56 protein-coding genes (1 of these 56 running past the window's edge) are annotated in these 56,005 nt (G+C 66.9%); 34 read left to right on the plus strand and 22 right to left on the minus strand.

The features are described from left to right. The first annotated feature begins 159 nt into the window (after nt 1-159). The 4 genes from ACFWPK_RS18690 (at nt 160) to polA (ending at nt 7,219) form a co-directional block, all read left to right on the plus strand. Nucleotides 160-1,197: a branched-chain amino acid ABC transporter permease gene (locus ACFWPK_RS18690; protein ID WP_378917355.1), complete on the plus strand. Its 1,038-nt coding sequence runs from the start codon at nt 160-162 to the stop codon at nt 1,195-1,197. After that, a complete protein-coding gene (locus ACFWPK_RS18695; RefSeq protein ID WP_378917356.1) occupies nt 1,194-2,618 on the plus strand; it encodes a branched-chain amino acid ABC transporter permease in 1,425 nt (474 codons plus the stop codon). Before ACFWPK_RS18690 ends, ACFWPK_RS18695 begins: the two co-directional genes overlap by 4 nt. Beyond that, on the plus strand, nt 2,615-4,399 hold the full coding sequence (locus ACFWPK_RS18700) for an ATP-binding cassette domain-containing protein (protein WP_378917358.1): 1,785 nt from the start codon (nt 2,615-2,617) through the stop codon (nt 4,397-4,399). The genes ACFWPK_RS18695 and ACFWPK_RS18700 overlap by 4 nt, the downstream gene beginning before the upstream one ends. Nucleotides 4,400-4,480: 81 nt before the next feature. Beyond that, entirely contained in the window at nt 4,481-7,219 is a 2,739-nt protein-coding gene (gene polA / locus ACFWPK_RS18705) for a DNA polymerase I (protein WP_378917360.1), read from the plus strand. 73 nt (nt 7,220-7,292) lie between these two features. Here polA and ACFWPK_RS18710 read toward each other — a convergent pair whose 3' ends face one another. Together ACFWPK_RS18710 and ACFWPK_RS18715 are read right to left on the minus strand one after the other, a co-directional pair. Continuing rightward, nucleotides 7,293-7,631, minus strand: coding sequence for an LGFP repeat-containing protein (locus tag ACFWPK_RS18710; protein WP_378917361.1), 339 nt, complete (start codon nt 7,629-7,631; stop codon nt 7,293-7,295). A gap of 193 nt (nt 7,632-7,824) precedes the next feature. After that, nucleotides 7,825-8,685 carry a haloalkane dehalogenase gene (locus ACFWPK_RS18715; RefSeq protein WP_378917363.1) on the minus strand — a complete coding sequence of 287 codons (861 nt, stop codon included), beginning with the start codon at nt 8,683-8,685 and terminating at the stop codon, nt 7,825-7,827. A gap of 140 nt (nt 8,686-8,825) precedes the next feature. On the opposite strand from ACFWPK_RS18715, the gene ACFWPK_RS18720 reads away from it, so the two are divergent. Together ACFWPK_RS18720 and ACFWPK_RS18725 are read left to right on the plus strand one after the other, a co-directional pair. Further along, on the plus strand, nt 8,826-9,602 hold the full coding sequence (locus ACFWPK_RS18720) for an acyl-[acyl-carrier-protein] thioesterase (RefSeq protein ID WP_378917365.1): 777 nt from the start codon (nt 8,826-8,828) through the stop codon (nt 9,600-9,602). A 360-nt stretch (nt 9,603-9,962) separates the two neighbouring features. Next, entirely contained in the window at nt 9,963-10,382 is a 420-nt protein-coding gene (locus ACFWPK_RS18725) for a 2-keto-3-deoxygluconate kinase (RefSeq protein ID WP_378917367.1), read from the plus strand. Between the two features lie 83 nt (nt 10,383-10,465). Here ACFWPK_RS18725 and trxA read toward each other — a convergent pair whose 3' ends face one another. Then, nucleotides 10,466-10,843, minus strand: a complete 378-nt coding sequence (trxA, locus tag ACFWPK_RS18730) for a thioredoxin (RefSeq protein WP_056824580.1) — start codon at nt 10,841-10,843, stop codon at nt 10,466-10,468. 49 nt (nt 10,844-10,892) lie between these two features. Next, nucleotides 10,893-11,393 carry a 2'-5' RNA ligase family protein gene (locus ACFWPK_RS18735; protein ID WP_378917369.1) on the minus strand — a complete coding sequence of 167 codons (501 nt, stop codon included), beginning with the start codon at nt 11,391-11,393 and terminating at the stop codon, nt 10,893-10,895. A gap of 93 nt (nt 11,394-11,486) precedes the next feature. On the opposite strand from ACFWPK_RS18735, the gene ACFWPK_RS18740 reads away from it, so the two are divergent. From ACFWPK_RS18740 to ACFWPK_RS18755, 4 genes are all read left to right on the plus strand, one after another. Continuing rightward, the gene (locus ACFWPK_RS18740; protein ID WP_378917370.1) at nt 11,487-12,566 is read left to right on the plus strand and encodes an isocitrate/isopropylmalate dehydrogenase family protein; all 1,080 of its coding nucleotides are present in this window, start codon (nt 11,487-11,489) and stop codon (nt 12,564-12,566) included. Between the two features lie 126 nt (nt 12,567-12,692). Further along, nucleotides 12,693-13,598 (plus strand): ABC transporter substrate-binding protein, encoded by a 906-nt coding sequence (locus tag ACFWPK_RS18745; protein WP_378917371.1) that lies wholly within the window; start codon nt 12,693-12,695, stop codon nt 13,596-13,598. A 1-nt stretch (nt 13,599) separates the two neighbouring features. Continuing rightward, nucleotides 13,600-14,538: an ABC transporter permease subunit gene (locus ACFWPK_RS18750; RefSeq protein ID WP_378917373.1), complete on the plus strand. Its 939-nt coding sequence runs from the start codon at nt 13,600-13,602 to the stop codon at nt 14,536-14,538. Between the two features lie 26 nt (nt 14,539-14,564). After that, nucleotides 14,565-15,317: an amino acid ABC transporter ATP-binding protein gene (locus tag ACFWPK_RS18755; RefSeq protein WP_378917599.1), complete on the plus strand. Its 753-nt coding sequence runs from the start codon at nt 14,565-14,567 to the stop codon at nt 15,315-15,317. A gap of 55 nt (nt 15,318-15,372) precedes the next feature. Here ACFWPK_RS18755 and ACFWPK_RS18760 read toward each other — a convergent pair whose 3' ends face one another. Next, complete coding sequence (locus ACFWPK_RS18760) at nt 15,373-15,993, minus strand: MerR family transcriptional regulator (protein WP_378917375.1); 621 nt, start codon at nt 15,991-15,993, stop codon at nt 15,373-15,375. A gap of 118 nt (nt 15,994-16,111) precedes the next feature. Between ACFWPK_RS18760 and ACFWPK_RS18765 the strand changes: the two genes are divergently transcribed. Beyond that, nucleotides 16,112-17,059, plus strand: a complete 948-nt coding sequence (locus ACFWPK_RS18765) for a hypothetical protein (RefSeq protein WP_378917377.1) — start codon at nt 16,112-16,114, stop codon at nt 17,057-17,059. Beyond that, on the plus strand, nt 17,056-17,508 hold the full coding sequence (locus ACFWPK_RS18770) for an ABA4-like family protein (RefSeq protein ID WP_378917379.1): 453 nt from the start codon (nt 17,056-17,058) through the stop codon (nt 17,506-17,508). Before ACFWPK_RS18765 ends, ACFWPK_RS18770 begins: the two co-directional genes overlap by 4 nt. A gap of 68 nt (nt 17,509-17,576) precedes the next feature. On the opposite strand, the gene ACFWPK_RS18775 is transcribed toward ACFWPK_RS18770, so the two are convergent. The 3 genes from ACFWPK_RS18775 to ACFWPK_RS18785 form a co-directional block, all read right to left on the minus strand. Further along, nucleotides 17,577-19,124, minus strand: coding sequence for an acyl-CoA carboxylase subunit beta (locus ACFWPK_RS18775; RefSeq protein WP_378917601.1), 1,548 nt, complete (start codon nt 19,122-19,124; stop codon nt 17,577-17,579). A gap of 257 nt (nt 19,125-19,381) precedes the next feature. Then, complete coding sequence (locus ACFWPK_RS18780; RefSeq protein ID WP_378917381.1) at nt 19,382-20,590, minus strand: RNA-guided endonuclease InsQ/TnpB family protein; 1,209 nt, start codon at nt 20,588-20,590, stop codon at nt 19,382-19,384. Then, nucleotides 20,484-20,801, minus strand: a complete 318-nt coding sequence (locus ACFWPK_RS18785; protein WP_378917603.1) for a hypothetical protein — start codon at nt 20,799-20,801, stop codon at nt 20,484-20,486. Before ACFWPK_RS18785 ends, ACFWPK_RS18780 begins: the two co-directional genes overlap by 107 nt. Between ACFWPK_RS18785 and ACFWPK_RS18790 the strand changes: the two genes are divergently transcribed. Next, nucleotides 20,703-20,996, plus strand: coding sequence for a hypothetical protein (locus tag ACFWPK_RS18790; RefSeq protein WP_378917613.1), 294 nt, complete (start codon nt 20,703-20,705; stop codon nt 20,994-20,996). The two genes, ACFWPK_RS18785 and ACFWPK_RS18790, sit on opposite strands and share 99 nt — an antisense overlap. Here the strand turns inward: ACFWPK_RS18790 and ACFWPK_RS18795 are convergent. After that, a complete protein-coding gene (locus ACFWPK_RS18795) occupies nt 20,987-21,937 on the minus strand; it encodes a LysR family transcriptional regulator (RefSeq protein ID WP_378917382.1) in 951 nt (316 codons plus the stop codon). The genes ACFWPK_RS18790 and ACFWPK_RS18795 overlap by 10 nt on opposite strands. 71 nt (nt 21,938-22,008) lie before the next feature. Between ACFWPK_RS18795 and ACFWPK_RS18800 the strand changes: the two genes are divergently transcribed. From ACFWPK_RS18800 to ACFWPK_RS18810, 3 genes are all read left to right on the plus strand, one after another. Further along, the gene (locus tag ACFWPK_RS18800; protein ID WP_378917384.1) at nt 22,009-23,352 is read left to right on the plus strand and encodes an FAD-binding oxidoreductase; all 1,344 of its coding nucleotides are present in this window, start codon (nt 22,009-22,011) and stop codon (nt 23,350-23,352) included. A 66-nt stretch (nt 23,353-23,418) separates the two neighbouring features. Further along, the gene (locus ACFWPK_RS18805) at nt 23,419-24,306 is read left to right on the plus strand and encodes an SPFH domain-containing protein (protein WP_378917386.1); all 888 of its coding nucleotides are present in this window, start codon (nt 23,419-23,421) and stop codon (nt 24,304-24,306) included. A gap of 9 nt (nt 24,307-24,315) precedes the next feature. Next, a complete protein-coding gene (locus ACFWPK_RS18810) occupies nt 24,316-24,486 on the plus strand; it encodes a toxin-antitoxin system HicB family antitoxin (protein WP_378917387.1) in 171 nt (56 codons plus the stop codon). A gap of 15 nt (nt 24,487-24,501) precedes the next feature. On the opposite strand, the gene ACFWPK_RS18815 is transcribed toward ACFWPK_RS18810, so the two are convergent. Continuing rightward, nucleotides 24,502-25,533, minus strand: coding sequence for a LuxR C-terminal-related transcriptional regulator (locus tag ACFWPK_RS18815; protein ID WP_378917389.1), 1,032 nt, complete (start codon nt 25,531-25,533; stop codon nt 24,502-24,504). A gap of 104 nt (nt 25,534-25,637) precedes the next feature. Between ACFWPK_RS18815 and ACFWPK_RS18820 the strand changes: the two genes are divergently transcribed. Together ACFWPK_RS18820 and ACFWPK_RS18825 are read left to right on the plus strand one after the other, a co-directional pair. Next, nucleotides 25,638-25,961: a hypothetical protein gene (locus tag ACFWPK_RS18820; RefSeq protein ID WP_378917391.1), complete on the plus strand. Its 324-nt coding sequence runs from the start codon at nt 25,638-25,640 to the stop codon at nt 25,959-25,961. 58 nt (nt 25,962-26,019) lie between these two features. Continuing rightward, entirely contained in the window at nt 26,020-26,574 is a 555-nt protein-coding gene (locus ACFWPK_RS18825; protein WP_378917393.1) for a hypothetical protein, read from the plus strand. Here the strand turns inward: ACFWPK_RS18825 and ACFWPK_RS18830 are convergent. Then, nucleotides 26,571-27,419, minus strand: a complete 849-nt coding sequence (locus tag ACFWPK_RS18830) for a class I SAM-dependent methyltransferase (RefSeq protein WP_378917395.1) — start codon at nt 27,417-27,419, stop codon at nt 26,571-26,573. The two genes, ACFWPK_RS18825 and ACFWPK_RS18830, sit on opposite strands and share 4 nt — an antisense overlap. Nucleotides 27,420-27,647: 228 nt before the next feature. Between ACFWPK_RS18830 and rpsA the strand changes: the two genes are divergently transcribed. Continuing rightward, nucleotides 27,648-29,126: a 30S ribosomal protein S1 gene (gene rpsA, locus ACFWPK_RS18835; RefSeq protein WP_056824523.1), complete on the plus strand. Its 1,479-nt coding sequence runs from the start codon at nt 27,648-27,650 to the stop codon at nt 29,124-29,126. Between the two features lie 109 nt (nt 29,127-29,235). On the opposite strand, the gene ACFWPK_RS18840 is transcribed toward rpsA, so the two are convergent. Further along, nucleotides 29,236-29,910, minus strand: coding sequence for an NAD(P)-dependent oxidoreductase (locus ACFWPK_RS18840; RefSeq protein ID WP_378917397.1), 675 nt, complete (start codon nt 29,908-29,910; stop codon nt 29,236-29,238). A 91-nt stretch (nt 29,911-30,001) separates the two neighbouring features. Here ACFWPK_RS18840 and ACFWPK_RS18845 point away from each other — a divergent pair, with 91 nt between their 5' ends. Then, nucleotides 30,002-30,706: a TetR/AcrR family transcriptional regulator gene (locus ACFWPK_RS18845; RefSeq protein WP_378917399.1), complete on the plus strand. Its 705-nt coding sequence runs from the start codon at nt 30,002-30,004 to the stop codon at nt 30,704-30,706. Between the two features lie 69 nt (nt 30,707-30,775). After that, a complete protein-coding gene (locus ACFWPK_RS18850) occupies nt 30,776-32,317 on the plus strand; it encodes a phospholipase C (protein WP_378917401.1) in 1,542 nt (513 codons plus the stop codon). Nucleotides 32,318-32,353: 36 nt separating this feature from the next. On the opposite strand, the gene ACFWPK_RS18855 is transcribed toward ACFWPK_RS18850, so the two are convergent. Continuing rightward, nucleotides 32,354-32,566 carry a hypothetical protein gene (locus ACFWPK_RS18855; RefSeq protein WP_378917402.1) on the minus strand — a complete coding sequence of 71 codons (213 nt, stop codon included), beginning with the start codon at nt 32,564-32,566 and terminating at the stop codon, nt 32,354-32,356. 148 nt (nt 32,567-32,714) lie between these two features. Between ACFWPK_RS18855 and coaE the strand changes: the two genes are divergently transcribed. Both coaE and ACFWPK_RS18865 read left to right on the plus strand, forming a co-directional pair. Further along, nucleotides 32,715-33,917 carry a dephospho-CoA kinase gene (gene coaE / locus ACFWPK_RS18860; RefSeq protein WP_378917404.1) on the plus strand — a complete coding sequence of 401 codons (1,203 nt, stop codon included), beginning with the start codon at nt 32,715-32,717 and terminating at the stop codon, nt 33,915-33,917. A 120-nt stretch (nt 33,918-34,037) separates the two neighbouring features. Beyond that, nucleotides 34,038-34,469: a hypothetical protein gene (locus ACFWPK_RS18865; protein WP_101463436.1), complete on the plus strand. Its 432-nt coding sequence runs from the start codon at nt 34,038-34,040 to the stop codon at nt 34,467-34,469. A gap of 27 nt (nt 34,470-34,496) precedes the next feature. Here the strand turns inward: ACFWPK_RS18865 and ACFWPK_RS18870 are convergent, their stop codons facing one another. Beyond that, the gene (locus ACFWPK_RS18870) at nt 34,497-35,048 is read right to left on the minus strand and encodes a DUF402 domain-containing protein (RefSeq protein WP_378917406.1); all 552 of its coding nucleotides are present in this window, start codon (nt 35,046-35,048) and stop codon (nt 34,497-34,499) included. A gap of 46 nt (nt 35,049-35,094) precedes the next feature. Continuing rightward, on the minus strand, nt 35,095-35,709 hold the full coding sequence (locus tag ACFWPK_RS18875; protein ID WP_378917408.1) for a hypothetical protein: 615 nt from the start codon (nt 35,707-35,709) through the stop codon (nt 35,095-35,097). A 372-nt stretch (nt 35,710-36,081) separates the two neighbouring features. Between ACFWPK_RS18875 and uvrB the strand changes: the two genes are divergently transcribed. Next, entirely contained in the window at nt 36,082-38,259 is a 2,178-nt protein-coding gene (gene uvrB, locus ACFWPK_RS18880) for an excinuclease ABC subunit UvrB (protein ID WP_378917410.1), read from the plus strand. A 33-nt stretch (nt 38,260-38,292) separates the two neighbouring features. Here uvrB and ACFWPK_RS18885 read toward each other — a convergent pair whose 3' ends face one another. Beyond that, nucleotides 38,293-38,760: a VOC family protein gene (locus ACFWPK_RS18885; RefSeq protein ID WP_378917412.1), complete on the minus strand. Its 468-nt coding sequence runs from the start codon at nt 38,758-38,760 to the stop codon at nt 38,293-38,295. 62 nt (nt 38,761-38,822) lie between these two features. Between ACFWPK_RS18885 and ACFWPK_RS18890 the strand changes: the two genes are divergently transcribed. The 3 genes from ACFWPK_RS18890 to ACFWPK_RS18900 all read left to right on the plus strand — a co-directional run bounded on the left by ACFWPK_RS18890 (nt 38,823) and on the right by ACFWPK_RS18900 (nt 40,925). After that, complete coding sequence (locus ACFWPK_RS18890) at nt 38,823-39,653, plus strand: DUF6597 domain-containing transcriptional factor (RefSeq protein ID WP_378917413.1); 831 nt, start codon at nt 38,823-38,825, stop codon at nt 39,651-39,653. A gap of 128 nt (nt 39,654-39,781) precedes the next feature. Continuing rightward, nucleotides 39,782-40,204: a hypothetical protein gene (locus ACFWPK_RS18895; RefSeq protein ID WP_378917415.1), complete on the plus strand. Its 423-nt coding sequence runs from the start codon at nt 39,782-39,784 to the stop codon at nt 40,202-40,204. A gap of 268 nt (nt 40,205-40,472) precedes the next feature. Further along, nucleotides 40,473-40,925 (plus strand): universal stress protein, encoded by a 453-nt coding sequence (locus ACFWPK_RS18900; RefSeq protein WP_378661184.1) that lies wholly within the window; start codon nt 40,473-40,475, stop codon nt 40,923-40,925. Nucleotides 40,926-40,999: 74 nt separating this feature from the next. Here the strand turns inward: ACFWPK_RS18900 and ACFWPK_RS18905 are convergent, their stop codons facing one another. From ACFWPK_RS18905 to ACFWPK_RS18915, 3 genes are read right to left on the minus strand one after another with little or no spacing between them, the layout of a single operon-like run. Then, nucleotides 41,000-43,291 carry a HelD family protein gene (locus ACFWPK_RS18905; RefSeq protein ID WP_378917417.1) on the minus strand — a complete coding sequence of 764 codons (2,292 nt, stop codon included), beginning with the start codon at nt 43,289-43,291 and terminating at the stop codon, nt 41,000-41,002. A gap of 44 nt (nt 43,292-43,335) precedes the next feature. Continuing rightward, entirely contained in the window at nt 43,336-43,671 is a 336-nt protein-coding gene (locus ACFWPK_RS18910) for an antibiotic biosynthesis monooxygenase family protein (protein ID WP_378917419.1), read from the minus strand. A gap of 13 nt (nt 43,672-43,684) precedes the next feature. After that, entirely contained in the window at nt 43,685-45,022 is a 1,338-nt protein-coding gene (locus tag ACFWPK_RS18915; RefSeq protein WP_378917421.1) for a diguanylate cyclase domain-containing protein, read from the minus strand. A gap of 85 nt (nt 45,023-45,107) precedes the next feature. Here ACFWPK_RS18915 and ACFWPK_RS18920 point away from each other — a divergent pair, with 85 nt between their 5' ends. Then, on the plus strand, nt 45,108-46,301 hold the full coding sequence (locus ACFWPK_RS18920) for a beta-ketoacyl synthase N-terminal-like domain-containing protein (protein ID WP_378917423.1): 1,194 nt from the start codon (nt 45,108-45,110) through the stop codon (nt 46,299-46,301). Here ACFWPK_RS18920 and ACFWPK_RS18925 read toward each other — a convergent pair whose 3' ends face one another. Continuing rightward, a complete protein-coding gene (locus tag ACFWPK_RS18925; RefSeq protein WP_378917425.1) occupies nt 46,302-48,125 on the minus strand; it encodes a GAF domain-containing protein in 1,824 nt (607 codons plus the stop codon). A gap of 139 nt (nt 48,126-48,264) precedes the next feature. On the opposite strand from ACFWPK_RS18925, the gene ACFWPK_RS18930 reads away from it, so the two are divergent. Beyond that, nucleotides 48,265-49,047, plus strand: a complete 783-nt coding sequence (locus tag ACFWPK_RS18930) for a sigma 54 modulation/S30EA ribosomal C-terminal domain-containing protein (RefSeq protein WP_378917426.1) — start codon at nt 48,265-48,267, stop codon at nt 49,045-49,047. Between the two features lie 4 nt (nt 49,048-49,051). Here the strand turns inward: ACFWPK_RS18930 and ACFWPK_RS18935 are convergent, their stop codons facing one another. Continuing rightward, nucleotides 49,052-49,684 (minus strand): response regulator transcription factor, encoded by a 633-nt coding sequence (locus tag ACFWPK_RS18935; RefSeq protein ID WP_056824462.1) that lies wholly within the window; start codon nt 49,682-49,684, stop codon nt 49,052-49,054. Between the two features lie 228 nt (nt 49,685-49,912). Between ACFWPK_RS18935 and uvrA the strand changes: the two genes are divergently transcribed. Next, on the plus strand, nt 49,913-52,903 hold the full coding sequence (gene uvrA / locus ACFWPK_RS18940) for an excinuclease ABC subunit UvrA (RefSeq protein WP_378917427.1): 2,991 nt from the start codon (nt 49,913-49,915) through the stop codon (nt 52,901-52,903). A 464-nt stretch (nt 52,904-53,367) separates the two neighbouring features. On the opposite strand, the gene ACFWPK_RS18945 is transcribed toward uvrA, so the two are convergent. Beyond that, nucleotides 53,368-53,709 carry a DUF1844 domain-containing protein gene (locus ACFWPK_RS18945; RefSeq protein ID WP_378917429.1) on the minus strand — a complete coding sequence of 114 codons (342 nt, stop codon included), beginning with the start codon at nt 53,707-53,709 and terminating at the stop codon, nt 53,368-53,370. Nucleotides 53,710-54,043: 334 nt separating this feature from the next. Between ACFWPK_RS18945 and infC the strand changes: the two genes are divergently transcribed. The 4 genes from infC to ACFWPK_RS18965 all read left to right on the plus strand — a co-directional run. Continuing rightward, nucleotides 54,044-54,775, plus strand: coding sequence for a translation initiation factor IF-3 (gene infC / locus ACFWPK_RS18950; protein ID WP_378917605.1), 732 nt, complete (start codon nt 54,044-54,046; stop codon nt 54,773-54,775). A gap of 30 nt (nt 54,776-54,805) precedes the next feature. Then, a complete protein-coding gene (rpmI, locus tag ACFWPK_RS18955; RefSeq protein WP_056824456.1) occupies nt 54,806-55,003 on the plus strand; it encodes a 50S ribosomal protein L35 in 198 nt (65 codons plus the stop codon). Nucleotides 55,004-55,118: 115 nt separating this feature from the next. Continuing rightward, on the plus strand, nt 55,119-55,505 hold the full coding sequence (rplT, locus tag ACFWPK_RS18960) for a 50S ribosomal protein L20 (protein WP_019046423.1): 387 nt from the start codon (nt 55,119-55,121) through the stop codon (nt 55,503-55,505). 35 nt (nt 55,506-55,540) lie between these two features. Next, nucleotides 55,541-56,005, plus strand: partial view of a TrmH family RNA methyltransferase gene (locus tag ACFWPK_RS18965; RefSeq protein ID WP_378917431.1) — the 5' portion only. The gene runs 333 nt beyond the window's last position; 465 of the gene's 798 nt are visible here — the first part of the coding sequence; the start codon lies at nt 55,541-55,543; its stop codon lies beyond the right edge, outside the window.

The following is a 56,005-nucleotide window of genomic DNA, read 5'->3' on the forward strand; positions in this document are numbered from 1 at the left end:
CCGGCCGGGGGGCCCCCCCCCTTTATATGGGGGGGCGCGCGGGGGCCGTGCCCAAATACCATTTTTGGGTGTACCCCTGTAATTTCTTCCCGTTCTGGGGCGCCGGGGGGGGGGGGGGTGTCCCCCCCCCCCCACCGCGCGCCTGACGCGAGAGTAATCATGACATCAGCGGCTTCGCTCGGTGTGACCCTGTTGGCCGAGGGGTCCATCGATTTCAACGTCTCCGGGGTGATCGACCAGTTCTGGCGATTGACCGTGGACGGCTTGACCTACGGCTCGATCTACGCCCTGGTGGCTGTCGGCTACACGCTGGTCTACGGCGTGCTGCGACTGATCAACTTCGCCCACTCCGAGATCTTCATGCTCGGCATGTTCGGTACCTACGTGGGACTGGAACTGCTCGGCTTCGCGCCGAGCGGCAACGTGTATTCCCAGGGTGTCCTGCTGACGGTTCTCTACCTCGGTCTGGCGATGCTGTTCGGCATGCTCGTCTCGGGCATCGCCGCGGTGGGGCTCGAACGGATCGCCTACCGGCCGCTGCGCAGGCGCGGCGCGAAACCGCTGGCCTTCCTGATCACCGCGATCGGTATGTCGTTCGTGATCCAGGAGTTCGTCCACTACATCCTGCCCAAGATCAAGCCGGGTCTCGGCGGTTCCAACGCCCAGACCGGAATCCGGCTCGTGGAGCCGAAGGTGCAGTTCACCTTCCTCGGCGCGCAGGTCACCAATGTGGCGCTGGTGATCTTCGCCGCGGCCATCGTGCTCGCGGTCACCACCGAGATCGTCATCAACAGAACCAAATTCGGCCGTGCCATCCGCGCGGTGGCCCAAGACCCCGACACCGCCACCCTGATGGGTGTCTCGCGCGAGCGGGTCATCGTGCTGACCTTCCTCATCGGCGGTCTGCTCGCGGGCGCCGCCGCGATGTTGTACACCCTCTACATTCCCACCGGCATCATCTTCTCCGGCGGTTTCATCCTCGGTATCAAGGCGTTCAGCGCCGCGGTGCTCGGCGGTATCGGCAACCTGCGTGGCGCGCTGCTCGGCGGTCTGCTCCTCGGCATCGCCGAGCAATACGGGCAGATCCTGTTCGGCACCGAATGGCGTGACGTGGTCGCGTTCGTGCTGCTGGTGACCGTGCTGATGTTCCGGCCGACCGGCATCCTCGGCGAGAGCCTGGGGAGGGCACGCGCATGACAGACCTGACGAAAACTCCGGAAGTTCCCGTGGCACCCAAGGACCGGCGTGGCGTCGGCGACGCGATCCGTAGCTGGTGGGACGGGCTCTCGCGGCCTGCCCAGTGGGCCGTCGGTGTGCCGATCATCGCCCTGCTGGCCCTGATGCCGCTGTTCCCGCCACCGCTGCTCGACACTCCGGGCGTGAGCTTCGGTGGTGTGATGGCGCAGTTCGCCATGTACGCGCTGATCGCCATCGGCCTCAACGTGGTGGTCGGCCAGGCGGGCCTGCTCGACCTCGGCTACGTCGGTTTCTACGCCGTCGGTGCCTACACGGTCGGCCTGCTGACCAGCCCGAACAGTCCGTGGAACCAAACCGACGGCGGATGGCTCAGCTCGGGCTGGGCGTGGGTGGCCTGTCTGCCCATCGCGGTCGCGCTGACCGCGCTGGCCGGTCTGATCCTCGGGTCCCCGACCCTGCGGCTGCGCGGCGACTACCTGGCGATCGTGACGCTCGGCTTCGGTGAGATCGTGCGCCTGATGGCCGACAACCTGGGCGATCTGACCAACGGCAGCCTCGGCCTGTCCAAGATCGCCTACCCCGAGGTCGGTGAATCCGAAGCGCACCCCGGTGGCTACTTCTCCCCGGGCAACCTCGGTGACAAGAGCAGCTGGAACCCGTTCGATCGGGCCAGTAGCGGCACCTGGTGGTTCTGGCTCGGCATGGTCCTGGTGATCGTGGTGCTGTTGATCATCGGCAATCTCGAACGCAGCCGGGTCGGCCGCTCCTGGGTCGCCATCCGCGAGGACGAGGACGCCGCCGAGATCATGGGCGTGCCGACCTTCAAGTTCAAGCTGTGGGCGTTCGTGATCGGCGCTTCGGTCGGTGGTCTGTCCGGCGCGATGTATGCGGGTCAGGTCACCTACGTGAACCCCAAGCAGTTCGACATCATCTTGTCGATGCTGTTCCTGTGCGCGGTCGTGCTCGGTGGTTCGGGCAACAAGCTCGGCGTGATCGTGGGCGCGTTCCTCATCGCGTACCTGCCGATGCGGTTGCAGTCGGTGCAGCTGGTGTCGAACGAGTCGACCGGCTACCTGCTGCTCGGCCTCGATATCGCGCTGCTGATCGGGCTGTGGTTGCTGTGGCGTCTGCGCGGTGATCAGCTGGGCGTGTGGGTCAGACGCGTGGTGATCGCCCTGGCGATCTTCGCGGTGATCGCCGGCTTGCTGCTGTTCGGCAGCGTGCTGCTGTTCCGTAAGGGCGGGGCGCAGAACCTCGGTGACCTGAAGTACCTCTACTTCGGCATCGCGCTCGTGGTGATGATGATTCTGCGGCCACAGGGTCTGTTCCCGGTGCGGCAGAAGCTGCTCGCCTACGGCAGACAGGTGTACCAGGCCGTTGTGCGCAAGCCGGCGGCCGAATCGATCGGAGCAGGGCGATGACGGGGCCGGGCGCGGGAGACGCGCTGTATGACAACGAAGACATGAAGGCCGGCTACCAGCCACCGCCCGAGGTCGAGCCGACCGGCGAGGTCGACGTCACCGCGGTGATGCCCGAACTCGCCGATGCCGACACTGTCGCCGAGGTGGTCGCGCCGCATCGCGCGATCGAGACCGCCGTCGGCGAGCCGCTGCTGCGCACCGACGGTCTGACCGTCAAGTTCGGCGGTCTGACCGCGCTCGACGGGGTGAGTTTCGAGATCCGCCGCGGCGAGATCCTCGGGCTGATCGGCCCGAACGGTGCGGGCAAGACCACCTGCTTCAACGCGATCACCGGCGTGTACAAGCCCGCGTCGGGCAGCGTGCACTTCGACGGTCGGCCACTGGCCAAGACCAAGCGCAACGAGATCACCCGGCTGGGTATCGCGCGCACGTTCCAGAACGTGCGGTTGTTCGGCGAGATGACGGCGCTGGAGAACGTGGTCGTCGGCACCGACGCTCGCCACACCACCTCGGTGCCCGGCGCGGTGTTCCGCACCCCGAAGTTCAAGCGCGAGGAACGTGACGCCATCGAACGCGGCATGGCGCTGCTCGAGTTCGTCGGCATCGCGCCGCGCGCGGTGGAGAAGGCCCGCAACCTGTCCTACGGAGATCAGCGCAGACTCGAGATCGCGCGGGCGCTGGCCACCGAGCCCAAACTGCTGTGTCTGGACGAGCCGGCTGCTGGTTTCAATCCCAGCGAGAAGTCGGCGCTGATGGATCTGATCCGCAAGATCCGCGACGACGGCTACACCGTGCTGCTCATCGAGCACGACATGCGCCTGGTGATGGGCGTGACCGACCGGATCGTGGTCCTGGAGTTCGGGCGCAAGATCGCCGACGGCCTGCCCACCGCGGTGCGCGAGGACCCGGCGGTGATCGCGGCCTACCTCGGCGTGCCCGACGCGGACACCATCGCCGAGGTGCGCGAGGAATCCGTGGCCGCTGCGGAGGAGGGGGCGACCCCTTCGCCGGTTGTGGTGCAGGCGCGCGAGGACGAGCCCGAAGCCGTTGCCGAGAAGGCGGTGCCGCTGCTCGAGGTGCAGGACATGGTCGTGAACTACGGCCGGATCGAAGCGCTGCACGGCATTTCGCTCTCGGTCGCCGAGGGTGAACTGGTGACCCTGCTCGGCGCCAACGGCGCGGGCAAGACCACCACCATGCGGGCGATGTCGGGCCTGCTACCGCTCACCTCGGGCCGGATCCTGTTCCAGGGCAAAGACATCACCACGATGAAGGCGCACGATCGGGTGGTCGAGGGTCTCATCCAGGCGCCCGAAGGCCGCGGTGTGTTCCCCGGCATGACAGTCGCGGAGAACCTCGACATGGGTTGCTACGGCAGGCCTTTCGAGAAGAAGACCGAGTACCAGCAGACCCTGGATTGGGTCTTCGAACTGTTCCCCCGCCTGGCCGAACGCCGCAAGCAGGTCGGCGGCACGATGTCGGGCGGCGAACAGCAGATGCTCGCCATCGGCCGCGCCCTCATGGCCCGGCCCAAGCTGCTGCTGCTCGACGAACCCTCGATGGGTCTCGCCCCCATGGTGATCCAGCAGATCTTCCGGATCATCAGCGAGATCAACCGCCAGGGCACCACCGTGCTGCTCGTGGAACAGAACGCCCAACAGGCCCTGACCCGCAGCGATCGCGCCTACATCCTGGAAACCGGCGAGGTCACCAAGTCCGGCCCCGGTGCGTCGTTGCTGACCGACCCCGCGGTCAAGTCGGCCTACCTGGGTGTCGATTGACCCGGGATTCGTCCACCGTCCGGCCCCGTATCGCGATCGAGCGATGCGGGGCCGGATCTGTCGGTGGGGGTGCCTAGACTCATGCGCGTGAGTTCACCGACGACTGCGCAGGCATCGACTACGACCACTGCCCCTGACGGCGAGCGGCCTACGCTGCTGCTCCTGGACGGGCATTCGATCGCCTATCGCGCGTTCTTCGCGCTACCGGCGGAGAACTTCAAGACCGTCACGGGTCAGACCACCAACGCGGTGTACGGATTCACCTCGATGCTGATCAATCTGCTGCGCGACGAGAAGCCGAGCCATGTGGCCGCGGCGTTCGACGTGTCGCGCAAGACTTTCCGCACCGAGGCGTACCCGGAGTACAAGGCCAATCGCAGCGCCACCCCCGACGAGTTCCGTGGGCAGGTCGAACTCACCAAGGACGTGCTCGGCGCGATGGGCATTCCGGTGATGGCCATCGACGGCTACGAGGCCGACGATGTGATCGCCACCCTCACCACCCAGGCCGTCGCTCAGGGCTACCGGGTCTTCATCGTCACCGGCGACCGCGACGCGATCCAGCTGGTCAACGACGACGTCACCGTGCTCTACCCGAAGAAGGGCGTCTCGGATCTAACCCGTTTCACCCCGGCCGAGGTGGAGACCAAATACGGCCTCACCCCCGCGCAGTACCCCGACTACGCGGCTCTGCGCGGCGACCCGAGCGACAATCTGCCCGGCATTCCCGGCGTGGGGGAGAAGACCGCCGCCAAGTGGATCCGCGAATACGGTGACCTCGCCACCCTCGTCGACCGGGTCGACCAGGTGAAGGGCAAGGTCGGCGACTCGCTGCGCGCGAACCTGTCGAGTGTGGTGCTCAACCGCCAGCTCACCGAGATGGTGCGCGAGGTGCCGCTGCCCTACACCCCCGACCAGCTGATCAAGGCGCCGTGGGACCGCGACAAGATCCACCAGCTCTTCGACGACCTCGAGTTCCGGGTGCTGCGCGACCGGCTCTTCGACACCCTCGGTTCGCCCGAGCCGGAAGCCGAATCAGGTTTCGAGATCAGCGGTGGCGCCCTCGATCAGGGCGCGGTCGCCGACTGGCTGGCCGAGCACGCGAAAGCCGGTGTGCGCCACGGTCTCTCGATCGTCGGGACCGGCACTCCGGTGCACGGTGACGCGCGGGCACTGGCCATCGCCGCCGCCGACGGTGAGGGCGGCTACATCGACCTGACCGTGCTCACCCCCGACGATGAAACCGCCCTCGCGGCCTGGCTGGCCGACCCCGAGGTGCCCAAGGCCCTGCACGAGGCCAAGTCCGCCGGTCACGCGTTGCGCGGGCGCGGCTTCACCCTGGGCGGTCTCACCACCGACACCGCCCTGTCGGCCTACCTGGTCCGCCCCGGCCAGCGCAGCTTCAACCTCGACGACCTGTCCCTGCGCTACCTCAAGCGCGAACTGCGCGTCGAGACCGGCGACACCGGCCAGCTCTCCCTGCTCGACGACGAGGACACCCTCGCCGCCGATATTGCGCGCGAGGAGATGCTGCGCGCCCGCGCGGTCGCCGACCTGGCCGTCGCCCTGGATACCGAACTCGAGGCGATCGAATCGACCCCGCTGCTCACGGAGATGGAGCTGCCCCTGCTCGGCGTGCTCGGTCAACTCGAGGAAGCGGGCATCGCGGTCGACGTCGCCCAGCTCGAAAACCTCCAGCAGCAGTTCGCCGACCGCGTCACCGAGGCCGCGAACTCCGCCTACGACGTGATCGGCAAGCAGATCAACCTCGGCTCGCCCAAGCAGCTGCAGGTGGTGCTGTTCGACGAACTCGACATGCCGAAGACCAAGCGCACCAAGACCGGCTACACCACCGACGCCGACGCGCTGGAATCGCTGTTCGAGAAGACCGGCCACGCGTTCCTGGAACACCTGCTGGCCCACCGCGACGCGACCCGGCTCAAGGTGACCGTCGACGGCCTGCTCAAGTCGGTCTCCGACGACGGTCGCGTGCACACCACGTTCAACCAGACCATCGCCGCGACCGGTCGACTCTCCTCGACCGAGCCGAACCTGCAGAACATCCCGATTCGTACCGATACCGGCCGCCAGATCCGCGACACGTTCGTGGTCGGTCCCGGCTTCGCCGAACTCATGACCGCCGACTACAGCCAGATCGAGATGCGCATCATGGCGCACCTGTCCGGTGACGCCGGCCTGATCGAGGCGTTCAATTCCGGTGAGGACCTGCATACCTTCGTCGCGTCGAAGGCCTTCGACATCCCGATCGCGGAGGTGAGTCCCGAGCTGCGCCGCCGGATCAAGGCCATGTCCTACGGCCTCGCCTACGGTCTCAGTTCCTATGGCTTGAGCGCTCAGCTGAAGATCAGCACGACCGAGGCCAAAGAGCAGATGGACGTCTACTTCGACCGTTTCGGCGGCATCCGCGACTACCTTTCCGACGTCGTCGATCAGGCCCGCAAGGTCGGCTACACCCAAACCCTGTTCGGTCGCCGCCGCTACCTCCCCGACCTGGACTCCAGCAACCGCCAGCGCCGCGAATCCGCCGAACGCATGGCGCTGAACGCTCCCATCCAGGGCACCGCCGCCGACATCATCAAGGTCGCGATGATCAACGTGCAGAACGCGATCCGCGAGGCAGGACTGCGCTCGCGCATGCTGCTGCAGATCCACGACGAACTGGTCTTCGAGGTGGTCGACGGCGAACGCGAAGCGCTCGAAACCCTTGCGCGCGAACAGATGTCCGCCGCGATCGAACTCTCGGTCCCGCTCTCCGTCTCCGTCGGCACCGGCCGTAGCTGGGACGCGGCCGCGCACTGACCGGGCCACACAGCACAATGGACACCGACCCGCGCGGGTCGGTGCCCATTGTGGGCGTGTCAGGGAACGCTGATTACGCGTTGACCGTCACGGCATCGTCGGCGATCGAGTAGCTGATCGAACCGTTCTCGAACTGGCTCACCTTGCCGCCGTCGATGTCCTGCTCGTCGGTGGTCGGGTAGCCCAGCCGCCCGCCCGCGCCGCCTTCGGCTTCCCATGCCAGTCGGATGGCGCCGTACACGGTCTTGGCTCCGGTCGGGAGCTTGAAGTAGATGACTCCGCCGGTGAATTCCTGGAACTTGCCACCGTTGGGGGCGTCCTGCTCTGCGGAGGTCGGCTCACCCAGCGGGCTGGACGCGCCACCGGCTTCGTTGTAGTGATCGCCGATAGCCCCAGTGACTTCGAATGCCATGTCGAACAATTCCTTTCACGCAGTAACAATTGGCCTAGCGGCGGCGACGCTACAGTGCGATCGCCCGTTCTGGGCGGCGACTCGCGGGGGATTCACGATCTGGTCACACTTCGTTTGCCGGTGATTTGCTCGTGACCGGCGGCTGGAGTCGGCGCACGATCTACCGGCCGTCATCGGGAAACCTGTTGCGGCGCTAGAGAAAACGCCGACCGATAGCTTCGGCGATCTTGCCGGGCTCGTGCTCGGGGATGAAGTGCTTGGCGTCGGGCAGTTCGAGGACCTGGTGATCGGTGAAGGTGTCGCGCATCCGCGGCAGGAACGCCGAGGCGCGAAAAGCCATGTCCTTCATGCCCCAGACCAGCAAGGTGGGTTTGGCGCCGAGTCGAGCGGGCACGTCGGTGGCCAGTTGCTCGAGCAGTGGACGCGCGGCCAGGATCTGCCCGGGCATAGCGGCGATGCCGCGCCTGGCCTCGGGTGAGGGCTGCACGTTGCGGTAGTGATCGGCCTCGGCGGCGCTGATCGTGTTCCGCAGCTCGGCGATCAGAAACCGCTCGACGAGCAGGTTGTTGTTCAGGATCCGCCGCTGCATCGGCCTGCTGCCCATGACCCGGCTGAAGGCCTTCTGTGGCCAGGTGTCCGTCGGCCACAGCAGGGTGTTGCCGAGCACCAGCCCGCGAACCCGGTCGGCGCGAGCGGTGCCGACGGCGGCGCCGATCGGCCCACCCCAGTCCTGGCCCATGATCACGAACTGGTCCAGCTCGAGATGGTCGACGAGTTCGCCGACCACGGCGGCGTGTTCGGCGATGGTGTAGCCGTAGCCCGGTGGCCGCTCGGACAAGCCGAAGCCAGGGTAATCGACTGCTACGCAACGGAATCGGTCGCCCAGCTCACCGATGATCTTGCGATAGAGAAAACTCCACGTGGGGCTGCCGTGACAGAACAGGATGGGGATTCCGGAGCCCTCGTCGATGTAGTGCACCCGGCCCGCGGAGGAATCGAACCACCGGGACTCGAAGGGGTAGAGAGCTTTGTCCGGTGTGAAATCGATCAGCATCGCATCCATCCTGTCCGAGGGCTTCGAACCGACCTTACGGACGAAGAGATCCGCGGTTCAAGGTGTGCTCCGAGGGTCCGGTCAACGCCCGGGTCCGGTGCATCGGCTCGGGTGCGGCGAACTGTGGCAGCATCGGCCGTATGACCGAACCCGTCATCGCGACCCCGCTGCCAGACTGCCCCGATATCGAGCAGGCCTTCGCGATGTCGTGGCCGGTGCGGCTGGGCGATACCGATGGCGACGACCGGTTGCGGCTCGACGCGGTGGCGCGGTATCTGCAGGACATCGGATTCGATCACCTCGATGCGGTCGAGGACGGCGATGCCCATCAGGCGTGGATCGTGCGACGCACGGTCATCGACGTGTACGAGCCGATCGTGTTCGGCGACCGCGTCCAGCTACGCCGCTGGGCCGACGCGCTCTCGAATCGCTGGTGCGACATGCGAATTCGGCTACGCGGTGAGAAGGGTGGCCACATCGAAGCCGCGGCGTTCCTGATCCATATCGACCCCGTCGCCGGTCGCCCCACCCGGATGAGCGATGCGTTCATGGCGCCCATGCTGGCCGGCACCACCGAACACCGCCTGCGCTGGAAAGCGGCCCTGGCCGAACTCGACGACCCGCACGTGGAGTCGGTGCCGTTCCCGCTGCGCGTCACCGACGTCGACCGGCTCGGCCACGTCAACAACGCCGTGTACTGGGAAGCGGTCGAGGAAGCCCTCGCCGCGCACCCGGACCGCCACCGGCTGCCGTACCGGGCGATCGTGGAACACGTCGGCCCGGTGATGATGGGCGACAAGGTGGCGTTGCGGACGAGCTCGCGGTCCGACAGCCTGCGCATCCAAGTCGACGTCGACGGCTCGGCGCGCGCGCTCGCCTCGGTGGCACCCCTACCCGGCACGATCCCGGGGCGCTGATCCGGCGGCGATAGCGTCGAATCGCCGCGACCGCGCCCGATGTTACCGATCCTGAGCTGCGGTGATGGTACTCACCGGTAGACACTCCGGGCGGTAGACCAGGTTGCGGTTTCGCGACGATCGCCCTATTCTCGAGTGCGTGCCGAATCCCGCCCGCTGTGCCGCGCTGCTAGTCGCTGACCGCGACCTCGCGGTCGCTGCTGCGCAGACCGCGCAGGAAGCTTCACGGCGAATTCTTCTCGTAGTAATCCGCCGTAGCGGGGTCTGATTCGGACCAGCCCCTACGCTGCGGGCTGTATTTCATCGTTCTGCTGGTCCCACCCTGCCAACGAAGACATCTTCGGGAAGACCTCACCTGCAATGACGCTGACACTGGACCATGCCCTGTTCGCCGCCGCCCCCAAGGGCCTGCGCGCCGAGCTCACCGACCTCGACCCCGCCGCTTTCCTCGACCGGTACACCCGCGCCGACGGATCCATCGCCCTGCGCGAATGGTCTTGTTCCGGAACGGATTTCACCGCCACCCTGGAATTCGCCGACCACCTTCGCACCGTCATCGCCACCGGCAGCCCGGTCGCGGCGATGACCTCCGCGCTCTACGACGAGGGCTACCCCCTCGAGATCCTGCACTTCCATCAGCGCCCGACCGCCGACGGCATCGCCACTTTTATGCAGTGCGAGTTCAACGGCAGGCGCGGCTGGGCGGTGGCGACAGCCACCGGCAGCGCGGAATCGACCGTGCGCGCCATGATCGCCGGTGTCAACCTGCTCGCGGGCTGACACCACACAGAACACACAAGGGCCCGTTCACCTCGAAAGGTGAACGGGCCCTTCGCGTTACGCGCAAGGTATGCGGCGCCGAACTACTCGGCGGGGGAGGACTCCTGCTGCTCGGCGATCTGCTTGCGCACCTCGTCCATGTCCAGGTCCTTGATCTGGGTCACCAGATCCTCGAGCGCGGCAGGCGGCAGTGCGCCGGGCTGGGCGAACACGAGCACGCCCTCGCGGAAGGCCATGATGGTCGGGATCGACTGGATGTTGGCGGCAGCGGCGAGCCCCTGCTCGGCCTCGGTATCGACCTTGCCGTACACGACGTCGGTGTGCTTTTCCGACGAGGTTTCGTAGGTCGGCGCGAAACTGCGGCACGGACCGCACCACGAAGCCCAGAAATCGACGAGGACCACGTCGTTTCCGGTGATGACTTCGTCGAAGTTCTGCTGGGTCAGCGTCTGGGTGGCCATGACGTCCTCTCCTTGTCGGTGTCCTCGGCTGTAACGCCGGGGCGTCCCACTATCTTCCCCCGATCACGATTCGCTCCTGCCGCGCCTCCCCGTCCCAGCGGCGAATCCCCACGATGAGCGACCGGAAATCGGTGTCGGCCGCGACCGCCCGCACCGCGTCGCCGAGCCGTTCGGGGGGCACGCGCCGCGCCAGGGTCACGTGCGGTGTCCACGCGCCGGGAGCCATGGTCGCCGGTCTGCCGGGGCAGGGCGAGACCACCTCGCTGACCCGGCGATGCAGGGCGAGCAGGTCCGCGGTGACGACGACCGCCCTGACCAGGATCGGTCGGCGCGCCCCGAAGACGAGCAGTCCGCCCAAACGGATCGGCAGCGGCTCGAACGCGAGCCGCTCGAGCGCGTGGTCGATGCGCGGCCAGATCTCGCGCGCCACCGCGACGGTGATGTGCGGCCGATAGATCTCGGCGTGGCGACTGCCGAGGCCTGCTTCGGCAATAACCGCCCATTGCCTGCGGATCTCCGTCTCGCCGCCCTCGTCGAGGAGCAACTCCACCGACTGCACCATGATCTGCAGAAACTAGTCGCTGCGGCGTGTCCGCACAGCCCACTCGCTCGATCCGGACCGGACACGCGCGAGGATGGGGGAGTGAACGGTGTGAAGGCGAACCTGCGACTCGGTGTGATCGACGGCGACGGAATCGGCCCCGAGGTGGTGGCCGCGACCCGAGCGGTCGTCGACGAAGCGATCGGCGCGGCCGGGCTCGCGCCGGTGGAGTGGGTGCCGCTGCTGATCGGGCACGAGGCGATCGCCGCCTACGGCAACCCGCTGCCGGAACAGACCATGACCGCCCTCGAGGACCTCGACGCCTGGATCCTCGGTCCCCACGACAACGCCTCCTACCCGTCGGACATGCGGGTGGCACCGGGCGGCGTCATCCGCAAACGCCTCGGGCTCTACGCGAACATCCGCCCCGCCGCCGCGTTCACCGGGGTGCGCGCGCTGGCGCCCGATATCGATCTGGTGATCGTCCGGGAGAACAGCGAGGGCTTCTACGCCGACCGCAATATGTTCGCAGGCTCGGGGGAGTTCCGCCCCACCGAGGACGTGGCGATGGCGGTCGCGGTGATCACGCGCAAGGCGTGCGAGCGGATCGCGCATCAGGCGCTGCGACTGGCGCAGGGCAGGCGCAAGCGGGTCACCGTGGTGCACAAGGCCAATGTGCTGCCGATGACGACCGGCCTGTTCCGTGACGTCTGTTACGAAGTGGCCGAGCAGTATCCGGACGTGCGGGTCGACGACGAACACGTCGACGCGATGGCGGCGCACCTGGTCCGCTCACCTGCCGGGTTCGACGTGATCGTCACCGAGAACCTGTTCGGCGACATCCTCTCGGACCTGGCCGGTGAGCTCAGTGGTTCCCTCGGCATGGCCGCCTCGCTCAACTGCTCCGATACGCGCGCGATGGCGCAGGCCGTGCACGGCGCGGCGCCGGGTCTGGCCGGACACAATCGGGCCAATCCCGCCGCGCTGCAATTGTCGGCGGCAATGTTGTTGCGCTGGTTGGCGGTTCGTGACGACAATAGGGTGCTCCATGATACGGCCGACCGTATTACCCACGCCGTGACGGCGACACTGGCGGCCGGAATCGCGACCGCGGATCTCGGCGGCCTGGCTTCCACCAGCGAATTCACCGAGCAGGTCAGTGCCCGCGTGCACCGGAGGTGAAGGGACCCCTTTCACATTGGCTGATTAATCTTCGGTTACTGTCGCACCACGCTGTGTCCGGTTCGCATACATTGCCAAACAGGCGCTGACACGTGGCCGGCGTCGACGTGAAATGTGGAGGCTCCTTTGTCTGTTCGAACTGTCCTCGGCCGTGGCGCCGTGCGGCTGCTGTGTACCGTCGCCGGCGGTGCCTTGTTGTTGACCGGCTGCGCCGAGAACACCGAGGGCGACGGCGCCTCGGTGAGCAAGGTGTCGGCGGAGAAGGTCGACGCGCTCGCCGCGGCCGTCCCCGACAAGGTGAAGCAGGCAGGCAAGTTGGTCGTCGGCGTGAACGTGCCGTACCAGCCGAACGAGTACAAGGACGCCAGCGGCAAGATCGTCGGCTTCGATGTCGACCTCCTCGACGCCGTCGCGAGCACCCTCGGACTGAAGGTCGACTATGTCGAATCCTCGTTCGAGAAGATCATTCCCGCCATTCAGGCAGGCACCTACGACGTGGGTATGTCCTCGATCACCGATTCGCGCGAACGCGAACAGCAGGTCGATTTCACGACCTATTTCTCCGCGGGTATCCAGTGGGCCCAGCAAACCGGTAAAGCGATCGATCCGAATAACGCGTGCGGCAAGAAGGTCGCCGTACAGTCCACTACGGTCGAGCACACCGACGAGATTCCCGCCAAGAGCGCCAAGTGCGTCGCCGAGGGTAAGCCCGCTATCGATATGAAGGCATTCGACGAGCAGAGCGCCGCGACCAACGCATTGGTGCTCGGCCAGGTCGACGCGATGTCGGCGGATTCCCCGGTGACCGCGTACGCGATCAAGCAGAGCGAAGGCAAGATCGAGTCGGCGGGCCCGCTGTTCGATTCCGCGCCCTACGGCTGGGCCGTGCAGAAGTCCTCCCCGCTGGCGGTGGCCCTGCAGAAGGCGCTGCAGCACCTGATCGACAACGGTAAGTACGGCGAGATCACCACCAACTGGGGTGTGCAGGACGGTCAGATCAAGACCTCGGTGATCAACGGTGCAGTGAGCTGACGTGACCGACGAGAAAGACACGGTGGAGGTGCCCGGACCGGGCACCGAACCCGAACCGATCAAAGCGGTCCCGCTGCGCAGGCCGGGCCGCTGGATCGCGGCGGCAATCATCCTGATCCTGGTGGGATTGTTCGTCTACGGCGCTGCCACGAATCCCGCCTACCGGTGGGACACCTACGGCAAGTACCTGTTCGACAGCCGGATCACCGCCGGCGCGATCGTCACCCTGGAACTCACCGTGCTCGCGATGGCGATCGCGGTGGGTCTGGGCACCGTCCTCGCGGTGATGCGCCTGTCGCCGAACCCGGTGCTGCGCACGGCGGCCTGGGTGTATCTGTGGATCTTCCGCGGGACTCCGGTCTATGTGCAGTTGGTGTTCTGGGGCCTGGTTCCCTCGCTCTACAAGCAGATCGACCTCGGCGTGCCGTTCGGCCCGCAGTTCTTCCATCTCGACGTGCAGAGCCTGCAGGCCGCGTTCCTGTTCGCCGTGATCGGCCTCGGTCTCAACGAGGCCGCGTACATGGCCGAGATCGTGCGCGCGGGCATCAACTCCGTCGGTGAGGGTCAGCGCGAAGCGTCGGTGGCACTTGGCATGTCGTGGACGCAGACGATGCGCCGCACCGTGTTGCCACAGGCCATGCGGGTGATCATCCCGCCCACCGGCAACGAGCTGATCGGCATGCTCAAGACGACCTCGCTGGTCACCGCGATTCCGCTGAGTACCGACCTGTTCGGCCGCGCCCGTGACATCTACGGCGTGAACTTCCAGCCGATCCCGCTGCTGCTCGTCTGTGCCACCTGGTACCTGGCGATCACCAGCATCCTCATGGTCGGCCAGTACTACTTGGAACGGTATTACTCGCGCGGTGCCACCCGGCAGCTCACGGCCAAGCAGCTGCAGGAACTGGCCACGGCGCAGGCGGCGGTGAAGGCGAAATGACCGAACAAGTTGCGGCAGTCCCGCCGATGGTGCTGGCTGACCGGGTGTGCAAGAGCTTCGGCGCGCTCCAGGTGCTCAAGGGCATCTCGCTCGAGGTGGAGCGCGGCAAGGTGCTCACCCTGGTCGGTCCGTCGGGCTCGGGCAAGTCGACGTTCCTGCGGTGCATCAATCACCTCGAGCAGGTGAACGCGGGCAGGCTCTACGTCGACGGCGATCTCGTGGGCTACCGGGAGAAGAACGGCAAGCTCTACGAGATGCACGAGCGTGATGCCGCGGTCCAGCGTCGCGATATCGGCATGGTGTTCCAGCATTTCAACCTGTTCCCGCACCGCACGGCGCTGGAGAACGTGATCGAGGCGCCGATCCAGGTGCGCGGGATCCGCAAATCCGACGCGATCGTCCGGGCCGAGGAACTCCTCGAGCGGGTCGGTCTCTCGGCCAAGCGCAACGCCTACCCCGCACAGCTGTCGGGCGGTCAGCAGCAGCGTGTGGCCATCGCGCGAGCACTGGCGATGGACCCCAAGCTGATGCTGTTCGACGAGCCGACCTCGGCGCTGGATCCCGAGCTGGTCGGTGAGGTCCTCGCCGTCATGCGGGAGCTGGCCGACTCGGGCATGACCATGCTTGTGGTGACCCACGAGATGGGCTTCGCCCGCGAGGTCGCCGACGAACTGGTGTTCATGGACGCCGGTGTGGTGGTGGAGTCGGGACCGCCGCGTGAACTGCTGGCCAACCCCCAGCACGAGCGCACGCAGGCGTTCCTGTCACGTCTGCTCTGACATCACATCTGCCACGACACGGCGGCCCCGCGAATTCGTGGGGCCGCCGTGTCGTTCACGAGGTGGGTTTCAGCCGTTCCATGGAGACCTGCGCTTGGGCGATGCGGCGGATGATGGCCAGCGCGGTGTCGCCGAGGACCGTGAGTACGACGACCGCGTCGACGATGTCGTCGCGGTCGCCGGCCGACAGCGCGGCCGTCACGTCGTTTTCCGCGACCACGCGCGCGCCGTCGAAATAGGCGGGCATGGCGGTGGTGGCCCAGTCCCGGTAACCCAGTTGCGACAGGCGGACGATCATGCTGGCGAGATTGTCGACGGCCTCGAGGCTGTGGTGTCGGCTCCAGCCGCGCCGGTCCATCTCCGTGCACACGACCTGGTACGCGCGATCCCATTCGGCGTCGTGCACGGCGGGCACGTCGGGGGACACGCTGTCCTGCGCAAGGCCGAGGACGCGGAACAGCGGCAGGTCGGGGGAGTCGATCGCCGCGAGAACGTCGGAGACGGTGGCGACCGGTATCCCGCCCACCTCGATCAACGCGCGGATCAAACGCAGTCGGCGTAGGTGGTCTTCGCCGTAGTTGGCCTGGTTGGGGCTGGTGCGTTCGCCTGGGGGCAGCAGGCCCTCGCGCAGGTAGTACTTGATGGTCGCCACCGCGATGCCGCTGCGTTCACTCAACTCCGAGATCCGCACTCTTACCTCCGATTTCGTTCCCACCCCTTGCCTACGCCATGTGTAGCGGATAGTCTAACTATCCATAACGGATAGTATAGCTATCTATCTCTGGGAGATTCGAATGTCAGTCCTGACCGCCCCCTCGCTGCCCCGCCCCAACGCCCCTCTGCATCGACCGCTGATGTATTTCGCCGCTGCCAACGCCGCGCTCGTAGTGGTCGGCCTGATCGGGATGCTGGTCGATGACCGGGTGATCGCCGGGTCGGCCGCCTGGTTCAAGCCGACCAAGTTCGCGATCTCGTTCGTGTTCTACGGCGTGGCCCTGGCTTGGTTGATGTCGTTGCGGCCCAAGCCTTCTCGGCTCGCCTCGTGGATGGCCACGGTGATCGTGGTCGCCGGGGTGATCGAACAGGCGATCATCTTCGGGCAGGTGATCCGCGGGACCCGCAGCCACTACAACATGACCACCACCCTGGACGGCACCCTCTGGGTGATCATGGGATCCACCATCGTCATCCTGTTCCTGGCAACCCTGGTGATCGGGATCGGACTGATGCGCGAACGCCTCGGCGACGCCTCGATCACCTGGTCGATTCGTCTCGGCATCGCGATCACATTGGTCGGATTGGCGCTGGGAAATCTGATGCCGCAGCAGGAATCCGGCGTCGAGGGAATCGCGGGCGCGCACACTGTCGGAGCTCCCGACGGCACCCCCGGCATGCCGCTGACCGGGTGGAGCACTACCGACGGTGACCTGCGGATTCCGCACTTCTTCGGCATGCACGCCCTACAGGCGTTGCCACTGCTCGCCGCGCTGCTGGTGTTCCTGGCGCCACGGATCCCCGCACTGCGTCCGACGCGGGTGCGGCTGGGCCTGATCATCACCGCGTCGGCGGGTTACGCGGCGGTGCTCGCGCTGGTCACCTGGCAGGCGTTGCGTGGGCAGCCGTTGATCCATCCCGATCAGGCCACGCTGACCGCTGCGGCCGCGATCGTGACCGGAGTTGTTGTCGGAGTAATGATCTCGGTCGCGAGCGCGGCCGGTTCCCGAAAGGTAGTCACCGCATGAGCACGCTGTTCGACCTGTCGTTCTTCGTCACGGTGCCGTTCTGGGCCTTGATGATCTTCGCCCCGACCTGGCGCTGGACCCGCACGATCATCTCCTCACCGTGGATAGTGCTGGTGCCCTTGGTGGTATGGGCGATCGTCGCGGTGCCGGTGCTCGGCGCGATGTGGTCACTGGTGACCTCGCCGTCGCTGGACGCGATCACCGAAGCCACCGCCGACCCTGCCGTACTGACCGCACTATGGGCTCAGATCATCGCGTGGGACCTGTTCCTCGGGCGCTGGGTCTACCTCGACAGTCGTGAGCGCAATATCCATCCGCTGCTGATGGGGCCGCTACTCGTCGGCACGATCCTGTTGTCGCCCATCGCGTTTCCGATCTACCTGCTGGTGCGTGAAGTCGCACGCCGCGGTAGTTCGCCAGTGCCGCAAGCGAGCCCGGTCAGCGCGTAGCCGCCGTGGGCCGGACTCCGACGAGTCCGGCCCACGTAGTTACTGGCGTCGGCGCGGTGACGCCGCCGCTACAACGGCATCAGGCGATGTTTGCGCGGGGCCTGTTCGACGTGTTTGTCACCGAGTAGTCGCAGCGCTTTGCGGATTTCCAGCCGCGTGGTCGACGGCTCGATGACCGCGTCGATGTAACCGCGTTCGGCGGCGGTCCACGGTGTCGCGACCGCGGCGTTGTAGAAGTCGACCATCTGCTGACGCACAGCAGGCCGCTCGGCCGCCGGGACGGCGGCGAGCTGCTTGCGCTGCGTCAGTCCCACCGCGGCCTCGGCGCCCATCACGGCGATGCGCGCGGTCGGCCAGGCGAGGTTGATATCGCCGCCGAGCTGCTTGCACCCCATCACCGCGTAGCCGCCGCCGTAGGCCTTGCGAACCACCACGGTGACGATCGGGACGGTGGCCTCGACAACCGCGAAGAAGAATCGGCCGCCGCGTTTGATGACGCCGATCCTCTCCTCCTCGACTCCCGGCAGCACACCCGGTGTGTCGACGACGAACACCAGCGGAATGTCGAACGCGTCGCAGAGGCGGATGAAATGCGCGGCCTTGTCCGATCCGCGCGCATCGATCGCGCCGCTGGCCACCAGCGGCTGATTGGCGACGACCCCGACGCTGCGTCCGTCGACTCGCGCGAATCCGGTGATCAGATTGCGGGCGGCGCCGTCGCCGATCTCGTGGAACTCCCCGTCATCGAAGATCCGGAGCAACACCTCGTACATGTCGTAGCCCATGCGATCGGAATCCGGTATCAGCGAGTCGAGTTCGCGATCGGAGTCGGTGATCTCGGGTTCCAGACCGGGATTGACCAGCGGCGCCCGCTCGTAGCAGTTCGACGGCATGAAGCTCAAATATGTTCGCGCCCACTCGAACGCGGCCTTCTCATCCACCGCCACGTGGTGGATATTGCCGTTGTTCGCCTGGTTGAACGCGCCGCCGAGCTCGTCGAGGGTCACTTCCTCGCCGGTGGTCTCGCGGATGATCTCGGGACCGGTCACGAACATGTACGCCGACTCGGTCGCGATCAGCACATCGGTATTGATCGGCGAGTACACCGCGCCCGCAGCGCATTTGCCCAACATCACCGACACCTGCGGCACCACCCCGGACAGCCGCGTCTGCCGCCTGCTCATCTCCGCGTACCAGGCCAGTGAGGTGACCGCGTCCTGCACCCGCGCACCGCCGGAGTCGTTGATCGCCACGAACGGGCACGCGATATCGGCCGCCAGATCCATCGCCATCGCGACCTTGCGCCCGAACATCTCACCCACCGATCCGCCGAACACGGTCTGGTCGTGGGCGATCACCACCACCGGCCGCCCGTCGATCCTGCCGTGCCCGGTGACCACACCGTCGCCGTAGAGCCCGTCGGCCGCGCCCGGCTGCTTCACCAGCGCGCCGATCTCGGTGAAACTGCCCTGGTCGAGAAGTATTTCGATGCGTTCGCGTGGGCTGGGAATTCCTTTCGCCGCACGCTTGGCGATCCCCGCCTTCCCCGCCGGTTCCCGCGCCGCCCTCAGATTGTCCCGCAGCTCTTGCAGTTTCGCAGCAGTAGTCGACTCCACCACGCACGCCCTTCCTCGTCCTGGTCGAGCTCTCCTCCATCGGATCGAAACAGCGTAACGCCGAGGTTCGCGCCGACGTCATCGGCACGACGGCCCGCTTCCTGACGAATCAGGGAAATTTGTCGTGTGGGTCCGAATTGTCTTCTACCGAAGGTTCCTTGGGTAGTCAGATCGGACAGCGGCGATCATCGAGAGACACGGTGCCTGCGGACTCGGCGGTCGAGCTCTCCTTCATCGGTTACAGCATGTCTGAATACCTACAGGTGTCCAGACACCGCCCTTCTCGGGCGTCGTCGGCTCACGGCAACGAGGGTGGCGTGAACGTCGGTTTCCGCGTCAACCAGGCCGGTTTCACCGACATCCATGGGGTGTCGGTCAGCGCCTTCCTGTCGGCGGACTTTGGTGGCCCGGCCCCCTGCTCGGGGGTCCGGGGATCGTGAAAAGTCCTGGTCGATGTTCGGCCACACTGCGAGATTCACCGCCGCATTATGGTCGCGGTCACCGCGAAACCCACACACGCAGACGAACACTCGATCGGCCAAGGTCAGGGCAGGATTGATTGTCGCGCATTCCGAGCACCGTTTGCTCGAGGGATACCAACGATCCGCGATGGCGACCGTGCCGCCACGCCATGCCTGCTTGTAGGTGAGCATCCGGGCGAAGTCCGCCCATCCCGCATCGCTGATCGCGCGCGCCAAACAACGATTGCCGAGCATCCCCGCCACATTCAGATCTTCGATCACGAGCCGGTCGTGGGTTTTGACCAGCTTGTTGGCGACCTGATGGGCGAAGTGACGGCGGACATTCGCGATCCGATAATGATGCCGTGCCAGCCGAACGGCTGCGTCTCGACGGTTGTGTGACCCTTTCTGTTTCCGGGACAGGGACTTCGCGAGACGGCGTTGCCTGCCCAGCCCGGTGGTCAATGGTTTGGGTGCGGCCGAGATGCGATCGACTTCGGTCCCGTCGGCGGTCGCGGCGACAGCGAACACTGTCAACCCGAGGTCGATCCTGACCCAACCACCTTCGTTCCCGTGTTTGCGTGGTCGGTGGTGGTGAGACGGGTGTAAGTCCGCAGCTTCGACGGTCAGGCTGATCCACCATCGTCGCGCCCGGTACGAAACGGTGGCATGGAGGATTCTCGCCCGTTGCTTGATGAGTAGGCGCCGCAACCGGCGGGTGTCGTCGCGCACCCTGACCACGCCTATCCCAGGCAGGGTTACAGACCTGGCGGTGTCGTTGTCACCGACCCGGATCATCGCCCTTCCGGTGTTGGCTTGTTTGTTGCGGATCCGGAACGACGGAATGCTCTTCTTCTTCGACTTGAAACGGGGAAATCCAACCCGCTTGCCGGCGCGTTTACCGGAACGGGATTCGGAGAACGCGGCTAGGGCGCGTCCGCAGTCGACCGCGGCTTCTTCGAATACTTGCTGGCATACCTGGGCGCGCCATACCAGCCCGGTCACCTGAACCTCGGGGGATCCCGCCCGGGCTGACAGTGAAGACGCGCCCTGCGGCTTCGGTCTTCTTCCAGGAGTTGAACGCGTTGATCAGATCGAACCGTGTCCACGGCACGCGTTGTTCCGGGCAGGTTTTCCGACGGGTGAGGGCGGTCTTGACGAAATCGAGGCTTTGGTTGAACGCGAATCGGGCTGCTCCGGCATGCCGTGCGAGCACGTCGAACGGCTCGACGGCGGGGTCGAGGCAGTAGCGAAACGTGGTGTGGCGGCTCATCGTCGACGAGTGTGGCACATGCCACTGACAGTGATAGACAAACGCTACAACCCGGACCTGGTGGCCATCGAGGCGCGGAAGCGCGGTGCCTGGCTGGTGGAGCCCTATGTGGAGCGTTTCAGCCGCAGTTACGGTTGATGGCCCGACGGATCGTCGGAAGTCGTTGTCGGGGTTCGGGCGCCGAACGCGATGCGCAATTGGCCGAGCAGCACCGTGGCGGCCGGGCTGAGGGGGCGGTCGGTGCGCCAGGCGAGGGCGAGTCTGCCGTGGATTCGTGGGGCGACGATGTCGAGGGTTCGGACGCCGAACTCGGCGGCTTCGTCGGTGGTGAGCGCGGGGACGATCGCGGTGCCGAGGCCGCGCGCCGCGAGCTCGAGCAGTAACGGGGGAGCGGCGGCTTCGAAAGCGATGTTCGGGGTGAAACCGGCTGCGGTGCAGGATCGTTCGAATATTCCGCGCAGACCTGTGCCCCTGGTGAGGCAGATCAGCCTGCGGTCGGCGAGAGTCGCCAGGGTGATGGAGTTCGCCGATTCGGCGGGGTCGACGGGTGCGTCGCGCGCGACGGCGGCGACGAGCGGGGTCTCCAGGATAACGTGCAGGCCGATGCCGGAACCTGTTGGGGCGCCGGTCAATCCGGTGAGCGCGATATCGAGATCGCCGTGCTCGACGGCCGCGAGCATTCTTTCCGCGGTGTCCTCGGTGAGGCTGATCCCGACCTGCGGATGATCGTGGTGGAAATCGGCCAGCACTCCCGCGACATCGAATACTTCCGACGCCGCCCCGGAGATCATGCCGAGCCGGACCTGCCCGCGCAGCAATCCCGTGAACTCCCCGACCGTGTCGCCGATCCGGTCGGCGGCGGCCAGGGCGGCCCGCGCGTGCTCGAGCACGGCGGCGCCGACGTCGGTGAGCGTCACGGTGCGCGCGCCGCGGTCGAGCAGGCGCTGACCGAGTTCGCGTTCGAGTTGCCGGATCTGGGTGCTGAGGCCGGGCTGGGTCAAGTGCAGCCGTTCGGCGGCCTTGGTGAACCCACCTTCGTCGACGATCGTCACGAAGTAGCGCAGCTGCCGAAGTTCCATAAATATCGATTATAGGTAGCAGTAGAACTATCTCTTGTACTTATTCATTTGCCGGGCGCAGAGTCGAAGTCATGACCGATATCGCAACGAAGTTCGCCGGTCCGGTGTTCACCCCGGACGACCCCGGATACGCCGAGGAGATCGCCGGCTTCCAAACCGCCTACGCCCATCGTCCGGCGTTCGTGGTCGGCGCCCTGCACGGTCAGGACGTGCGCGCCGCGGTGGAATTCGCCGCACGGCACGGGCTCTCGGTGGCTGTGCAGGCGACCGGACACGGGTTGTCGGTCGCGGCCGATGGTGGGGTGCTCATCACGACCGGACGCATGGACGGCATCACCGTCGACCCGCAAGCCCGTACCGCCCGCATCGGTGCGGGGGTCCGCGCGGGTGCGCTGGTCGAGGCGGCGGCTCCGTACGGGCTGGCGCCTTTGAACGGGTCGTCGCCGTCGGTGGGCGTCGTCGGGTATGTGCTCGGCGGCGGGCTCGGATTGCTGGCGCGTGAATTCGGTTATGCCGCCGATCATGTGCGCCACATCGAGCTCGTGACCGCCGACGGCAGAATGCGCTCACTCGGCCCGCGCGACGAATTGTTCGGGGCGGTACTGGGTTCCGGCGGGAACTTCGGTGTGGTGACGGCGCTCGAACTCGACCTCGTCCCCGTCGCCGAAATCTACGGTGGCCAGCTGGTTTTCGACGCGCCACTGGTCGATGCGGCGCTGGAGACCTGGCGCACCTGGACCGAGACCGTGCCGAGCGCGCTGACCTCCACGATCGCGGTGGTGACCTATCCCGATATCCCGCCCGTGCCGGAATCGTTGCGAGGCCGCCACGTCGCCTCGATCCGAATCGCCTTCGACGGACCGGACGAGGAGGGGCAGCGGTGGGTCGCGCCGTTGCGGCAGATCGGACCTCGGCTGCGCGAGGACCTGCGCACGATGCCCTACGCCGAATCGCACACCATCCACAGCGATCCCCCCTTCCCGCACGCCTACGCCGCGACCAACGCACTGCTCTCGGAGCTGACACCGCAGGGTCTGTCCGCACTGCGCGCACTCACCGCGCCGGGCGGACAGGTCGACGCGGTGATCGACATCCGCCATCTCGGTGCCGCCCTCCGGCACGGCGGCCCGGCATCGATCGATCATCGCGATGCCGAGTACATCGTGCGGGTGATCACCGGTCCCGGCGAGGGTGACTCGGCGCCCGAAGGGCTGGCTGCGGTGCGAGAAGCGCTGGCGCCGTGGACGATCGGACACAGCCTCGCATTCCTCTACGGCGCAGGTGCCGCGGCGGACGAGGCCCAGACTACGGCCGGTTACTCCCCGGACACCTATCGCTGGCTGGCGGCGGCGAAAGCGAAGTACGACCCGCGAAACATGTTCCGGGCCAACCGCAACATCGCCCCCAGCCTCTAGCTCCTCTTGCCGGGCTTCCCGATATCTACTATCTTAGTGATATCACTCAGATATCGGGAGGATGTCATGGAACTGCGGTCCGCATTCCGCGTCAATGGATTCGTCGTCGTGCTGGGGTGGCTGGTGTTCACCCTTTTGTTCGGTGCCGCCGCCGTTCTCGCGTTCATCGCCGCCACCCAGCACAACGGTGGCGCACCGGCCTGGATCGGCGCGGTCGCCGCTGTCGTCGCGATCCTGGTCGTCTGGTTGCTCGCCACCGGGCTGATCATCGTCAACCCCAACGAGGCCAAGGTCGTCACCTTCTTCGGCCGCTACATCGGTTCGGTCAGTGACCCCGGATTCTTCTCGGTGGTCCCGCTCACCGACCGCAAGTCCATCTCGCTGCGGGTGCGCAACTTCGAAACCCAGAAGCTGAAGGTCAACGACGCCGACGGCAACCCCGTCGAGATCGCGGCCGTCGTCGTCTACAAGGTGGTCGACAGCTTCAAGGCGGCCTTCGCCGTCGACGACTACGAGGAGTACGTCGAAACCCAGTCCGAGGCCGCCGTGCGCCACCTCGCCACCACCCACCCCTACGACGCCCACGACGACTCGCGCACCAGTCTGCGCGACGGCGCCGAGGTGGCCGAGGAACTGACGGTCGAGCTGCGCGAACGCACCCTCACCGCCGGCATCGAAGTCATCGAGGCCCGCATCACCCACCTCGCCTACGCCCCCGAGATCGCCCAGGCGATGCTCGTGCGCCAGCAGGCCGCCCAGGTCGTCGCGGCCCGCACCCAGATCGTCGAAGGCGCCGTCGGCATGGTCGCCCTCGCTCTCGACCGCCTCGCTGAACAGGGCACCGTCGAACTCGACGAGGAGCGCAAGGCCAACATGGTCTCCAACCTGCTCGTCGTCCTCTGCGGCGATCGCGCCACCCAGCCGGTCGTCAACACCGGATCCCTCTACTCCTGAGCCGCGGCGATGACCCAGCCGAAGAAGGAACCCAAAAAGATCCTGCTACGGCTCGACCCGGCCGTCCACGAGGCAATAGCCAAGTGGGCGGCCGACGACCTGCGCAGCATCAACTCCCAAATCGAATACGCCCTACGCCTGGCCCTCGACCAAGCAGGCCGAAAACCCAAGCGGGACTAGGGAATCGATCGCAGCTCAGCCGACCCCGAGGACGCGAGAAAGCAGGCGTTGGCGGGTTCGGGTGCTGGATTTGGCGAGGATGGCTTTGACGTGGTCGTTGATCGTGTGTTCGGACAGGAACAGTTCTGTTGCCAGTTCGTGGGAATCCAGGCCTGTCGCCAAGAGGGTGAGGACCTGGGATTCGCGGGCGGAGAGGGCGTGGGCTCGGGCGAACAGGTCGAGGCGTTCGGTGGCGGTGCTCGGTTCGAGGGACACGGCGATGTCGGCACCGATGCGGTCGGCTTTCACGGTGAGCCAGCGGTTGCCGCCCAGGTGGACGCGGGAGGTAGGTGGGCCGAGGGGCGTGGCCGCCTCGGTGGCGAGCAGGGCGGCGGCCGCGTTGTAGACCGAGGCGGGGACGGGGGGAATCGGTTCGTCAGGGGGGAGTAGGCGTAGCAGGGAATCCGCGGCGGCCGCTGTTTGGGAGCGCACGCGCAGGGTGTCGTCGAGGAGTACGACCGCGGGGCCGAGGGGTGCGAGTCGGGCGTCGGATTCGACGAAGGTGGCGCCGACGGTCCGGCGCAGGCCGACGGTGACTGTGGTTGTCAGCGTGTTCAGCGCAGCGAGTTCTGCTGCGGTGAAAGGGGATTCGGTGTAGCGGAGCAGTTCGAGAAAACCCCAGCAGCCGTAGCGGTCGGCGAAGGTGATGGTGGCGGAGTCGGTGACGCCGAGATCGCGCTGCGCGGTACGCCACAGCAGGGATCGGTCCGGGTCGCCGTCGGTGGCGCCGAGCAAGGATTGGGCGCCGGTGCCGCGCACGGTGTCCCACCGATTGAGCGGGGTGAGGTAGCGGGCGCGGATCAAGTCCGGCAGGAGCCCGAGGTCGAGGCCGGGGAGATCGGCGAGCGGCGCCGTCGCGACCGCGGTGACGGGATCGGTGAGCGCGAAGACATGACCGGCGAACGGGATCGTCGCGCGGATCTCGACCAGGACGAGTTCTCGCAGTCGTTTGGCGGAGTGATCGGCGCGGCACAGACGGCCGATCCGGTCGGCCAAGGTACTCGGCACATGTCCAGCCTACGGCGGAATACCCCCAGGATCAGGGATGTTCCGGCACACCGGACCGGCCGATGATCGAGGTATCCCATTCGCCCACGACAACGGAGGTCATCATGACCATCACCCTGCACATCGACAACACCGTTCGCGATTACGACGATTGGAAGGCCGCGTTCGACCAGTACGAGCGGTTCCGCGCCGACAACGGCGTGCGCACCTACCGGGTCGGCCGGGTCGACGGCGCACCACCACGGGTGCTCATCGACCTCGATTTCGACGACCGCTCGACGGCTGAGGCGTTTCGCACCGCGCTGGCGACCGTGCTCGCCACCCCGCGCAGCCGCGCGATGGTGATCAATCACGAAGCCTGGCTCGTCGACGTGGTCGAAGAGCGCGTTTCTCCCCTGATCGACGCGCCGAGCGCCGCACGGGGATAACCGAAGTCGACGGCGCCGGTAAATTGATCCGGTGCCCATCTCGTTCGACATTCCTGGAATGCAACAGTTGGACGACACGACCTGGGGGAATCCGGCCACTCGTGACGTCGTCGCGCTGAACTATGTCAACGGCGCGCCCGACCTGCCCGCTCGGCTGGACGACCTCAAGCGGTTACGCAGGCGGCTGGCCGAGCACCACGCGCGGACCGGCTGCCTGATCGAGGCCTTCGTGGTGTGGGTCGACCAGCTGCCCGCCCTGCTCCGCGTGGAGAAGACGCAGCTCCCCGGTCCGCGCGGTGAACTCGTTTTCGCCGCGTCGATCGTGGTGCCCAAGGACCGGTGCTCGGCGGTGTTCCAGATCATGTGCCCCGAGACCGGTGTGCCCGGCGCGCGCGAGACCGCGATCGGCAGGCAGGTTCGGCGCGACGAGATGTGTCCACCCCACCCGTACGCGCCCGGCCTGCGCGGACGGTTGCCCTATCTACTGTCCGATGACGTGCGCTTCGACGCCGAGTTCCCCGACCACGCGCTCACCAGGGCACGCCGCTGGGTCGCCGACACGGTGCCGAGCGTGCGGGTCGACGCGTCCTTCGCCGCGCTACCGGAGTTCTAGGGCTTCTCGGCGATGAAGATGGCGGTCCCGGGGAAGATCTGCCCGCGCAGCGGCGACCACTGACCCCATTCGCGGTCGAGCCACTCCGGCCAATCCGGTTCGACGATGTCGACCAGGTGCAGGCCGGCGCCGACGATCTCGCGGACCCGGTCACCGATCGTGCGATGGTGCTCGACATAGGTCGGCACACCGTCGGCGTCGACCTCTACATAAGGGGTCCGGTCGAAATAGGGGATCGTGGCGGTGAGTCCCGCCTGGCCCGGATCGTCGGGGAAGATCCAGCGCATCGGATGGTTCACCGAGAACACCCAGCGCCCGCCCGGCCGCAACACCCGCGCTACCTCGCGCATCACCAGCGCCGAATCGGCGACGAACGGCACCCCGCCGAACGCCGAGCATGCCAGATCGAACGACGCGTCGGCGAAGGGCAGCGCCTCGGCCCCCGCCTGCACGAGGGGCACCCGCGGCCCGCCCTTGTCCATCGCGGCCACGCCACGCTCCAGCATCCCCATCGACACATCGAGCCCGACCGGGAACGCGCCGTGACCGGCCAGCCACCGCGAGCACGGCGCCGAACCGCAGCCGATCTCCAAGATCGTCTTGCCGGTCACGTCACCGAGGAAGCCCATGTCGCCCTCGTGCAGGCCCTCGGGGCACCACACGAACTCGCCGCCGGGGGAATCGACGCCGAGGAAGTCGGCGTGGGTCTGGTGGTACTGCTCGGCGTCGGCGTCCCACCAGCGGCGATTCGCGCGCTCGCTGTCGCGCGAGTCGATCTTGGTTCGGGTGGTCGCTGAGGTACCGAGCAGCGCGTTGGCCTGCGCATGGCGTTCGTCGTCGGACACGCCGAACAGGGTATCGGCGTGGTGCGGGGGGTGGTTTGCCCGGCTCGGCGCCGGTCGCGTACGCTGACACACGCTGTAGAGGGACGCTGAAGTTGATCAGCGGCAAGTGCGACGGTCCGTGCGATACTTTACCGGTATCCCTTCGTCGCGTCGTCGCGGTGATCTCGCAGCGTACCGAAAGATCCAATGTCCGCAACCGACCACAATCCGTCCGGAGCAAACCCACATATGCCCACCACCGTCACCTCGCCGCAGGTAGCCATTAACGACATTGGCTCCGCCGAGGATTTCCTGGCCGCCATCGACGCAACGATCAAGTACTTCAACGATGGAGACATCGTCGAGGGCACCATCGTCAAGGTCGATCGTGACGAGGTCCTGCTCGACATCGGTTACAAGACCGAAGGTGTCATCCCCTCCCGCGAACTCTCCATCAAGCACGATGTCGACCCGAACGAGGTCGTTTCCGTGGGCGACGCGGTCGAGGCCCTGGTCCTCACGAAGGAGGACAAGGAAGGCCGCCTGATCCTGTCGAAGAAGCGGGCGCAGTACGAGCGCGCGTGGGGCACGATCGAGGAGCTCAAGGAGAAGGACGAGGCCGTCAAGGGCACCGTCATCGAGGTCGTCAAGGGCGGCCTGATCCTCGACATCGGCCTCCGTGGCTTCCTGCCCGCCTCGCTCGTCGAGATGCGTCGTGTCCGCGACCTCCAGCCGTACGTCGGCAAGGAGATCGAGGCCAAGATCATCGAGCTCGACAAGAACCGCAACAACGTGGTTCTGTCGCGTCGCGCCTGGCTCGAGCAGACCCAGTCCGAGGTCCGCAGCGAGTTCCTGCACCAGCTCCAGAAGGGCCAGGTCCGCAAGGGCGTCGTGTCCTCCATCGTCAACTTCGGTGCCTTCGTGGACCTGGGTGGCGTCGACGGCCTGGTGCACGTCTCCGAGCTGTCCTGGAAGCACATCGACCACCCGTCCGAGGTCGTCGAGGTCGGCAACGAGGTCACCGTCGAGGTTCTCGACGTCGACCTGGACCGCGAGCGTGTCTCCCTGTCGCTCAAGGCGACTCAGGAAGACCCGTGGCGTCAGTTCGCCCGGACCCACGCCATCGGCCAGATCGTGCCCGGCAAGGTCACCAAGCTGGTTCCCTTCGGTGCCTTCGTGCGCGTCGAAGAGGGCATCGAGGGCCTGGTCCACATCTCGGAGCTGGCCGAGCGCCACGTCGAGGTCCCGGACCAGGTTGTGGCCGTCGGCGACGACGCCATGGTCAAGGTCATCGACATCGACCTCGAGCGTCGTCGTATCTCGCTGTCGCTGAAGCAGGCGAACGAGGACTACAACGCCGAGTTCGACCCGTCGAAGTACGGCATGGCCGACAGCTACGACGATGCGGGCAACTACATCTTCCCCGAGGGCTTCGATCCCGAGACCAACGAATGGCTCGACGGGTTCGACAAGCAGCGTGAAGAGTGGGAAGGCCGCTACGCCGAGGCCGAGCGTCGCCACAAGATGCACACTGCTCAGATGGAGAAGATGGCAGCCGACGCTGCCGCCGAGGCCGCCGCCGGCGGTCCCGTCGCGGGCAACTACTCCTCCGAGACCGGTGGCAGCGCGGCTGCGTCCACCTCCGGTCCGGCCGAGTCCACGGGCGGCTCGCTGGCCAGCGATGCCCAGCTCGCGGCTCTGCGTGAGAAGCTCAGCGGCAACGCCTGAGTGAGCGGCAACGCCTGATTCAGTCGGCTGACGCCTGAATCGACAACTGCATCACCGAAGGCCCTGGTCCACACGGACCAGGGCCTTCGGCCTTTTCTGGGGTAGTTCGTCAGCGTCCGACGGTGAAGCGACGCTGGAGGTGGCGCGGCTGGTCGACCTCGTCGAGGAGCGCGACGGCGAGATCCTCGGCCGAGATATCGGTGTCGGAGTCGAGGAGCTGATCACCGCCGAGCCGGTAGCGCCCGGTGCGTGGGCCCGGTTCGATGCGGCCCGAGGACGGGCTCAGATAGGTCCAGTGCCGATTGGACTGGCGGTAGATGTTCAGTGCGTCGCGACCGGCGAGTACGGGTTCGCGATACTCGGCCGGTACCCGCAGTTCCTCGGTGAGCACCCGGGTGAAGTCCGGCGTGTCGACCAGCTGCAGGCCGGGGGAGACCTCCAGGCTGCCGCCGCCACCGACGGCGATCAGCCGGATCTCCGGATGTTGTTGCAGCGCATCGACCATCGCCCGCGCGCCGACGACGAAATTACCGGCCTTGGCGATGGTGTCGGCGATGCCGTGCCCCGCGTTGACGGCGCTGATCACCACGTCGAGTCCCGCGATCGCCGTGGCGATGCTGTCGGCGTCGAGCCAGTCGGCGGCTCGCCACGTTGTGTCTCCGCGCTCGGTGGGAAAGCGGGCCGAATCGCGGGTGAAGGCTGTCACCCGGTGTCCGCGATGCTGTGCCTCGGCGACCACTCGGGAGCCGATGACGCCGGTCGCGCCGAATACTCCGATATTCACAATGCCACTCGTTTCTCTGCGGTGTTCGATTACTACACGCCGTTCAGTAATGACACGGCTGATAGTAGACGAACGCTGTAGGGTGTCAACCGTGGTCGAGGTGAGGAATCGGCGCGAGCGATTGCGCGAGGAAGCGACAGCGGAGATCAAGGCGATCGCGTTGCGGCTGTTGGCCGAAGGTGGTCCCGACGCGATCTCGTTGCGCGCCATCGCCAGGGAGATGGGGATGACCGCGGGTGCCCTGTACGGCTACTTCCCGGCCAGGGACGACCTGATCACCACCCTCATCGCCGACGTCTACACCTCGCTCGTCGACCGGGCCGAAGCCGCGCGTGATGCGATACCCGAGACCGATCCGGCCGGTCGGATCGTGGCTTGGGGCGAGACCGTCCGCGAATGGGCTGTCGCCAATCCGGCTGGGTTCAAACTGATCTACGGCGATCCTGTCCTCGGCTACCAGCCGCCGGTCGGTGGTCCTTCTCGCGATGCCGAACTGCGGGCATGCAGCGGATTGGTGGGTCTGGCCGCGGCGGCGTGGCCCTACGCCGCCGTCTCGCAGACCATCGGTGCGCCGGCCTGGTCGGATTTCGATCCCGGGCTCGTCGATCACGTGCGCGGCGACTTCCCCGACCTGCCCGCCGCGGGATTGGCTCTCGCACTGCGGATGTGGGGGCGCATGCACGGGCTGCTCGCGCTGGAGATCTACGGTCATCTCGGGCCTCGGGCGCAACATCCGGACAAGCTCTACCGGGCCGAGATGCTCGATCTGGTCCGTTCACTCGGGTTGCGGGAATAGGCCCTTTCCCAGGTGGAGTACCGTGTGCGCGATTGCTCCATCCCCCTACGGGAAAGGTGCTCCAATCCGATGAGTTCTGGTCCCTTCGCCGGTCTCAACCGGCGGCAGTTCCTTGCGAAGGCGATGGCCGCCGGTGCGGTGGGAACGCTTGCCACGTGGGCGAATCCCATTATCGACCGAGCCTTTGCCGCCGATCCGGCGGGTATGGGTGGGCTCGGCGATATCGAGCATTTCGTCTTGCTCATGCAGGAAAACCGGTCCTTCGACCACTATTTCGGCACCATGTCGGGTGTGCGCGGGTTCGGTGAGGCGTCGGCGGCGTGGCGTCAGTTCGGGTGGTCGCCCGGAATCGGGCCCACCGCGGAGGGTTTCGTCGAACCGTTTCGGCTCGACACCACCCGTGGCGCAACCCTGGACGGAGAGTGCATCAACGACCCCGACCACACCTGGCCCGGCATGCACAAGGCATTCAACAACGGGCGCAACGACGGCTGGATGCCGATGTCGGTGGCCTCGGTCGGGCCGGCTAACGCGCCCGCGGCGATGGGTTACTACCTGCCGGAGGACATCCCGATCCACACCGAGCTCGCGCAGGCATTCACTCTCTGCGACAACTATCACTGCTCGGTGCTCGGCCCCACCGACCCCAACCGGCTGTACTGGATGAGCGCGAGCATCGACCCCGACGGCCTGGCGGGCGGTCCGCTGGTGGAGACGCCGCTGCTGCTCCCGAAGAACGTCTACAGCTGGCGCACCTACCCGGAGAACCTGTCCGAGGGTGGGGTGCCGTGGAAGATCTACAGCAATCGCGATATCGGCGAGGCCTCATCGATGATTCTGGACGGCATGATGGGCTGCTTCACCCAGGCCGCCGACCCGAATTCCGAACTGGCGCGCCGCGGTATCGCCCCGACCTACCCGAACGATTTCCAGGCCGACGTCGCCGGCAACACCCTGCCCGCGGTGTCGTGGGTGGTCCCGTCGGTGCTGCACTGCGAACACCCCGCGCTGCCTGCGGCTTTCGGCGCGCTGGGGATAGTGCAGCTTCTCGATATCCTCACCTCGAATCCGGCGGTGTGGGAGAAGACCGCGCTGATCATCAGCTACGACGAGAACGGCGGCTTCTTCGACCACGTCACCCCGCTGACGCCGCCGCCGGGCACCGCGGGCGAATTCCTGACGGTGCCGCTGGACCGGGTGCCCGCGGCGGGCGGCATCACCGGCCCGATCGGACTCGGTTACCGGGTGCCGTGCATGGTGATCTCGCCGTACAGTCGCGGTGGGCTGGTCGCCTCGCAGACCTTCGACCACACCTCCCAATTGCGTTTGCTGGAAACCAGATTCGGCGTCGACGTGCCGAACCTGACCGCCTGGCGACGCGGCGTCACCGGCGACATGACCTCCACCTTCGATTTCGCGGCGGCGCCGAATGCCGCGAAACCGGTGCTGCCAGACCCGCGTCCCAAGGCCGATGCGGCGGTCGTGCAGTGCGGTCCGAATATCGCGGCGGGCACGCTGGGGCAGGGGGTGCCGTACCCGGTGCCGCCGAATGCGATGCCGGCTCAGCAGCCGGGGACTCGGCGCGCGCCGAGCGGACTCGTCGGCGTGTGAGCCGGGGGTGGGCTCGGCATCAGGCCGGGCCCACTGTCAGCTCGCGGCAGCAGGCGACCAGTATCCGGTGGCCATGCTGGGGCGTTTGCGCATCGCGGCGAAGCTGTGTCTGGCAGGGGAGAGCAGGGTACTGAACCAGGAACGCCGGTATTCGGCGAGAGTCGCTGCGACGGCGGGGAATTCGATGCAGTGCACACCGCCCTGCATGCCGAGGCGGTGGCGGGCCGCCCGATGGTTCCTGGTACCCATGATCATCCTGTCGGTAGTCGTGCGGCCTTCTCGCCTGCGCGAAGATTAATCGACGCGACGCGCCCGGCCCGGGATCTTCCGCCGCTCCGCGCGTGGGCGTGTCGCAGGAGCTGCCCCGGCCCGGCGGTCGGGATGCGAGACTGGGCCCATGTTGCGGATCGGCCTCACCGGAGGCATGGGAGCTGGTAAATCAACAGTGGCGCGGACGCTGGTCGAGCTCGGGGCGGTGCTCATCGACTCCGACGCGATCGCTCGCGAGGTCGTCGCCCCCGGCACGCCGGGCTTGGCCGCGCTGGTCGAGGAGTTCGGTGCGGCGATCCTGAGCCCCGACGGCAGTCTCGACCGGCCCGCGCTGGCCGCGGTGGCCTTCGCCGACGACGTCTCGCGGGGCAAGCTCAACGCCATCACCCATCCGCTGGTCGGGGCCCGCACCGCGGAACTGATCGGCGACGCGCCCGCGGATGCCGTTGTGGTGCAAGATATTCCGTTGCTCGTCGAGAACGGGCTCGCGCCGCTGATGCAGCTCGTCGTTGTGGTCGGGGCCGAGGAGGAGACCAGGCTGCGCAGGCTGGTCGAGCACCGCGGGGTGGCCGAAGCGGATGCGCGAGTCAGGATCGCCGCGCAGGCCACCGACGAACAGCGCCGCGCGGTCGCCGATGTGTGGCTCGACAACAACGGTGCGCCGGAGGTGGTCGAGGCGCAGGTCCGGGAGCTGTGGACGCGACGGCTGGTGCCGTTCGAACGCAATCAGCGCGAGGGCGTCCGCGCGCGCGCCGACTACCGCCTCGTCACCGAGCCGGAATGGGACATGCAGGCCCGCAGGATCATCGCCCGGCTGCATCTGGCGTGTGGTGCGTCGGCGGTGCGCATCGATCACGTCGGATCGACCGCGGTGCACGGACTACCCGCCAAGGACATCATCGACATCCAGGTGACCGTGGCCGACATGGCAACGGCCGAATCGCTGACCGATGCGTTGACGGCGGCCGGGTTCCCGCCGGCCGCCGGAGTGACGCACGACAATCCGAAGCCGAGCGAGGGTGATCCCGAAGGTACCGACCTCGCCCGGTGGGGAAAACGCCTGCACGGCAACGCCGACCCCGGCCGACCCGCCAATATTCATCTGCGCGTGCGGGATTCGCTCGGCCAGCGGTTCGCGCTCGACCTGCGCGACTGGTTGCGGGCCAGTGAGAGCGCGCGGTCGGAGTACCTGGCGGTCAAGCGTGGGGCCGAACTCGCGGCGGCGGATCTGACCGACGACGCGGCCGGTGACGCCTACTACGTGGTGAAGGAGCCGTGGTTCGACGCGGTCTATCCGGTGGTCACCGAGTGGGCAGGAGCCCGCGCGTGAACCGAGTACCAAACTGTTAAACATCATTGTTTCGGAAACCGTCCGCATGCTGTCGCGCGCTGTGTAAATTGTGCGAAGTCACTACAGGGTGACTCGATTCACAGGGAAGTTGTAGCGCGTATGACAACACATCACCGTCAGTTCGGCCGTGCGGGCTTCGGCATCACCGCATTCGGCGCCGTCGCCGCCAGCCTCGTGCTGGCCGCTCCGCAGGCCTCGGCCTGGGTCGGCAACCTCGGCGTGGCCGGAACCGACCACAAGGTCGGTTGCAGCTACAAGCTGACCGCGAGCGTCGAGGTCGACAGGTTGACCTCGGTGAAGTTCACCGACAACGGCGTTGACATCCCGGGCAGCCCGGTGTCGCCGTCGCTGCTGTCGGGCACCGTGAGCATCACCTGGAAGCCGACCACGGCGGGCCAGCACAAGCTCGAGGCGCGTCAGCTGCTGATCAGCGACTCGATCACCGTCACAGTCGGTGCGGCGGGCAGCACCGGCAGCGCGTCGTGCGGTGGCGGCCTCGCGGATCTGTTCCCGAGCCTGTCGGCAGGCTGACACCGACTCCTCGCACCGCCCGGACCCCTACCGAGGTTCGGGCGGTTCGTCGTTTCGGCGCCAGGTCAGGGTCATGCCGAAGGTGCTCAGCCAATTCTCGAGTGAATAGCCGTGCGCGGCGATCCCGTCGATCGCGGCGGTCGCGTGCTGGATCGCGGCCTGGCACTGCTGGGCGTCGAGCAGGCCGTCGGCGTACGCGGCGAGCAGTTCATCGATATCGACGAGCCGGACATCACGTCTGGTGCGGACCAAGAGATCGAGGTAGTGGTCGATCGAGCGCCACAGCGTCGGTGACTCCCTGGTGAACTCGCCGACATCGACATAGATGTCCTGCCACTGGTCGACACCAGGGTTGTAGTGCAGCTTCGACGCTCGCAGCGACAGCTCGGGCAGCACCCACGATTCCAGGTAGTGGAAGTGCGCGTGATCGGAGTGACGACCCATGTACAGGCCCCACGGCTCCACCCGATAGACCTCCACCGGCCGGACGAAGCCTTTGGGGTCGGTGTTCGTCTTGGCCGCGACGTCGAAGTACTCGACCTTGGGTGGATGCACGTGCACGGTGGATGCCTGCGTCATGAGCGCAGAATCTACCGGCGCGTGCAGACCCTCGCCCGGTCGCCGGCTACATCCAGGTCAGCGTGATGTCCCGGGAGCGCAACCACTGTTCGACATCGTGGTCGTTGGCCGCCAGCCCGTCGAGCACGCGCGCGGCGCGTTCGAAGGCCCGGTCGGCGTGCTCGGTGTCGACATGGCCCGCGGCGTGCGCGGCGAGCAGTTTGCCCGAACCGGACAACGTCGACGACCGGCCGCGCCGCACGGCGACGTCGAGGAAGTAGTCGGTGGCCCTCCACCGTTTCGGCCCGACCTGGACGAGCTCGACGATGTCGAGGACATAGTCGTGGCTGCGGTGATGGCCGGGCCGATCGTGGCCGATTGTGGCGCGAATGGCGTGGCCGGGCAACATCCACGACTCCTCGTAGCGACCGTGCGGGCGGTCGAGGACGCGGGCCAGGTAGATGCCCCAAGGCTGCACCTCGTACCGGTCGACCGAGTGGACGTAGCCCTTGGCGTCGGTACTGGTCAGCTCGGCGAGGTCGAAGTATTCGACCCGGGGTCTGGCAGCCGGTGAAATCGGATCAGGGGTCGGTGTGTGCGGGCCGCGTATCTCTCTGGCGAAATATCCGGCGAATCCGGTTACCGCGGGAGCCGCGACGAGCAGGGGAAGTAGAACGCTCATGGCCTTGTCCTTCACCACGTGCCGATGATCAACTCAGGGTACGCCCGCGCCGGGATGTGTGGCAGGTTCGATTCGGTACCCGCGATGGTCGAATGTCATTGGCGCTAGGGATATTTCGGACATCGATCGAGGTGCTCGGTATTCGCCGGGTTCGAGTTTGGTGCGTCTACCAGGTGAAACAGTGGTCGCCGCCGGGTCGCTCGGCAGTGGTCGCTGTCACCTTCGCGCAGCGCTGTGACGGTATCGATGAGCAGAAGTTCACGGAAACGACCACGACCCGACCGGCGGTCATCGGCGCGGCGCCCGGTGTGGCGAACAGGGCGTGGTTCGCCGGCGCGGAAATGTGTCGGTGGGCGCGCCTAAGCTGGATCCATGGCATTCGCAACCGAGATCCCGACGGAAGGGTACGAAGAGCGGGGTCACCCGATCGCCCATTCCGAACACCGCCCCGTCGGCACGATCGAGCGCACCGGCGCTCGGTTCGAAGTGGTCAGCGAGTACTCGCCCGCGGGCGACCAGCCCGCGGCCATCGCGGAGCTCGAGCGCCGGGTGAACGCGGGGGAGAAGGACGTCGTCCTGCTCGGCGCCACCGGTACCGGTAAATCGGCGACCACCGCGTGGCTGATCGAGAAGTTGCAGCGCCCCACCCTGGTGATGGCGCCGAACAAGACCCTCGCCGCGCAGCTCGCCAACGAGCTGCGCGAGATGCTGCCCAACAACGCGGTCGAGTACTTCGTCTCCTACTACGACTACTACCAACCCGAGGCGTACATCGCCCAGACCGACACCTACATCGAGAAGGACAGCTCGATCAACGACGACGTCGAGCGGCTGCGGCACTCGGCGACCTCGAGTCTGCTCTCGCGTCGCGATGTCGTCGTGGTCGCGTCGGTGTCGTGCATCTACGGCCTCGGCACCCCGCAGTCGTATCTGGATCGGTCGGTGCAGCTCGAAGTCGGTGGCGAGATCGATCGCGACGCGTTGCTGCGGCTGCTCGTCGACGTGCAGTACACCCGCAACGACATGTCGTTCACCCGTGGCTCGTTCCGGGTACGCGGCGACACCGTCGAGATCATCCCGTCCTACGAGGAGCTGGCGATCCGCATCGAGTTCTTCGGTGACGAGATCGAGGCGCTCTACTATCTGCATCCGCTCACCGGTGATGTTGTGCGCCAAGTCGATTCGGCGCGCATCTTCCCGGCCACCCACTATGTGGCCGGTCCGGAGCGGATGGAACGGGCGGTCGTCGACATCGAGGCCGAATTGGCCGCGCGGCTGGCGGAATTGGAGCGTCAGGGCAAGTTGCTCGAGGCGCAGCGGTTGCGCATGCGCACCGAGTACGACCTGGAGATGATCCGTCAGGTCGGCTTCTGCTCGGGTATCGAGAACTATTCGCGCCATATCGACGGGCGTCCGGCGGGTTCGGCACCGGCCACGCTGCTCGACTACTTCCCCGACGATTTCCTGCTGGTGATCGACGAATCGCACGTCACGGTGCCGCAGATCGGCGGCATGTTCGAAGGTGACATGTCGCGCAAGCGCAACCTGGTCGATTTCGGATTCCGATTGCCCTCGGCAGTCGACAACCGCCCACTGACCTGGGAGGAATTCGCCGGGCGAATCGGTCAGGCGGTGTATCTGTCGGCGACTCCCGGCAACTACGAGCTGGGTCAGGTCGGCGGTGAGGTGGTCGAGCAGGTCATCCGCCCGACCGGCCTGGTCGACCCGAAGGTCGTGGTCAAGCCGACCAAGGGTCAGATCGACGACCTGGTGCACGAGATCCGTGGGCGCGCGGAGCGCAACGAGCGGGTGCTGGTCACCACGCTCACCAAGAAGATGTCCGAAGACCTCACCGATTATCTGCTCGGCCTGGGCGTGAAGGTCCGCTACCTGCACTCCGAGATCGACACGCTGCGCCGGGTCGAACTGCTGCGTCAGTTGCGCCTCGGCGAATACGACGTGCTCGTCGGCATCAACCTGCTGCGCGAGGGTCTCGACCTGCCCGAGGTGTCGCTGGTGGCGATCCTCGACGCCGACAAGGAAGGCTTCCTGCGGTCGAGCACCAGCCTCATCCAGACCATCGGCCGCGCGGCGCGCAATGTGTCCGGCGAAGTGCACATGTACGCCGACAAGATCACCGATTCGATGCAGCACGCCATCGAGGAGACCGACCGTCGCCGTGCCAAACAGGTCGCCTACAACGAAGAACACGGCCTCGACCCGCAACCGCTGCGCAAGAAGATCGCCGACATCCTGGACCAGGTGTACACCGAAGCCGAGGACGAGGTGGCCGTCGGCGGATCGGGCCGCAATGCCAGCCGCGGCAGGCGCGCTCAGGGCGAGCCGGGCCGGGCCAGTGCGGGCATCTACGCCGAACGCGATGTGAAGTCGATGCCGCGTGCCGATCTGGCCGCCCTGGTCTCCGAACTCACCGCGCAGATGATGAACGCGGCCCGCGAACTGCAGTTCGAGCTGGCGGGCCGGTTGCGTGACGAGATCGCCGACCTGAAGAAGGAGCTGCGCGGCATGGACGCCGCGGGGCTCAGCTGAGCGATGCCGAGCCGAGCCCCGCGGCGGACGCCGTCAGCCCTGCTCCGCCATCCAGGCGGCGACGCGGCGGTCGGCCTCCTCCCTGGAGACGTCTTCGACGCGGGTGATCACCGCCCACCGGTGCCCGAAGGGGTCGATCACCACGCCGAAGCGGTCGCCGGTGACGAAGGTCTGCGGCTCCTCGGCGCTGCGGGCACCGTGGGAGAGCGCACGGGCGATCACCGCGTCCACGTCGGGGCAGTAGTGCACCACCGAGGTGTGCACCCAGTCCTCGGGGGCGCGAACATTGTTGTCGGGGATGGGCATTCCGAGCTGCAGCGTGGAATCACCGATGAGCAGTTCGGCATGCGCGGGCTGGCCGTCGGGCTGATCGGCTCGGCTGAGCACCTTCGCGTCGAAGACCGCGGTGTAGAAGTCGATGGCCGCGTTACCGTCGGGCACGGCCAGGAAACAGGTGATGGAGTGGTAGCCCTCCGGAATGGGCGCAACGGGATTGGTCATGACTACGATCCTGCGCCGCTACCGACGACCCGTCTTGTAAGAACGCGACAGATCGGCCGGTGATGACAGCGGCGCCGGATCCCGGTGATGTGAAGGGAATTCTGCACCCGGACGAGCAGGCAAGGCACCGGTCGCTGAACCGGCTCGGGGTCGGGCCCGCGCTGGCCGAATTCGCGGACCGCTATTGGGTGGTGCGCTGGGATCTGCGTGGGCAGCCCAGCTATTCGGCCGAGGTGCTGTCGTTCCCGTGTGTGAATGTCACCTTCGAACGCAGCACCACCCGCACCGGCGGCTTCGTCAACGGTGTGTGCACGACGAAGTACGTGCGCGAACTCGCCGGGGAAGGCGAGACCTTCGGCATCCGGTTCGCCCCCGGCGGTTTCGGTGCCTTCACCGGGATGGATGTCGGAGCGCTGCGCGATGATTCGGCGCCGCTGAGCGCGGTGTTGCCCGAGGCCGCGGGGCTGGCCGAACGGGTGCTGGCCGAACAGTCCGACGAGCGAAGGCGGGTCATCGTCGAGGAGTTCTTCGCGGGCCGCGGTCGCACCGACGATCCGCACTACGCACTGGTGACGCGCATCGTCACCGCCATGGCGAACGATCCGGAGCTCACCAGGGTCGACCAGGTCACCGATCGTTTCGCGATCCCGATCCGCACCCTGCAACGGCTGTTCCGCCGCTACGTCGGGGCAGGCCCGAAATGGGTGCTGTGCCGGTTCCGGCTGCAGGACGCCGCCGACCTCCTCGCGCACGGCCACCCGGACCTCGCGGTTCTCGCCGCCGACCTCGGCTATTTCGACCAGGCGCATTTCAGCCGAGAATTCACCGCCGAGATCGGGATGTCACCGACGGAATACGCCCGCAGCGCACAGGTGGTCTCCACGGCACGGTGACCGGTGGGAAGACCCCAGAATCGGGGGGTGTGAAATATTGACGTTCCAACTTCGTGCGGCGGTGTTCGTCGATAGTGTCACTGCATTCGCAGCGGCCGTTGCTGCGTGGAGAAGTCAGGACATCAACCGTGACAACATCTTTCGACCGGACCGCCCGTCTGGGCGCCGCCCTCGCGAGCGCGCTGGCCGCCACCGCATTGCTCGCACCGACCGCGCATGCCGATAGTCAGTGGGTCAGCGTCTCGAGTCAGGACCCCAAGGCCGGCTGTTCCTACACGCTGGTCGCGGTCAACGTCGTCGGCTACAGCTCCGGCTACGCCGGCGCGCCGGTGACCTTCTATGACAACGGCGTGGTGATCGACACGGTCACGGTCCCGGCGTTCGGCGAGACCAAGACCTCCTGGCGCCCCTCCGCGGCCGGTTCACACGAGGTGACGGCGAAAGTCGACGGCTATGGGCGTATCTGGTGGATCACCCCCGCCACGGTGACCGTCGCGCCGAATACCGGTACCGGCAGCGCCGCCTGCGGATTCCCCAGTTTCTCCGGCTGATGTGATCGAAGTCCCAGCCGCACTGCGTCGTTGATCGTGTTGTGATAGGCCACAATTTCTTCGACCTGCGGTTCTATTGCCGCAGGTGGATGTTCTCGACTGTCGCGAAAACCGCCGTGACATCGGCACACACGCCAACACTCCGGGTGTGATCTATTGCGAATTGTCGATAAATCGGCCTGATTTGGCGTTAGGGTCGAGCCAATTGCCGCGCTGACGCTCGATTCCCGAGTGGTTCGGTGCTGGCACCGACCAAGTTGGAGGAGAGATGACCGCCTACCGGACCATTGTCGTCGGTACTGATGGCTCGGATTCGTCGTATGTGGCGGTGGAGAAGGCCGCGGCGCTCGCCGGGGACGCGGAGGCAACTCTCGTGCTGGCCTGCGCCTACTTCCCGACCGACGACCGCGACGTCGCCGCCGCCGCCGATGTACTCAAGGACGAGGCCTACCAGGTCCGTGGCTCGGCCCCGACCAACGAGATCCTGCACGTCGCCCGGGAGAAGGCGCTGGCCGCCGGTGCGAAGAACATCGTCGATCGCGCGATCGTCGGCGAGCCGGTCGATTCGCTGCTCGATCTCGTCAACGAGGTGGACGCGGATCTGCTCGTCGTCGGTAACCGAGGCCTCAACACCCTCACCGGCCGCCTGCTCGGCTCCGTCCCCTCGGACGTAGCCCGCAAGTCCCGTTCGGACGTCCTGATCGTCCACACGGTCCGCTAGTTCGAAACGACAAAAGCCTCTGATCGCGCGTATCACACGCGATCAGAGGCTTTTGTGTGTCACGGGGGTAGCGCTCAGGCCGGTTCCAGCGAGGAGAGGATCCCGGGCAGCTTCTCGGTGTGCACGACCGCGAGCCGCTGTGTCGCGCGGGTGAGTGCGACGTACAGGTCGTTGAGGCCGCGCGGGGATTCGTCCAGGATCGCCTGTGGCTCAACGAGATACACGCGGTCGAACTCCAGGCCCTTCGCGTCGTGCACGGTGAGCACCTGAACGGATTCGCCTGCCAGGGAAGATAATTCCGGTACGAGGGCGGCGGGAGCCAGGACGGCGCTGGTGCCGGGGCCGTGTTCGGTTTCGAGCAAGCGCGCCACCTCGCCCGCCACGTCAGCGGGCCGAACCCGGTGGGCGCGTGGGGGATTGCCGGTCTCGCGGACCGAACGTGGCACCTTGGTGCCGGGATCGATCGCGGCGAGCACGTCGGCCGCGACCGCCATGATCTCGGCGGGGGTGCGGTAGTTCACCGTGAGTTCGGTGAGCTTCCAGCGTTTGGCCACATACGGTTCGAGCACCCGCTGCCAGGACGACGCGCCCGCCGGGTCGCCGGTCTGCGCCACATCGCCGACGACGGTGATCCAGCGATTCGGGATGCGCCGCATCACCATTCGCCACGCCATCTCCGAGAGTTCCTGTGCCTCGTCGACGATCACGTGACCGTAGGTCCAGGTCCGGTCGCCCGCGGCGCGTTCGGCGGTGGTCTGCCGGTTGCCGAATTCCTGGCGCTGGGCCAGCTGGGAGGCGTCGATCAGGTCGTAGGCCATCAGGATCTCGGGATCGAGTTCGTCCTCGATGTCCTGCGGTGCGGAACCGGTGAGGATGTCGAGGGCGTCCTGGGCCTCCTCGATCTGGGCCCGCCACCGGCGACGCGAGCGTTCGCGTTCCTCGGTGTCGTCGACGCCGAGCAGTTCGGCCAGCTCGTCGAGCAACGGGGCATCGGCCGCGCCGAACATGCCGTCGTCGGAACGCACCAGCTCGGCGCGATCCGGGGCGCTGAGCGTCTTGGCCGCGCGGTCGAGGCGGGCGGGGTCGGCGAGCAGGTCGGCGAGCACTTCCTGGGGCGACAGCACCGGCCACAGCGCGCTGATCGCGGCCTGCACGTGCGGGTCGCCGCGCATCTCGTCGCCGATCTCGCTGAGGTCGGCGGAGCTGAGCAGGCTCTTGCCGCCGGACAGGTCGGCACCCATCGTCGCGGCGAGCTGATCGGTGAGCGCGTCGATCACCGACGACGCGAAGATCGGCCTGGCCAGGTTGTGCGGGCGCCGCGAGGAGCGGGCCCGGCCGCGCGCCCTGGTCGCGATCTTGCGATCCAGGGTCACCGGATAGCCGTCGAACGCCAGGCGAACCGGCTCCGACGGCACTTCCTGACGGTCACGCACCGCCTGCTTGAGCACCTCGAGCATGTCGAGGGAGCCCTTGATCTCCCCGGCGCGCAGCGAATCCTCGCGCACCGCCTTCACACCCGGATACAGGTCGCCGATGGTCGACAGCAGCACACCGGTCTCACCGAGGGAGGGCAGCACCTGACCGATGTAGTCGAGGAAGGTGGCGTTCGGGCCGATGATCAGCACGCCGCTCTTGGCCAGCTGCTGACGGTAGGTGTAGAGCAGGAACGCCGCGCGATGCAGCGCGACCGCGGTCTTCCCGGTGCCAGGCCCACCCTGCACCACGAGCACACTCTTGTGCTCGGAGCGGATGATCGCGTCCTGCTCGCTCTGGATCGTCTCGACGATGTCGTTCATGTGCCCGGTACGGGCGGCGTTGAGCGCCGCCAGCAGCGCGCTCTCGCCACCGACACCGTCGTCGGTGCCGACCACACCGTCACGCTGGGCGGCGCCGAGATCGAGGTACTCGTCGTTGATCGCGGTCACCGCGCGGTTGCGCGAGCGGATGTGCCTGCGACGGGTGACGTCCTCGGGGTTGGCGGTGGTGGCCAGGTAGAACGGGCGCGCCAGTGGGGCGCGCCAGTCGAGCAGCAGCGGCTCGTAGTCGTTGTCCTCATCGAGGATGCCGAGCCTGCCGATGTAGCGCGCCTCCTCCTCGGTGCCGTCGAGGTCGATCCGGCCGAAGCACAGACCGTGCTCGGCGGCGTCGTACTTGGAGAGGTCCTCGCTGTAGAGCTGGGTGAACGATTCGCGCTCACTGCGCGCCTGCGGTGTGCCACCGGATTCGAGGAGCACGGTCTTGAGCCGGTTCTGCGCGTAGTCGCGCATGCCGTCGAGCCGGTCGTAGAGCACCGAAAGGTACTTCTGCTCCTGTTCGATCTCGCGGTCGTGCGCGGCCGGGGAGGCGTCGGCGAGGCGGTCGGGCAAAACAGGACTCCTTTGTCACCGCGTTGAGAACAGAGTTGTCGAGTCTACGTGTCCGCGGGTAGGGCAGCCGCGACCGGGAAGACTTCCTCGCCCAGGATCGGTGTGAAGTGTTCGACCACCGGGAAAGGCTCATAGAAGTGGTGCAACAGTGCACGCCAGCGCTGATATTCCGGCGACTCTCGGAATCCCACGGTGTGATCGGTCAGCTGCTCCCAACGCACCAGCAACAGAAAGCACTCGGGCCGCTCGACACAGCGCGACAACGACAGCCCACCGAAGCCGGGCATTCCCGCGATGATCGGATACGCCTGCGCGAAGGCCGCTTCGAAAGCGGCGGCGGCACCGGGGCGCACGGGTAACAGCGCGTGTTCGACGATCACGCCGACCAGTCTGTCAGGAGGCGTGGGTGTTGTTCGAGCGTCGATTCTGACCGAGACCGAGCTCACGATGTGCCGACGGCTTGTCGCGGTACATCGCCAGGTCGGCGTCGTGCAGCACGGCCTCGGGGGTGCGGTTCTCGTGCGGTCCGAGTTCGGTGATACCGACCGAGGCGCTCACTTCGAGGCGGTGACCGCTGGCAATGATCGGTTCCGACATCGTGACGCGCAGGCGCTCCACCAGTGCGGGCAGGTCGGCACGGTGCGGATGACCGGCCAGCAGCACCAGGAATTCGTCGCCGCCGAGCCGCCCGACCAGGTCCTCGCTCCGCAGCGACTGCTGCAGCCGCTGGGCGACGATCTGCAACACCGTGTCGCCGATGGCGTGCCCGAGAGTGTCATTGATCGCTTTGAAGCCGTCGAGGTCGATGAACAGCACCGTGGTGACCAGGCTGCCGCCCTCGTCGGCCAGCGCCGAGGACAGCTGCGACAGGATCAGGGAACGATTCGCCAGCCCGGTCAGCGCGTCGTGGGTGGCCTGATGCTCGAGCTGGCGCCTGCTGGCCCGAAATTCGGTGATATCGGCGAACGAGGACACCCCCGACGAATCCGGGCTGTCCGGGTTGAGCAGTCTGCAGTTGCACGACAACCACACCTGGTGGCCGTCGGCGTGCTCGATCCCGAAGATGAACTGGGTGATCACCTCGCCGGTCGCGAGGGTGTGCGCCATCGGATGCTTGCCGGGCGGCAGCGGCCGCCCGTCGCTGTCGATCATCGACATCGGCAGGTCGTCGATGAGGTGGCCGAGGACGGGCTCGGCGTCGTCGATGCCGAGTATGCGTTTTCCTGCCGGGTTGATCGACTCCAGGCGGCCCCGCCGATCGACGACGAGCACGCCTTCTTCCAGCTGTGACACCACGGTCGTGAAATACGCCTCCGCCCGGCGAGCCGACGCCTCGGCGGCGCGCTGCGCGGTGAGATCGTGCACCACCACCTGATAGGCCAGCTCGCCCTGCCACACCGTGAGCACCGACACCGTCTGCACCGGCACGATGCGCCCGTCCACCCGGACGAGGTCCATATCGGAGGGCGGGGATGCCGAACCCTCGGCGGTGAGCTGGTTGATCCGGTCGAGCATGGCCGCCACGGAATCGGGGTGGACGAAGATGGTGATCGACAAGCCGAGCAGGTCGTCGGCCGAGCGGGCACCGAGCAGGCGCACCATGGCCGGATTGACGTAGACGATGGTCCCGGACTCGTGCACGCAGATGGCATCGGGAGTGTGTTCGACCAGCGATCGGTAGCGCTGCGCGAGCTGCTCGGCGCTCGCCGCGTCGGTCTTTCTCTCTCCCACTGCGCAACCCCCGATCTCGGCCTGGTCTGCGAACGGCGTACCGGACTAGTCTGGTGATCCTTCATGAAGACCCGCGAGGAGCGATGTGACACCGGATGTGCTCACGGGCGGCATGGCCCACCGCTTCGATTCTATGTCGATCGCCGGCATCGGTGTCGTCTCCGGTTACGGGTGGGGCCGCGAGTTCCTGTGGCAGGGATTGATGGGGGGCAAACCGGCAGCCCGTTTGTACCCCGGTTACGGGCGGGGACGTGATCAGCACGCCTGGGTCGGGCGGATCCCCGACGGCGGCGACCCGGCGCATGGAACCGGTCTGTTCGGGCGCGCCGTGCACGCCGCGGCCACCGAGGCGATCGCCGACGCGCGGGCCCGTGGGTGGCGCGGCGAAGGCCGAACTGTCGGCCTCGTCCACGCGTTCACTCTGGGCGACGTCGCCGACTGGCGCGATTTCTACCGTCGCGACGACGGCCACCGGCGCTCGCGCGACTATCTGCGGATGCTGCCGTCGACACCCATCTCGGTGGTGATGCAGGAGTTCGGTTTCCACGGGCCCGCGATGAACGTCTCGGCCGCCTGCAGTTCGGGCAATGTCGCCCTGCTGACGGCGAAGATGTGGCGCGACGCGGGCCTGGTCGACGATGTGTTGTGCGTGACGACCGACCTCTCGGCCACCCCGGACATGCTCGAACATTTCGTCGGGGTGGGTGCCGCGATCGCCGACGCCGACCCGTTCACCGCCTGCAAGCCCTTCCAGGAGGGCACGCTTGGTTTCACCATGGCCGAGGCGTCGGTCGCGCTGCTGCTCACCGGCGCGGTCGAGCTGCCCTATGCCCGGGTACTCGGCGGTGCGATGACCAACGACGCCTTCCATGTCGTCTCGGTCGATCCCACCCACGCCCAGATCATCGCCTGCGTCGAGCGCGCGCTGGCGAACGCCGGGATCGATGCCGCCGACGTGGCCTACTACAACGCGCACGGCACCGGGACCAGGCAGTGCGATGGCGCCGAACGCGACGTCATGACCACGGTCTTCGACGACCGCCCCGCCATCGCCGCGCTCAAACCGCTCACCGGGCACTGTCAGGGCGCATGCGCGGCGATCGAAGTCGCCACGATCGCGCTGTCCTATGAGCGTGGCATCGCCGCGTCGGCGCCGATCGTGGCGCCCGCGCACCCCCGGCTGCTCGACGGCCCGACCCCGATGCTCGACGGCCCGACCCTGAAACTGTCAATGGGTATGGGCGGCAACAACGCCGCCGTGATCCTGGCCGGGGTATGACTACTCGTCGCCGGTCTCGGGGCCGCCCGCGAGGGCGAACCCGCCGGTCGTCGGTGCGTCCTGGGGTAGTGGCACCGCCCAGCGCAGCTGCGTGCCCGACATCTCCGGGTGGTTGCCGTCGGCGTCGGGGCGCTTGGCCGGACCGACCTCGAAGTGGCCGCCCGCCTCCTGCGCGCGTTGCTCGAGATTGCGCAGCCCGCTGCGGATGACGTGGTTGGGGATGCCCCAGCCGTTGTCGGACACCGTGATCACCAGATCGTCGGCGACCTCGATCACGATGGCGACGGTGTCGGCGCCGGAATGGCGCACCGCGTTGCTCACCGCCTCGCGCACCACCGCCTCGGCGTGGTCGGCCAGTTGCGGATCGAGCACCGACAGCGGGCCCGACACCTGGATCGTCGCGCGCAGGGCGATGTCGGCGGTCTGGCGCCGGATCGCGACCTCGAGCCGCTGCTGTAGCCCCTCACTGTGGCCCGAGCCGCTGGCGTGCAGATCGAAGATGGAGGTGCGGATCTCCTGCACCACTTCTTGCAGATCCATGATCACCGTCGAAAGCCGTTGCCGCACTTCGGGAACCACTGCTTTGGGCATGGTCGCCTGCACGGTCAGGCCGATCGCGAACAGGCGCTGGATCACATGATCGTGCAGGTCACGCGCGATCCGATCGCGGTCGGCGACGAGGTCGAGTTCGCGCATCCGCTGCTGCGCGTCGGCCAGCCGCACCGCCAGCGCGGCCTGATCACAGAACGCCGCGGTCAGCTCGAGCATCTCGTCGGAATACGGTGCGAAACCCGGCGGCCGGAACGTCACCAGGACGCCGAGGGTGGCATCGGGTGTGCACAGCGGCAGCACGAGAGCCGGTCCGGCACCGGGCAGTTCGGCCACGGGGAACTCGACGCCCAGCGTCACCTCCGACACGTCGTCGAAGCGCAGCGGTGTCCGTCTGCTGAACGCGTCGCCCACCACGGTCCCCGCGATCGGAATGGTCTGCCAGTCCTGTCCCGCGTCCGGGCCGGTCCACTGCGTGACCACCAATTCGCTGATCTCGCCCGGTAATTCGTCGGGCACCGGCACCGAGGCGAGGAACGCCTGATGCGATCCGGTCAGCCCGCGCGCGTGATCGACCACATGGCCCAGCACCCGGTCGGATTCGGTACCGGCCAGGAATTCCGTCGCGATATCGCGGGTGGCCTCGATCCACGCCTGCCTGGTTCGTGCCTGCTCGTAGAGCCGCGCGTTGTCGACCGCGATGCCCGCCGCGGCCGCCAGCGCCAGCACCAGGACTTCGTCTTCCTCGGTGAACGGCTGTCCGTCGGACTTCTCGGTCAGATAGAGGCTGCCGAACACCTCGTCCCGAATGCGGACGGGCACACCGAGAAACGTGTGCATCGGCGGATGTCCCGCCGGGAAACCGATCGAGGATTCGTGTTCGGTGAGATCGGCCAGCCGCAGCGGCGCCTTGTGTGCGAACACCGCGCCGAGAACGCCGTGGCCCGCGGGTAATCGCGCGATCCGGTCGCGGATCTGATCCGGCATGCCCTCGTCGATGAACTGCGCGACCTGCTGATCGTGGCCGCGCACCGCCAGCGCGCCGTAGCGGGCGTCGACCAGGTTCATCGCGGTCCGCACGATGGTGCGCAGGGTTTCGTCCAGGTCGAGACCGGCGGTGACGGTGAGCATGGCCTCGACGAGGCCGTCCATCCGATCGCGCGAGCCGATCATCACCTCGACCCGATCGGCGACCTCGCCGAGCAGGCTGCGCAACATCTGCCGCGACACCGTCTGGTCAGCCGAATAGCGGCCGCCCCGACCGTCATTCGCCATCGCAGTATCCCGTCTTCGCAGCTCCTCGAGTGAGTCGCAACAAAGTCTAGTCCGCAATGAGGGGACTTTCGGCCCTTCACTCGCACCGGCGGTAGTGGTGGCATTGGGCACCGGGAATTGGGATCGAGAAGTGGGGCACATGATGAATTCGTTGTCGAGCACCCAGCACTGGACGACCGCCGCGGACCCGGAGCTTGCCGTGACCACGCGTGGCGAAGTGCCGGCCCAGGACGTCACCCGCGCTGTTCGGGCCATCACCCGCGTCATGCGCAGGCATCACCTCGACAGCCCGGCCAGGGTGCGCGTCACCGCGCCGCAGGGCTACGACGAGCCGACGCTGGTGCAGGCCAATATCCGAACCAACGACACCTTCACCCGTGTCCAGGTCACCGGCCCCGGCGGTTTCGCGGTCACCTTCGCCGCCGAGCGGCTCGACCGCCAGCTCGCCCGCCGCGCGGGCAAGGAATCGCGCGGCGCGTGGCCCGATCCGGCCCGTCGCCCGCTGGCCCAGATCACCGAGACGCGCCCGATCATCCGCCGCAAGGACTGCGCCCTGATGACCGGCACCCCACTGGAGGCCAGCACCGTCCTCGACGCGATGGACTACGACGCCTACCTGTTCACCGACGCCGACACCGGCGAGGACGCGATCGTCACCTGGGCCGACCCGCACGGTGTGGCGCTGGCCAGGCAGCGGCGCACCGCCGCGGCGGACCAGTCGGCCGAGCTGCCGCTCACCGCGAGCGCGATGCCGGTGCGGGTGGTCCAGGACGCGGCTCCCGTCTTCGCCGAGGACGAGGCCTCCGACGCGCTGTGCGCCGCCGGGCTGCCCTACCTGTTCTTCACCGACAGCCACACCGGCCGCGGGAACCTGCTCTACCGCCGCTATGACGGGGACCTGACCATCGTCGTCCCGTCCTGAACTGTCACGGCTCGCGGAGTTTGGTCGCCAGGACCGCGGCCTGGGTGCGGCGTTCGACACCCAGTTTCGCCAGCAGCCGCGACACGTAGTTCTTGACCGTTTTCTCCGCGAGGAACATTCGCGCGGCGATCTGCCGGTTGGTGAGGCCCTCACCGAGCAGTTCGAGTAGTCGGCGTTCCTGGTCGGTGAGCCCGGCCAGTGGCCCTGACGGTTCGGCGCTGCGGCGCAGCCGGGCACGCAGCGCGTCGGCGGCGCGGGTATCGAGCAGCGAGTGGCCCGCGCCGACCTGTTTGATCGCGTCGGCCAGTTTCATCCCGTCGATGTTCTTCACCACATAGCCGCTGGCACCGGCCAGGATGGCGTCGAGCATGGCGTGCTCGTCGGAGAACGAGGTCAGGATGAGGCAGTGCAGGTCGTCGAACTCGGCCAGCAGGTTGCGGCACAGTTCGATGCCGTTGCCGTCGGGTAACCGCACATCGAGGACCGCGACGTCGGGGCGAGCCTCGCGGATGCGCACCATCGCCTCGGCGACACCGCCCGCCTGACCGATCACAGTGAGTTCTGGATCACCCTCGAGCAGGTCGATCAGCCCGCGCCGCACGATCTCGTGGTCGTCGACCAGGAACACCTCGAGCACGCCGGCTCCTTCATCATGTCGAACGATCCACCCTTGTGGTCCAACATAATCCGCGCATCTCGGTTGTGGGGCGGGTCGGCGAACGAGCTTCGTCACGTCCCCTGCACAGCGCGTCCCGTCCGGGGGCCCGTTCGCCCGCGCACCGAAACTTGTCGGACCCCCCGCCTAGCATTGGCAGCGGGGGATTATGTCCGGTCGGCGGATGACGATGGAGAAGGGATTCACCAGGTGGCGGAACGCCTCACTGTGCGCGGAGCTCGGGAACACAACCTGAAAGGTGTCGACCTGGATTTGCCACGCGACAGCCTGATCGTGTTCACCGGTCTGTCCGGTTCCGGGAAGTCGAGCCTGGCGTTCGACACGATCTTCGCCGAGGGGCAGCGCCGCTACGTCGAATCGCTGTCGGCCTACGCGCGACAGTTCCTCGGGCAGATGGACAAGCCGGATGTCGATTTCATCGAGGGCCTCTCGCCCGCGGTGTCGATCGACCAGAAATCGACCAACCGCAACCCGCGGTCCACGGTCGGCACCATCACCGAGGTCTACGACTACCTGCGCCTGCTCTACGCCCGCGCCGGCACGCCGCACTGCCCGGTGTGCCACGAGCTGATCGAAAAGCAGAGCCCGCAGCAGATCGTCGACCAGGTGCTCGCCATGGACGACGGCCTCAAGTTCCAGGTGCTCGCGCCGGTGGTGCGTACCCGCAAGGGTGAGTTCGTCGATCTGTTCGACCAGCTCAAGACCCAGGGTTATTCGCGGGTGCGGGTCGACGGCGTGGTGTATCCGCTCACCGATCCGCCGAAGCTGAAGAAGCAGGAGAAGCACGACGTCGAGGTGGTCATCGACCGCCTCTCGGTCAAGGCCGCCTCCAAGCAGCGCCTCACCGACTCGATCGAGACCGCGCTGCGGCTGGCCGACGGCATCGTCGTGCTCGATTTCGTCGACCGCGACGAGCACGCCCACGACCGTGAACGCCGCTTCTCCGAGCGCCTGGCCTGCCCCAACGGCCACCCACTCGACATCGAGGACCTGGAGCCCCGCTCGTTCTCGTTCAACTCGCCCTACGGCGCCTGCCCCGACTGCACCGGCCTCGGTATCCGCAAGGAAGTCGACCCGGAACTCGTGGTGCCCGATCCGGACCTGAGCCTGGCAGAGGGCGCGATCGCCCCGTGGTCGCGCGGGCAGACCGCCGAGTACTTCAACCGGTTGCTCGCCGGCCTGGCCGAGGCGGTCGGCTTCTCCATGGACACCCCGTGGCGCGACCTGCCCGCGAAGGCCCGCAAGGCGGTGCTGGAAGGCAGCTCCGACCAGGTACACGTGGCCTACACCAACCGCTACGGCCGCAAGCGCTCCTACTACGCCGATTTCGAAGGCGTGATGCCGTTCCTGCAGCGGCGCATGGACAACACCGAGTCCGAGCAGATGAAAGAGCACTACGACGGCTACATGCGCGATGTGGCGTGCCCGGTCTGCAACGGCTCCCGGCTGCGCCCGGAGATCCTGGCCGTCACCCTGGCCGCGGACGGCACCGACAAGTCGATCGCCGAGGTCAGTGAGCTGTCCATCGGCGCCTGCGCGCACTTCCTGAACTCGCTCACGCTGGGGGAGCGCGAGACCGCGATCGCCGGGCAGGTGCTCAAGGAGATCCAGGCCAGGCTCGGCTTCCTGCTCGACGTCGGCCTGGAATATCTCACGCTCTCGCGCGCCGCCGCGACCCTGTCCGGCGGTGAGGCCCAGCGCATCCGGCTGGCCACCCAGATCGGTTCGGGCCTGGTCGGTGTCCTCTATGTTCTCGACGAGCCGTCGATCGGCCTGCACCAGCGTGATAACCGCAGGCTCATCGAGACGCTGCTGCGGTTGAAGAAGCTGGGCAACACCCTGATCGTCGTCGAACACGACGAAGACACCATCCGTGCTTCGGACTGGGTGGTCGACATCGGTCCGCTGGCAGGCGAACACGGTGGCCGGGTGGTGCACAGCGGCCCGTATGCCGAACTCCTAGAAGTGTCCGAATCCCTCACCGGCGCTTACCTTTCGGGCCGCGAGCAGATCGAACTGCCGCTCGTGCGCCGCGCGATCGACAAGAAGCGCAGGCTCACCGTCGTCGGCGCCACCGAACACAACCTGCAAAACGTCGACGTGGCGTTCCCGCTGGGTGTGCTCACCGCGGTCACCGGTGTCTCGGGTTCGGGCAAGTCGACCCTGGTCAACGACATCCTGGCCACCGTCCTCGCCAACAAGCTCAACGGCGCCCGCCAGGTGCCGGGCAGGCACACCAGGATCAACGGTCTCGACAACCTCGACAAGCTGGTGCAGGTCGACCAGTCGCCGATCGGTCGCACGCCCCGCTCGAATCCGGCCACCTACACCGGCGTCTTCGACAAGATCCGCACCCTGTTCGCCTCCACCACCGAGGCGAAGGTGCGCGGCTACCAACCCGGCCGGTTCTCGTTCAATGTCAAGGGCGGCCGCTGCGAAGCCTGCTCGGGCGACGGCACGCTCAAGATCGAGATGAACTTCCTCCCGGACGTCTACGTCCCCTGCGAGGTCTGCCACGGCGCCCGCTACAACCGGGAAACCCTCGAGGTGCACTACAAAGGCAAGACCATCGCCGAGGTTCTCGACATGCCGATCGACGAGGCCGCCGACTTCTTCGAGGCGATCACCTCGATCCACCGCTACCTCAAGACTCTCGTCGAGGTCGGCTTGGGCTACGTGCGCCTCGGCCAGAGCGCGCCGACCCTGTCCGGCGGCGAAGCCCAGCGCGTGAAACTGGCCGCCGAACTGCAGAAACGATCCATGGGGCGGACTGTCTACATCCTCGACGAACCGACCACGGGGCTGCACTTCGAGGACATCCGCAAGCTGCTCAAGGTGATCAACGGTCTGGTCGACAAGGGCAACACGGTGATCGTCATCGAGCACAACCTCGACGTCATCAAGACCGCCGACTGGGTCATCGACATGGGCCCCGAGGGTGGTTCCGGCGGCGGCACCGTGGTCGCGACCGGCACGCCGGAAGACATCGCCGCGGTGTCGGACAGCTACACCGGGCAGTTCCTCAAGGAGGTCCTGGCAGCGCCCGCGCCGAAGAAGACGGCACAAAAGAAGTCCGCCGCGAAGAAGGCAGCCGAGAAAGCCGCTCCCGCGGCGAAGAAGGCACCGGCGGAGACGACCGCTGCCAAGCGGTTGGCGCGAAAGGCGGCCGCGCTGCGCTGAGCCCGGCTACCGTCCTTTCGAGACATCCCGGCAGGGACTTTCCGAAACCACCACGAAGTGAAACAGTCGTAGGTAACATTCGCCTCACCGTCCCCGGAGTACCGGGTAGTAGCGGTTTGTCGACGGCTCGATCGTCGTGTAGTTCGAAAGGAACGTCCTCATGGATGAAGCCACCACGGCGCTCATCGCCCAGATTCTCGGTTTCCTCGCCGGCGGGTCATCGTTGGCTTACGAGCCCACCAAGCCGACCGTCTGACCTGGATTCGAAAGGAACGCCTGTAATGGATACCGGAAGCGCGGCGCTGCTCACCGCACTCGCCAACATGATCACCTCCGGCTCGGCCGTGTCGGTCACCCCCGGCGGTCCCACTCCGACCCCCGTGGTCTGAGTCGCGACGTTCGTTCGCAGCACAGAAAAAGATCCGCCGACGCACCGCGTCGGCGGATCTTTTCGTTGACGGAACTCAGTGCACGGGGCCGGTGTACTTCTCGCCCGGACCCGTTCCCGGCGCGTCCGGCACCGAGGACGCCTCGCGGAACGCGCGCTGCAGCGCCTGCAAGCCCTCACGGATCGGACCCGCGTGCGGGCCGAGGTATTCCACCGACGCCGTGACCAGCCCGGCCAGCGCGGTGATCACCCGGCGCGCCTCGTCGAGATCGACGCCCGTGCCCGCATGCGGGTTCTCCTCGGCCAGGCCCAGCTTCTCCGCGGCCGAGCTCATCAGCATCACGGCGGCGCGGCTGATCACCTCGACGGCGGGGATGTCGGCCAGGTCGCGCACGGGGGGATCGAGCTCGTCAGTCATGCTGATCAGGCTATAGCGAGCCCGATTCCGGATGCTCGCGCCCGGCTGATTCGGTGATAGCTCAACGCCATGCTAAGCTTTTCGCTGACGACCGCCCCTGGATGTGTCATGCATCCGTGGGGCAGATAAGTGGAGCCCGACTCCCACCGTTACCGGCGAGCAATCGTACGGATATACGGTCCCGGTCACCCGCTCATTGTGGCGGGTTTCCCGTGTGCCTGGCACGCGGGGGTCGACAACCGAGCTCGTGAGGGCATCGGCTGTGGGCGATCGGTCGACATCGGGCCCCGTGGCGGAGAAATACCGCAACGGGGCTTTCGTGTTGAAACAGGGGTTGCAGTTATTGCGTGCGGTCGTTAAGACGACACCGCTTGACCTAGGAGGCCCCATCAGCACTGAGACCCGCATCAACGATCGCATCCGTGTTCCCGAGGTTCGTCTCATCGGACCCGGCGGCGAACAGGTTGGGATCGTGCGTGTTGAAGATGCACTACGCGTCGCGCTCGAAGCCGACCTCGACCTCGTCGAGGTAGCACCCGATGCCCGTCCGCCGGTCTGCAAGATCATGGACTACGGCAAGTTCAAGTACGAGACCGCGCAGAAGGCGCGCGAGTCCCGTAAGAACCAGGTCCAGACCGTGATCAAGGAGCAGAAGCTCCGTCCGAAGATCGACGACCACGACTACGAGACCAAGAAGCGCAACGTCGTTCGCTTCCTCGAAGCCGGGTCCAAGGTCAAGGTGACGATCATGTTCCGCGGTCGTGAGCAGTCGCGTCCCGAGCTCGGCTTCCGGTTGCTCCAGCGTCTGGGCTCCGACGTGGCCGATCTCGGATTCGTCGAGACCTCGGCCAAGCAGGACGGCCGCAACATGACCATGGTCCTCGCTCCCCACAAGGGCGCGAAGACGCGGGTGAAGGCCCAGCAGGACTCCTCGGCGCCCGCGGCGACACGTGCGCCGCAGCCGACCGGTCCCGCCGGTGCCGAACCGGCCGCGCCGGTCGAGCCCGCCGCACCGGTCGAGCAGGCCGCGCCTGCCGAGCAGGCTGCGCCGGCCGACCCGCAGTAAAACGATTTCAACGACTAGATAGAGGAATCCATGCCGAAGAACAAGACCCACAGCGGCGCCAAGAAGCGATTCAAGGTGACCGGCCGGGGCAAGCTGCTTCGCGAGCAGGCGAACCGTCGCCACCTCCTGGAGCACAAGTCCTCTCGCCGGACTCGTCGTCTGGAAGGCACGGAGTCCGTCGCTTCCGTCGACGTCCCCCGCGTGAAGCGGCTGCTCGGTCTCGCCTGACCTTCGGGTCAGCTCGACCGTCGCAACCCGACGATTCCGCGGCCGGGATAACCGGACGCCGACAACTACCGAATTCGGGCGCCGCCGCGCCCCCAGATGATCAAGGACTACCAAAGTGGCACGCGTCAAAAGGGCCGTCAACGCTCAGAAGAAGCGCCGTTCCATCCTCGAGGCCTCCAAGGGCTACCGGGGCCAGCGTTCGCGCCTGTACCGCAAGGCCAAGGAACAGCAGCTCCACTCGCTGACCTACGCCTACCGTGACCGCAAGGCGCGCAAGGGTGACTTCCGCAAGCTGTGGATTGCTCGTATCAACGCCGCCGCGCGTCTGAACGACATCACCTACAACCGCTTCATCCAGGGCCTCAAGGCCGCTGGTGTCGAGGTGGACCGCAAGATCCTCGCCGAGCTCGCTGTTTCCGACGCCGAGGCCTTCGCCGGCCTGGTGGCTGTCGCCAAGGCCGCACTGCCGGCCGACGTCAACGCCCCGGCCACCGCTGCCTGAGCTTGACAACACACAGCGATCTGTCGGAACGACCCGTGGACGCGCTCTCCGAGCGCAATCCGCGGGTCGTTTCCGCTGTCAAGCTCCAGCGCGCGGCCCAGCGCCGCAAGTCCGGCCTGTTCCTCGCCGAGGGCGCCAACGCCGTGTCCGCCGCGCTGGAGACCGGCCGGGTACGGGAGATCTTCTACTCGCTCGCGGCCGCCGGTCGGGATAACGCGCTGATCGCCGGTGCCACCGCCGACGGCATCCGCACCACGCTGGTCAGCGATCGTGCCGCCGAACATCTCGGCGAAACCGTCACCGCGCCCGGCCTTGTCGCTGTCTGCGAACTCCTCGACGTGCCGCTCGGCGAGATCCTCGACCGCGGTCCGCGCATGCTCGCCGTTCCCGTCGAGATCGCCGAACCCGGCAACGCGGGCACCCTGATCCGGGTCGCCGATGCCGTCGGCGCCGACGGTGTGGTGCTGGCGGGGGAGACCGTCGACCCGCACAACGGCAAA

The organism is Nocardia sp. NPDC058519 (genome assembly GCF_042719755.1).
In the GTDB taxonomy this organism is placed as follows: domain Bacteria; phylum Actinomycetota; class Actinomycetes; order Mycobacteriales; family Mycobacteriaceae; genus Nocardia.

Excerpts from the sequence above, each read along its gene's own strand:
- ACFWPK_RS18690 (WP_378917355.1), top strand. The coding sequence starts at position 160 with ATGACATCAGCGGCTTCGCTCGGTGTGACCCTGTTGGCCGAGGGGTCC.
- ACFWPK_RS18695 (WP_378917356.1), top strand. The coding sequence starts at position 1,194 with ATGACAGACCTGACGAAAACTCCGGAAGTTCCCGTGGCACCCAAGGAC.
- ACFWPK_RS18700 (WP_378917358.1), top strand. The coding sequence starts at position 2,615 with ATGACGGGGCCGGGCGCGGGAGACGCGCTGTATGACAACGAAGACATG.
- polA (WP_378917360.1), top strand. The coding sequence starts at position 4,481 with ATGCGCGTGAGTTCACCGACGACTGCGCAGGCATCGACTACGACCACT.
- ACFWPK_RS18710 (WP_378917361.1), bottom strand. The coding sequence starts at position 7,631 with ATGGCATTCGAAGTCACTGGGGCTATCGGCGATCACTACAACGAAGCC.
- ACFWPK_RS18715 (WP_378917363.1), bottom strand. The coding sequence starts at position 8,685 with ATGCTGATCGATTTCACACCGGACAAAGCTCTCTACCCCTTCGAGTCC.
- ACFWPK_RS18720 (WP_378917365.1), top strand. The coding sequence starts at position 8,826 with ATGACCGAACCCGTCATCGCGACCCCGCTGCCAGACTGCCCCGATATC.
- ACFWPK_RS18725 (WP_378917367.1), top strand. The coding sequence starts at position 9,963 with ATGACGCTGACACTGGACCATGCCCTGTTCGCCGCCGCCCCCAAGGGC.
- trxA (WP_056824580.1), bottom strand. The coding sequence starts at position 10,843 with ATGGCCACCCAGACGCTGACCCAGCAGAACTTCGACGAAGTCATCACC.
- ACFWPK_RS18755 (WP_378917599.1), top strand. The coding sequence starts at position 14,565 with ATGGTGCTGGCTGACCGGGTGTGCAAGAGCTTCGGCGCGCTCCAGGTG.
- ACFWPK_RS18765 (WP_378917377.1), top strand. The coding sequence starts at position 16,112 with ATGTCAGTCCTGACCGCCCCCTCGCTGCCCCGCCCCAACGCCCCTCTG.
- ACFWPK_RS18770 (WP_378917379.1), top strand. The coding sequence starts at position 17,056 with ATGAGCACGCTGTTCGACCTGTCGTTCTTCGTCACGGTGCCGTTCTGG.
- ACFWPK_RS18795 (WP_378917382.1), bottom strand. The coding sequence starts at position 21,937 with ATGGAACTTCGGCAGCTGCGCTACTTCGTGACGATCGTCGACGAAGGT.
- ACFWPK_RS18800 (WP_378917384.1), top strand. The coding sequence starts at position 22,009 with ATGACCGATATCGCAACGAAGTTCGCCGGTCCGGTGTTCACCCCGGAC.
- ACFWPK_RS18805 (WP_378917386.1), top strand. The coding sequence starts at position 23,419 with ATGGAACTGCGGTCCGCATTCCGCGTCAATGGATTCGTCGTCGTGCTG.
- ACFWPK_RS18810 (WP_378917387.1), top strand. The coding sequence starts at position 24,316 with ATGACCCAGCCGAAGAAGGAACCCAAAAAGATCCTGCTACGGCTCGAC.
- ACFWPK_RS18820 (WP_378917391.1), top strand. The coding sequence starts at position 25,638 with ATGACCATCACCCTGCACATCGACAACACCGTTCGCGATTACGACGAT.
- ACFWPK_RS18825 (WP_378917393.1), top strand. The coding sequence starts at position 26,020 with ATGCAACAGTTGGACGACACGACCTGGGGGAATCCGGCCACTCGTGAC.
- rpsA (WP_056824523.1), top strand. The coding sequence starts at position 27,648 with ATGCCCACCACCGTCACCTCGCCGCAGGTAGCCATTAACGACATTGGC.
- ACFWPK_RS18850 (WP_378917401.1), top strand. The coding sequence starts at position 30,776 with ATGAGTTCTGGTCCCTTCGCCGGTCTCAACCGGCGGCAGTTCCTTGCG.
- ACFWPK_RS18855 (WP_378917402.1), bottom strand. The coding sequence starts at position 32,566 with ATGGGTACCAGGAACCATCGGGCGGCCCGCCACCGCCTCGGCATGCAG.
- coaE (WP_378917404.1), top strand. The coding sequence starts at position 32,715 with ATGTTGCGGATCGGCCTCACCGGAGGCATGGGAGCTGGTAAATCAACA.
- ACFWPK_RS18865 (WP_101463436.1), top strand. The coding sequence starts at position 34,038 with ATGACAACACATCACCGTCAGTTCGGCCGTGCGGGCTTCGGCATCACC.
- ACFWPK_RS18870 (WP_378917406.1), bottom strand. The coding sequence starts at position 35,048 with ATGACGCAGGCATCCACCGTGCACGTGCATCCACCCAAGGTCGAGTAC.
- ACFWPK_RS18875 (WP_378917408.1), bottom strand. The coding sequence starts at position 35,709 with ATGAGCGTTCTACTTCCCCTGCTCGTCGCGGCTCCCGCGGTAACCGGA.
- uvrB (WP_378917410.1), top strand. The coding sequence starts at position 36,082 with ATGGCATTCGCAACCGAGATCCCGACGGAAGGGTACGAAGAGCGGGGT.
- ACFWPK_RS18885 (WP_378917412.1), bottom strand. The coding sequence starts at position 38,760 with ATGACCAATCCCGTTGCGCCCATTCCGGAGGGCTACCACTCCATCACC.
- ACFWPK_RS18890 (WP_378917413.1), top strand. The coding sequence starts at position 38,823 with ATGACAGCGGCGCCGGATCCCGGTGATGTGAAGGGAATTCTGCACCCG.
- ACFWPK_RS18900 (WP_378661184.1), top strand. The coding sequence starts at position 40,473 with ATGACCGCCTACCGGACCATTGTCGTCGGTACTGATGGCTCGGATTCG.
- ACFWPK_RS18925 (WP_378917425.1), bottom strand. The coding sequence starts at position 48,125 with ATGGCGAATGACGGTCGGGGCGGCCGCTATTCGGCTGACCAGACGGTG.
- ACFWPK_RS18930 (WP_378917426.1), top strand. The coding sequence starts at position 48,265 with ATGATGAATTCGTTGTCGAGCACCCAGCACTGGACGACCGCCGCGGAC.
- ACFWPK_RS18945 (WP_378917429.1), bottom strand. The coding sequence starts at position 53,709 with ATGACTGACGAGCTCGATCCCCCCGTGCGCGACCTGGCCGACATCCCC.
- rpmI (WP_056824456.1), top strand. The coding sequence starts at position 54,806 with ATGCCGAAGAACAAGACCCACAGCGGCGCCAAGAAGCGATTCAAGGTG.